Annotated in this window: 50 protein-coding genes, 1 tRNA gene and 1 pseudogene (1 of these 52 running past the window's edge); 23 read left to right on the top strand and 29 right to left on the bottom strand. The window is 69.7% G+C overall.

Annotated elements, in window-relative coordinates; translation table 11 throughout:
• The first annotated feature begins 48 nt into the window (after positions 1–48).
• Entirely contained in the window at positions 49–270 is a 222-nt protein-coding gene (locus tag F9C12_RS40900) for a hypothetical protein (protein WP_409464032.1), read from the top strand.
• Between the two features lie 48 nt (positions 271–318).
• Here F9C12_RS40900 and F9C12_RS40895 read toward each other — a convergent pair whose 3' ends face one another.
• Entirely contained in the window at positions 319–759 is a 441-nt protein-coding gene (locus F9C12_RS40895) for an OsmC family protein (RefSeq protein WP_409464031.1), read from the bottom strand.
• 157 nt (positions 760–916) lie between these two features.
• Here F9C12_RS40895 and F9C12_RS40890 point away from each other — a divergent pair, with 157 nt between their 5' ends.
• Positions 917–1,549, top strand: a complete 633-nt coding sequence (locus tag F9C12_RS40890) for a TetR/AcrR family transcriptional regulator (RefSeq protein ID WP_409464030.1) — start codon at positions 917–919, stop codon at positions 1,547–1,549.
• A gap of 84 nt (positions 1,550–1,633) precedes the next feature.
• Here F9C12_RS40890 and rpsA read toward each other — a convergent pair whose 3' ends face one another.
• Positions 1,634–3,127 carry a 30S ribosomal protein S1 gene (gene rpsA / locus F9C12_RS40885; protein ID WP_009079744.1) on the bottom strand — a complete coding sequence of 498 codons (1,494 nt, stop codon included), beginning with the start codon at positions 3,125–3,127 and terminating at the stop codon, positions 1,634–1,636.
• A 346-nt stretch (positions 3,128–3,473) separates the two neighbouring features.
• On the opposite strand from rpsA, the gene F9C12_RS40880 reads away from it, so the two are divergent.
• The 5 genes from F9C12_RS40880 to F9C12_RS40860 all read left to right on the top strand — a co-directional run bounded on the left by F9C12_RS40880 (position 3,474) and on the right by F9C12_RS40860 (position 8,561).
• Entirely contained in the window at positions 3,474–4,325 is an 852-nt protein-coding gene (locus tag F9C12_RS40880) for a class I SAM-dependent methyltransferase (protein ID WP_409464029.1), read from the top strand.
• Positions 4,326–4,342: 17 nt separating this feature from the next.
• Entirely contained in the window at positions 4,343–5,236 is an 894-nt protein-coding gene (locus F9C12_RS40875; protein ID WP_409464028.1) for a GNAT family N-acetyltransferase, read from the top strand.
• A gap of 108 nt (positions 5,237–5,344) precedes the next feature.
• On the top strand, positions 5,345–6,073 hold the full coding sequence (locus F9C12_RS40870; protein ID WP_409467152.1) for an ATP-binding cassette domain-containing protein: 729 nt from the start codon (positions 5,345–5,347) through the stop codon (positions 6,071–6,073).
• Positions 6,074–6,099: 26 nt separating this feature from the next.
• Complete coding sequence (locus tag F9C12_RS40865) at positions 6,100–7,995, top strand: YhgE/Pip family protein (RefSeq protein ID WP_409467151.1); 1,896 nt, start codon at positions 6,100–6,102, stop codon at positions 7,993–7,995.
• Positions 7,992–8,561: a TetR/AcrR family transcriptional regulator gene (locus F9C12_RS40860; RefSeq protein ID WP_409179667.1), complete on the top strand. Its 570-nt coding sequence runs from the start codon at positions 7,992–7,994 to the stop codon at positions 8,559–8,561. The genes F9C12_RS40865 and F9C12_RS40860 overlap by 4 nt, the downstream gene beginning before the upstream one ends.
• 451 nt (positions 8,562–9,012) lie before the next feature.
• Here F9C12_RS40860 and F9C12_RS40855 read toward each other — a convergent pair whose 3' ends face one another.
• From F9C12_RS40855 to polA, 6 genes are all read right to left on the bottom strand, one after another.
• Positions 9,013–10,314, bottom strand: a complete 1,302-nt coding sequence (locus tag F9C12_RS40855) for an ABC transporter substrate-binding protein (RefSeq protein WP_409464027.1) — start codon at positions 10,312–10,314, stop codon at positions 9,013–9,015.
• A complete protein-coding gene (locus F9C12_RS40850; protein WP_409464026.1) occupies positions 10,311–11,399 on the bottom strand; it encodes a hypothetical protein in 1,089 nt (362 codons plus the stop codon). The genes F9C12_RS40855 and F9C12_RS40850 overlap by 4 nt, the downstream gene beginning before the upstream one ends.
• On the bottom strand, positions 11,396–12,790 hold the full coding sequence (locus F9C12_RS40845) for a VWA domain-containing protein (protein WP_409464025.1): 1,395 nt from the start codon (positions 12,788–12,790) through the stop codon (positions 11,396–11,398). Before F9C12_RS40845 ends, F9C12_RS40850 begins: the two co-directional genes overlap by 4 nt.
• 18 nt (positions 12,791–12,808) lie before the next feature.
• Positions 12,809–15,073: a tetratricopeptide repeat protein gene (locus F9C12_RS40840; protein WP_409464024.1), complete on the bottom strand. Its 2,265-nt coding sequence runs from the start codon at positions 15,071–15,073 to the stop codon at positions 12,809–12,811.
• The gene (locus F9C12_RS40835; RefSeq protein ID WP_409464023.1) at positions 15,070–16,698 is read right to left on the bottom strand and encodes a serine protease; all 1,629 of its coding nucleotides are present in this window, start codon (positions 16,696–16,698) and stop codon (positions 15,070–15,072) included. Before F9C12_RS40835 ends, F9C12_RS40840 begins: the two co-directional genes overlap by 4 nt.
• A gap of 697 nt (positions 16,699–17,395) precedes the next feature.
• Complete coding sequence (polA, locus tag F9C12_RS40830) at positions 17,396–20,134, bottom strand: DNA polymerase I (protein ID WP_409464022.1); 2,739 nt, start codon at positions 20,132–20,134, stop codon at positions 17,396–17,398.
• A 63-nt stretch (positions 20,135–20,197) separates the two neighbouring features.
• Here polA and F9C12_RS40825 point away from each other — a divergent pair, with 63 nt between their 5' ends.
• Entirely contained in the window at positions 20,198–20,641 is a 444-nt protein-coding gene (locus F9C12_RS40825; RefSeq protein WP_409179659.1) for a PaaI family thioesterase, read from the top strand.
• A gap of 360 nt (positions 20,642–21,001) precedes the next feature.
• On the opposite strand, the gene F9C12_RS40820 is transcribed toward F9C12_RS40825, so the two are convergent.
• From F9C12_RS40820 to F9C12_RS40795, 6 genes are all read right to left on the bottom strand, one after another.
• Positions 21,002–21,715, bottom strand: a complete 714-nt coding sequence (locus tag F9C12_RS40820; RefSeq protein WP_409179658.1) for an ABC transporter ATP-binding protein — start codon at positions 21,713–21,715, stop codon at positions 21,002–21,004.
• Entirely contained in the window at positions 21,702–22,631 is a 930-nt protein-coding gene (locus F9C12_RS40815) for an ABC transporter ATP-binding protein (protein ID WP_409179657.1), read from the bottom strand. The genes F9C12_RS40820 and F9C12_RS40815 overlap by 14 nt, the downstream gene beginning before the upstream one ends.
• A complete protein-coding gene (locus tag F9C12_RS40810; protein ID WP_409179656.1) occupies positions 22,628–23,773 on the bottom strand; it encodes a branched-chain amino acid ABC transporter permease in 1,146 nt (381 codons plus the stop codon). The genes F9C12_RS40815 and F9C12_RS40810 overlap by 4 nt, the downstream gene beginning before the upstream one ends.
• Positions 23,770–24,777, bottom strand: coding sequence for a branched-chain amino acid ABC transporter permease (locus tag F9C12_RS40805; protein WP_409467150.1), 1,008 nt, complete (start codon positions 24,775–24,777; stop codon positions 23,770–23,772). The genes F9C12_RS40810 and F9C12_RS40805 overlap by 4 nt, the downstream gene beginning before the upstream one ends.
• Before the next feature lie 96 nt (positions 24,778–24,873).
• On the bottom strand, positions 24,874–26,049 hold the full coding sequence (locus F9C12_RS40800; protein WP_409186963.1) for a branched-chain amino acid ABC transporter substrate-binding protein: 1,176 nt from the start codon (positions 26,047–26,049) through the stop codon (positions 24,874–24,876).
• 633 nt (positions 26,050–26,682) lie between these two features.
• Positions 26,683–27,297 (bottom strand): ANTAR domain-containing response regulator, encoded by a 615-nt coding sequence (locus tag F9C12_RS40795; protein WP_009079762.1) that lies wholly within the window; start codon positions 27,295–27,297, stop codon positions 26,683–26,685.
• A gap of 196 nt (positions 27,298–27,493) precedes the next feature.
• Here F9C12_RS40795 and F9C12_RS40790 point away from each other — a divergent pair.
• Positions 27,494–27,567 (top strand) — tRNA-Leu (locus F9C12_RS40790).
• A 162-nt stretch (positions 27,568–27,729) separates the two neighbouring features.
• On the opposite strand, the gene F9C12_RS40785 is transcribed toward F9C12_RS40790, so the two are convergent.
• The gene (locus F9C12_RS40785; protein ID WP_409464021.1) at positions 27,730–28,455 is read right to left on the bottom strand and encodes a hypothetical protein; all 726 of its coding nucleotides are present in this window, start codon (positions 28,453–28,455) and stop codon (positions 27,730–27,732) included.
• 403 nt (positions 28,456–28,858) lie between these two features.
• Between F9C12_RS40785 and F9C12_RS40780 the strand changes: the two genes are divergently transcribed.
• Positions 28,859–32,845 (top strand): hypothetical protein, encoded by a 3,987-nt coding sequence (locus F9C12_RS40780; protein ID WP_409464020.1) that lies wholly within the window; start codon positions 28,859–28,861, stop codon positions 32,843–32,845.
• A 705-nt stretch (positions 32,846–33,550) separates the two neighbouring features.
• Here F9C12_RS40780 and F9C12_RS40775 read toward each other — a convergent pair.
• Positions 33,551–34,420, bottom strand: coding sequence for a helix-turn-helix domain-containing protein (locus tag F9C12_RS40775; RefSeq protein ID WP_409464019.1), 870 nt, complete (start codon positions 34,418–34,420; stop codon positions 33,551–33,553).
• 159 nt (positions 34,421–34,579) lie between these two features.
• Between F9C12_RS40775 and F9C12_RS40770 the strand changes: the two genes are divergently transcribed.
• From F9C12_RS40770 to F9C12_RS40760, 3 genes are all read left to right on the top strand, one after another.
• Positions 34,580–35,479 carry an alpha/beta hydrolase gene (locus F9C12_RS40770; RefSeq protein ID WP_409179652.1) on the top strand — a complete coding sequence of 300 codons (900 nt, stop codon included), beginning with the start codon at positions 34,580–34,582 and terminating at the stop codon, positions 35,477–35,479.
• Positions 35,480–35,557: 78 nt separating this feature from the next.
• The gene (locus F9C12_RS40765; protein WP_409464018.1) at positions 35,558–36,199 is read left to right on the top strand and encodes a GntR family transcriptional regulator; all 642 of its coding nucleotides are present in this window, start codon (positions 35,558–35,560) and stop codon (positions 36,197–36,199) included.
• A gap of 915 nt (positions 36,200–37,114) precedes the next feature.
• Positions 37,115–37,555: a hypothetical protein gene (locus F9C12_RS40760; RefSeq protein WP_409464017.1), complete on the top strand. Its 441-nt coding sequence runs from the start codon at positions 37,115–37,117 to the stop codon at positions 37,553–37,555.
• 168 nt (positions 37,556–37,723) lie between these two features.
• Here the strand turns inward: F9C12_RS40760 and F9C12_RS40755 are convergent, their stop codons facing one another.
• Entirely contained in the window at positions 37,724–38,731 is a 1,008-nt protein-coding gene (locus F9C12_RS40755; RefSeq protein WP_409464016.1) for a fatty acid desaturase family protein, read from the bottom strand.
• Positions 38,732–39,311: 580 nt separating this feature from the next.
• On the opposite strand from F9C12_RS40755, the gene F9C12_RS40750 reads away from it, so the two are divergent.
• The 6 genes and pseudogenes from F9C12_RS40750 to F9C12_RS40725 all read left to right on the top strand — a co-directional run bounded on the left by F9C12_RS40750 (position 39,312) and on the right by F9C12_RS40725 (position 44,091).
• The gene (locus tag F9C12_RS40750; RefSeq protein WP_409464015.1) at positions 39,312–39,515 is read left to right on the top strand and encodes a cold-shock protein; all 204 of its coding nucleotides are present in this window, start codon (positions 39,312–39,314) and stop codon (positions 39,513–39,515) included.
• 109 nt (positions 39,516–39,624) lie between these two features.
• Positions 39,625–40,182, top strand: a complete 558-nt coding sequence (locus F9C12_RS40745) for a DUF6292 family protein (RefSeq protein WP_409464014.1) — start codon at positions 39,625–39,627, stop codon at positions 40,180–40,182.
• A 1,030-nt stretch (positions 40,183–41,212) separates the two neighbouring features.
• The gene (locus F9C12_RS40740; RefSeq protein ID WP_409464013.1) at positions 41,213–41,617 is read left to right on the top strand and encodes a hypothetical protein; all 405 of its coding nucleotides are present in this window, start codon (positions 41,213–41,215) and stop codon (positions 41,615–41,617) included.
• 945 nt (positions 41,618–42,562) lie between these two features.
• Positions 42,563–42,634: pseudogene (locus F9C12_RS40735) on the top strand (hypothetical protein); the annotation flags it as partial.
• 96 nt (positions 42,635–42,730) lie between these two features.
• Positions 42,731–42,892, top strand: coding sequence for a DUF6307 family protein (locus F9C12_RS40730; protein WP_409467149.1), 162 nt, complete (start codon positions 42,731–42,733; stop codon positions 42,890–42,892).
• A gap of 47 nt (positions 42,893–42,939) precedes the next feature.
• Entirely contained in the window at positions 42,940–44,091 is a 1,152-nt protein-coding gene (locus tag F9C12_RS40725) for a N(5)-(carboxyethyl)ornithine synthase (RefSeq protein ID WP_409464012.1), read from the top strand.
• Positions 44,092–44,174: 83 nt separating this feature from the next.
• On the opposite strand, the gene F9C12_RS40720 is transcribed toward F9C12_RS40725, so the two are convergent.
• A complete protein-coding gene (locus tag F9C12_RS40720) occupies positions 44,175–44,504 on the bottom strand; it encodes a branched-chain amino acid transporter permease (protein WP_409179644.1) in 330 nt (109 codons plus the stop codon).
• Positions 44,497–45,213 (bottom strand): AzlC family ABC transporter permease, encoded by a 717-nt coding sequence (locus F9C12_RS40715; RefSeq protein ID WP_409464011.1) that lies wholly within the window; start codon positions 45,211–45,213, stop codon positions 44,497–44,499. Before F9C12_RS40715 ends, F9C12_RS40720 begins: the two co-directional genes overlap by 8 nt.
• 63 nt (positions 45,214–45,276) lie before the next feature.
• On the opposite strand from F9C12_RS40715, the gene F9C12_RS40710 reads away from it, so the two are divergent.
• The gene (locus F9C12_RS40710; protein WP_409179642.1) at positions 45,277–45,735 is read left to right on the top strand and encodes an Lrp/AsnC family transcriptional regulator; all 459 of its coding nucleotides are present in this window, start codon (positions 45,277–45,279) and stop codon (positions 45,733–45,735) included.
• A 153-nt stretch (positions 45,736–45,888) separates the two neighbouring features.
• Positions 45,889–46,011 (top strand): hypothetical protein, encoded by a 123-nt coding sequence (locus tag F9C12_RS40705; RefSeq protein WP_409179641.1) that lies wholly within the window; start codon positions 45,889–45,891, stop codon positions 46,009–46,011.
• A gap of 54 nt (positions 46,012–46,065) precedes the next feature.
• On the opposite strand, the gene F9C12_RS40700 is transcribed toward F9C12_RS40705, so the two are convergent.
• The 3 genes from F9C12_RS40700 to F9C12_RS40690 form a co-directional block, all read right to left on the bottom strand.
• Positions 46,066–47,007: a zinc-binding dehydrogenase gene (locus F9C12_RS40700; RefSeq protein WP_409464010.1), complete on the bottom strand. Its 942-nt coding sequence runs from the start codon at positions 47,005–47,007 to the stop codon at positions 46,066–46,068.
• 192 nt (positions 47,008–47,199) lie between these two features.
• Positions 47,200–47,661 carry a DUF6098 family protein gene (locus F9C12_RS40695; RefSeq protein ID WP_409179639.1) on the bottom strand — a complete coding sequence of 154 codons (462 nt, stop codon included), beginning with the start codon at positions 47,659–47,661 and terminating at the stop codon, positions 47,200–47,202.
• Positions 47,662–47,694: 33 nt separating this feature from the next.
• On the bottom strand, positions 47,695–49,161 hold the full coding sequence (locus F9C12_RS40690; RefSeq protein ID WP_409464009.1) for an aminotransferase class I/II-fold pyridoxal phosphate-dependent enzyme: 1,467 nt from the start codon (positions 49,159–49,161) through the stop codon (positions 47,695–47,697).
• A 110-nt stretch (positions 49,162–49,271) separates the two neighbouring features.
• Between F9C12_RS40690 and F9C12_RS40685 the strand changes: the two genes are divergently transcribed.
• Positions 49,272–49,433, top strand: coding sequence for a hypothetical protein (locus tag F9C12_RS40685; protein WP_409179637.1), 162 nt, complete (start codon positions 49,272–49,274; stop codon positions 49,431–49,433).
• A 393-nt stretch (positions 49,434–49,826) separates the two neighbouring features.
• Here the strand turns inward: F9C12_RS40685 and F9C12_RS40680 are convergent, their stop codons facing one another.
• The 7 genes from F9C12_RS40680 to F9C12_RS40650 all read right to left on the bottom strand — a co-directional run bounded on the left by F9C12_RS40680 (position 49,827) and on the right by F9C12_RS40650 (position 56,245).
• Positions 49,827–51,014: a condensation domain-containing protein gene (locus F9C12_RS40680; RefSeq protein ID WP_409464008.1), complete on the bottom strand. Its 1,188-nt coding sequence runs from the start codon at positions 51,012–51,014 to the stop codon at positions 49,827–49,829.
• Positions 51,011–52,051, bottom strand: coding sequence for a hypothetical protein (locus F9C12_RS40675; RefSeq protein ID WP_409464007.1), 1,041 nt, complete (start codon positions 52,049–52,051; stop codon positions 51,011–51,013). Before F9C12_RS40675 ends, F9C12_RS40680 begins: the two co-directional genes overlap by 4 nt.
• Positions 52,048–52,956: a phosphotransferase family protein gene (locus tag F9C12_RS40670; protein WP_409464006.1), complete on the bottom strand. Its 909-nt coding sequence runs from the start codon at positions 52,954–52,956 to the stop codon at positions 52,048–52,050. Before F9C12_RS40670 ends, F9C12_RS40675 begins: the two co-directional genes overlap by 4 nt.
• On the bottom strand, positions 52,953–54,170 hold the full coding sequence (locus tag F9C12_RS40665; protein WP_409464005.1) for a hypothetical protein: 1,218 nt from the start codon (positions 54,168–54,170) through the stop codon (positions 52,953–52,955). Before F9C12_RS40665 ends, F9C12_RS40670 begins: the two co-directional genes overlap by 4 nt.
• Entirely contained in the window at positions 54,167–54,418 is a 252-nt protein-coding gene (locus F9C12_RS40660; protein WP_409179632.1) for an acyl carrier protein, read from the bottom strand. Before F9C12_RS40660 ends, F9C12_RS40665 begins: the two co-directional genes overlap by 4 nt.
• 5 nt (positions 54,419–54,423) lie before the next feature.
• Entirely contained in the window at positions 54,424–55,599 is a 1,176-nt protein-coding gene (locus F9C12_RS40655) for a radical SAM protein (protein ID WP_409464004.1), read from the bottom strand.
• Positions 55,600–55,765: 166 nt separating this feature from the next.
• A complete protein-coding gene (locus tag F9C12_RS40650; RefSeq protein WP_409464003.1) occupies positions 55,766–56,245 on the bottom strand; it encodes a hemerythrin domain-containing protein in 480 nt (159 codons plus the stop codon).
• A 155-nt stretch (positions 56,246–56,400) separates the two neighbouring features.
• Here F9C12_RS40650 and F9C12_RS40645 point away from each other — a divergent pair, with 155 nt between their 5' ends.
• On the top strand, positions 56,401–57,223 hold the 5' portion of the coding sequence (locus F9C12_RS40645) for a glutamate--cysteine ligase (RefSeq protein WP_409464002.1). Its footprint extends 272 nt past the window's final position; only the first 823 of its 1,095 coding nucleotides appear in the window; its start codon is at positions 56,401–56,403; the stop codon falls past the right edge of the window.

The following is a 57,223-nucleotide window of genomic DNA, read 5'->3' as shown; positions in this document are numbered from 1 at the left end:
TCGAGTGCGTACCGTGCGCGGCGGAAGGGTCGCCCACACGGAGGAACAATGGCGGAGAAGCACGTCGGGAAGCACCGGCTCGGCACCCCGGGTCTGGTGCACTGCGTCTCCTATCGCCAGGTCTCGGAAGCACTCGAGGAGTACCGGCGCACGTGGTTCAGCGCGCTGCTCGTGCCCGCGAAGCACAGCCTGGCCGGCCTCCGCCGGCGCGCCCGCGAAGCCGCCCTCGAACGTGCCTGGGTGCCTTCGGTTTCGCCGGAACGCGCCTGACCCTCCGCGGCTCCGCCGCCTGACCCGGAAATGCGCGCCCGCCCGCGATCAGACCTCGCGGGTTTCGATCGCGATCTCGTGGCTCAGCGTGCGGTGCACCGGGCATTTGTCCGCGATTTCCAGCAGCCGCGCGCGCTGGGCGTCGTCGAGGTCGCCTTCCAGCGAGATTTCCCGCGTGATCCGGCTGAGCATGCCGACCTCGGTCTCGCAGCGTTCGCAGTCGCGGGCGTGGATACGGTCGTGCCGGAGCCGGACGGTCGTGCGGGTCAGCGGGATTCCCTTGCGGTCGGCGTACATCCGCAGCGTCATCGAAGTGCAGGTGCCGAGCGCGGACAGCAGGAGGTCATACGGCGTGGGACCGGCGTCCGCGCCGCCCACGCTCACCGGTTCGTCGGCGAGGAATTCGTGGCTCGCGGTCGTGACGCGCTGGGTGTAGCGGCCGCTTCCGGCATCGGTGACGACGACAGTGCCGGGCTCCGGCTGGGTCATGGGGACGGTTTCCTTCTGCTCGGGGAGGCGCGGGCGGTCGCTTGTGGACGGTCCGGGCGCACCGGAACGACGTTCCCAAGAAGCCGGGAATATCGTATCTTCTGCTTGCGAGACGCGGACGCGCTTCCCGCGGAGCACGGGCAAAGGGGGGTGGGAGATGGCCACCCGGCATCTCTCGACACGGCCGGCGGAGCAGCACAACCGCGGCCGCTTCCTCGACGCGGCGTTGACCGTGCTCACCCAGCGAGGCGTCGCCGGGTTGACCGTGCGCGCGGTGGCGGAACAGGCCGGGGCGTCCACGATCACCGTGTACACGCGCTTCGGCGGCCGCACCGGTTTGCTGGACGCGTTGTACGAACGCGCTTTCGACTTGCTGGGCGAGGAACTGCGCACGGTTCCGCGGTCCGAGGACGACGGGATCGCCGATCTCGTGGAGGTCGCGCTCGCCTACCGCCGGTTCGCGCTGGAGAGCCCGGCTCGCTACGGCTTGATGTTCGAGCGTTCGGTGCACGACTACGATCCGGATCCGGCGTTGCGGTCGGGAGTGCTGCGCACGAGTTTCGCCGAGTTCGTCGCGAAAATCGAACGGGTCGCCCCGCCGGACGTCGTCGCGGAGGAATGCGGCTATCTGCTGTGGACGTCGATGCACGGGCTGGTGAGCGTCGAACTGACGATCCGCTCGCAAAGCCCGCTCGACGACTGGTTTCTCGGCGCGGACGAAACCGCGCACGAAACGATGTACCGGCGCGGCGTGCGCGCGACGATCGACGGGCTGGGCCTGCGCGCCTGACTCCGCGCCCGGCTCCCGGAAACAGTTCGGCCCCGGTCCGTGCGGACCGGGGCCGAAACCGTCAGAGACTCAGCGAGTCAGCGCTCACGCGCCGCCCGACAGCTTCTCGCGCAGGGCCGCGAGCTGCTCGTCGCTGGCGAGCGTGCCGCCGCTCTTCGCCTCGACCGGAGCGGACGAGGTGTAGCTCTGCTCGCCGCCCTCGATGCCGGTGGCGGCGTCGGCAGCGGCTTCGGCGTCGGCCTCGGCGGCCTTCTTGACCTGGGCCATGTGCTGCTCGTAGCGGGTGTGGGCCTCGGCGTACTGCCGCTCCCACTCCTCGCGCTGCTTGTCGAAGCCTTCCTGCCACTCCTGCGTGTCCGGGTCGAAGCCCTCGGGGTAGATGTAGTTCCCCTCGGCGTCGTACTCGGCGGCCATGCCGTACTGGGTGGGGTCGAACTCGGTCTCCGGCGTGACGCCCTCGTTCGCCTGCTTCAGCGACAGCGAGATGCGGCGGCGCTCGAGGTCGATGTCGATGACCTTGACCATGACGTCGCCGTTGACCTGGACGACCTGCTCCGGGATCTCCACGTGGCGCTCGGCCAGCTCGGAGATGTGCACCAGGCCCTCGATGCCCTCCTCGACGCGGACGAACGCGCCGAACGGGACGAGCTTGGTGACCTTGCCCGGCACGATCTGGCCGATCGCGTGGGTGCGGGCGAACTGGCGCCACGGGTCTTCCTGGGTCGCCTTCAGCGACAGCGAGACGCGCTCGCGGTCCATGTCGACGTCCAGGACCTCGACCGTGACCTCCTGGCCGACCTCGACGACCTCGGACGGGTGGTCGATGTGCTTCCAGGACAGCTCGGAGACGTGCACCAGGCCGTCGACGCCGCCCAGGTCCACGAAGGCGCCGAAGTTGACGATGGAGGACACGACGCCCTTGCGGACCTGGCCCTTGGCGAGCGCGTTGAGGAACTCGCTGCGCACCTCGGACTGGGTCTGCTCGAGGTAGGCGCGGCGGGACAGGACCACGTTGTTGCGGTTCTTGTCCAGCTCGATGATCTTCGCCTCGAGCTCGCGGCCGACGTACGGCTGCAGGTCGCGCACCCGGCGCATCTCGACCAGCGACGCGGGCAGGAAGCCGCGCAGGCCGATGTCCAGGATGAGACCGCCCTTGACGACCTCGATGACGGTGCCCTTGACGGGCTCGTCCTTCTCCTTGAGCTCCTCGATCGTGCCCCAGGCGCGCTCGTACTGGGCGCGCTTCTTGGACAGGATCAGACGGCCTTCCTTGTCCTCCTTCTGGAGGACAAGGGCTTCCACCTCGTCGCCGACGGCGACAACCTCTGCCGGGTCGACATCGTGCTTGATGGACAGCTCGCGCGAGGGGATGACGCCCTCGGTCTTGTACCCGATGTCGAGCAGGACCTCGTCGCGGTCGACCTTGACGATGGTGCCTTCGACGATGTCTCCGTCGTTGAAGTACTTGATCGTCTTGTCGATAGCCGCGAGGAAGTCTTCCTCCGACCCGATGTCGTTTACGGCGACCTGCGGGGCCCCGGTCGGGGCGGTCGGGGCGGTGGCGGTGTCGGTGGTCATTAGGCGGGTTGCTCCGGTGGATGGGTGTCGTAGGTGGATGTGAAGTTGGCTACCGAAAGTGCACGCGGCGGGCCCCGCAACCGGCATGCGGCGACCCTGCTCAAACGTCCGGCGACCAAACGTTCCACCAGTGAACGACCGCGGCATGACCCGCTGACGATGCGCGGCCCCGGCGGGTAGCCGCCCGGGCAGCGCGAACCCCACTGCGCTAACACGTATCGTACGCGGGCCCCCGCGGGGGACACAATCAGGGTCGCCCTGGGCTCCCGGTACCTTCCTTCCAACGTTTCCGCCGGTCCGGGCATTCCCGCGCCCCGGACGGCCGCACCCGGGAGAGGAGACCGGCATGCCCGAGCCCGCCGCGGCCCCGGCGGCCCGCCACGCGAGCGCCGAGGAACGGCTCGGCACCGTCGGCGTCGCCCATCGCGAGGTCGGCGGAAACGAAGCGGAAGCCGCGAATCTGGCCTGGTGGGACGCGGATGCCGACGATTACCAGGCCGCCCACGGCGGATTCCTCGGCGACGCCGATTTCGTCTGGTGCCCGGAGGGCGTGCGCGAGGAGGACGCGCGGCTGCTCGGCGACGTGCGCGGCAAGCGCGTGCTCGAAATCGGCTGCGGGCAGGCCGCCTGCTCGCGCTGGCTCGCGGGCGCCGGAGCCGAACCCGTCGCCACCGACCTGTCCGGCGGCATGCTCCGGCACGCCCGCGAGGGGAACGCGCGCACCGGCGCGGCGGTCCCCCTCGTGCAGGCGAACGCCGAGCGGCTCCCGTTCGCCGCGGCCAGTTTCGACGTCGCCTGCTCCGCGTTCGGCGCGCTCCCCTTCGTGCCGTCGCTGGAGACCGTGTTCGGCGAAGTGCGCCGGGTGCTGCGCCCCGGCGCGCCGTGGGTCTTCTCGGTGACCCACCCGATGCGGTGGATCTTCCCGGACGACCCCGGGCCGCAGGGGCTCACCGCGACGCAGCCGTATTTCGACCGCACGCCGTACGTCGAGGTGGACGACGACGGCGCGGCGACGTACGTCGAATACCACCGCACGCTCGGCGACTACGTGCGCGCGCTCGCCGCCTCGGGGTTCGCGCTGGAGGACCTCGTCGAGCCGGAATGGCCGCTGGGCCACACGCGCACCTGGGGCCAGTGGAGCCCGTTGCGCGGCAGGCTGTTCCCCGGCACCGCGATCTTCCGCACGCGGCGCGACTGACCGGCTACGCTGCGGCAGTGAGCTCCGCCGGCCGATTCGCCGCACTCGACCCGCTCCTGCCGCCGCCCGTCCCGCTCGGGAGCGGCGACCGCCTGCGCGCGGTGACCGCGTCGGGCACCCAGGTTTCCGCGATGCTCCAGCGTTACCGGCACGGTCCGGGCGACGCTCCCCTGCTGTGGTCGGCGGCCGAGGTGTGGCAGCTGTTCCCGGACCCGGAGACGGCGGGCACCGAAGCGTTCGACGCGTTGCTCGGCGCGCTTCGGTCCCAAGTGGACACTGAAGCGCCGGGCGCCGATTCGGCGTGCGTCGTCAACTGGCCGAGCCGCGACGCCGAAGCCATCCGCGCCTTTCTCGACCACGGGCTGGTTCCGTTGTCCGCCTTGGCCGTTCGCCCCGCCGTCGCACCGGAAGAGAGCGCCGCGGACGCGTCGATCCGGCTCGCCGGGCCCGGCGACTACCCGGCGGCGCTGGCGCTGTGCACCGCGACCTTCGACTACACCGGCCTCGTCGCGCACCGGAAACGCGAGCAGACCGCGGAACTGCTCGGCCCGGCGCTGCGCCGCGCGCTCGGCGAGAAGGCGACCTGGCTCGCCGAGGTCGACGGCGAAATGGCGGCGCTCGCGCAATGCGACTGGGTCGAGTCCGCGCCCGGGAACGAGGCCGCCGAACTGCTGCCGGCCGGCCGCTGGGGGTACGTGAACAACGTCGTCACCGCCCCGGCCAGCCGCGGCCGCGGGATCGGCCGGGCGCTGATGGCCCGCGCGCACCGCGAACTGCTGAACCAGGGCGCGACCGGCACCTACCTCTACTACAACCCGACCAATCCCCTGTCGTCGGTCTTCTGGCACCGGCAGGGCTACCGGCCGCTGTGGACGTCCTGGGAGGCGCACCCTGCGTGGGCGTTGCGCTGAGCCGTCCGCTCTTTGGTGTGACGTCCGGCGAGCCGCCTTGCCGACCCCCGCGGGCCGGGTCTAACTTTTGAACTGACTGGTCAGTTCAAAATCCGTGGAGTGTGTCCTGTGCAGGTCCGTGCCGACCGGGTGTCCCTGAAGGGTCCCCACGGCCCCTTGTTGCCGCCTACCTCGCTCACCGTCGAGGAGGGCTGCCTCACCGTGGTGCACGGCGAGCCGGGCGTCGGCATCACCGCGCTCGCGCTGGCGCTGGCCGGACGGCTGAAGCCGACCACCGGCACCGTGACCGCCGAACCCGAGGGCGACCTGCGGCGGCTCGTGGCCGTCGTGGACTCGCCGAGGGTCAGCGAGCCGGACGAAGCCTTGTCGCTGCGCGTCGTCGCCGCCGAAGAACTGGCGCTCGCACACCGTCCTTCCAGCAAGGATGCTGTCACAGCTTGGCTCTCCCAGCACGACGCGGCGCCGTATGCCGACAGCCGGTTCGAGAATCTCGAGCCCGCGCTGCGCATCCGGCTGCTCACCGCGCTGGCCGCCGAACGCGACGACGTGCGCGTGCTCGTGCTCGACGCCCCCGACCGGCACACCAGCGACGTCGAGACCTGGGCCGCGGTCGCTAGGGAGCACGCCGCCCGCGGATTCGCGGTGGCCGTGCTGGCCGCGACGACGCCGGAGCCGGCGCTCCCCTGCCCGCCCGCCAAGGTCGGCGAGACCGAGCAGCCGGACCCGGTCCGGCTCTACGCCCCGCCGGAGCCCGCCGAAGCCGAGCAGACCCGGCAGCTCCCGGAAACCGCCGAACTGACCGCCGAAACCGAGAACTCCGAGGGAGACCGGGCATGACCACCCCCCACAAGCGGGCCGGCGGACTGAACGCGTTCCGGATCGCGGGCAACGAGCTGCGCCGGCTGTCCACCGGGACGCTGCCGAAACTCGCCATGTTCGCGCTCGTGCTGGTGCCGCTGCTGTACGCGTCGTTCTACCTCTACGCGAACTACGACCCCTACGGCCGGCTCGACAAGCTGCCCGCCGCGGTGTTCACCGAGGACGCCGGCGCGAAGGATGCCAACGGGGCCGAGCGCAACGTCGGCCGCGAGGTCACCGACGAACTGGTGAAGTCCGGCACCTTCCAGTGGCATCAAGTGTCCGAAAAGGACGCCCGGGACGGCGTGCGGGACGACAAGTACTCGTTCGCCATCGGCATCCCGCACGACTTCTCGAAGGCGCTGCTGTCGTCCGGCAATTTCGAGCCGGAGCAGGCGACCATCACGCTGACCACCAACGACGCCAACAACTATCTCTCCGGCACCATCGCGAAACAGGTGGCCGACCAGGTCCGCAAGACGATCGCGGAGAAGGTGGGCAGCGAGGCCGCGGACAAGTTCCTCGTCGGCTTCTCCACCATCTACGGCAAGACCGCCGAGGCCGCCGACGGGGCCAAGCAGCTCGCCGACGGCGCGGCGAAACTCCAGACGGGGCAGCATCAGCTGGCCGACGGGGCGGGCCAGCTCGCGACCGGGTCGGCGAGCCTCGCCACCGGGCTGGGCACCCTCAAGTCGAGCACCGCGCAATTGCCGAGCCAGACGCAGAAGCTCGCCGACGGGGCGGGCCAGGTGGCCGACGGCAACCAGAAGGTGGCGAACGCCGGCTCGCTGGCCGCGTCCGCGTCGTCCGACGTGATGGGCCGGATCGACGGCTACCGCGCCCAGCTGGCCGCGAAGCTGCAGGAATCCGGGATGCCGGAGAACCTCAAGGACTCGATCCTGGCCGACTACGACAAGCTGCGCACGGACGCGAACCAGGCGAACGGGAAGATCCAGTCCGCCAACGGCGACCTGCAGAAGCTCTCCAGCGGCGCCCGGCAGGTGTCCGACGGGGCGCACCAGCTCGCGGCGGCCTCGCCGCAGCTGGCCAGCGGGATCGCGCAGGCATCCGACGGCGCGAACCAGCTGCGCGACGGCGCGGCGAAGCTCAACGACGGCGAGAAGACCGCCGTCACCGGCACCGACCAGCTCGCCGACGGTTCGGCGAAGCTGCGCGACGGGCTGGCCGCCGGGCTGAAGCAGATCCCGAACCCGGACGACCCGACCCGCACCGCCACCGCGAACACGATCGCCGACCCGGTCGCGGTCACGTCGAACGGCGTCGCCTCGGCGGGCACCTACGGCGCCGGGCTCGCGCCGTTCTTCATCTCGCTGGCCACCTGGATCGGCGCGTTCGTGCTGTTCCTGCTGATCCGCCCGCTGTCGACGCGCGCGCTCACCGCCGGCGCGGCGCCGCTGCGGGTCGCGCTCGGCGGCTGGCTGTCCTCGGCCGTGCTGGGCCTGGCGCAGGTGATCGTGCTGTTCGCCGCGGTGACCTGGCTGGTCGGCATCCACGTGGCGCACCCGCTGGGCGCGATCGGCTTCGCCTGCCTGGTGTCGCTGGCGTTCACGTCGATCGTGCACGCGCTGAACGCGCTCTTCGGCGCGGTCGGCAAGTTCCTCGGGCTCGTGCTGCTGGTGCTGCAGCTGGTGAGCGCGGGCGGCACGTTCCCGTGGCAGACGATCCCGGACGCGCTCTACCCGCTGCACATCGTGCTGCCCATGGGCTACGCCATCGACGGGTTCCGGCACCTGCTCTACTCCGGCGCGTCGCTGCAGATCCTCGGTGACGTAGGGGTGCTGGTCGCGTACCTCGTCGGAGGGATCCTGCTGTCCACTCTCGCGGCGCGCAAACACCGGGTGTGGTCGGTCTCGGCGCTCAAGCCCGAGCTGAGCCTGTGAGAGAAGCGACCAAACGGAAGCTCTTCGAGGCCACTTTGCGGCTTTCGGCCAGCCGCGGTCTCGTGGGGCTGACCGTGGACGACATCGCGGCCGAGGCCGGGGTCGCCAAGGGGACCGTCTACTACAACTTCGGGTCCAAGGACGGGCTGGTCGACGCGCTGCTCCGGTTCGGCGTCGACCTGCTCGCCGGGCGGCTGCGGGCGGCCGGGACGGAGGACGATCCGCTGGCGGTGATCGAGGCCCAGGTGGACACGACGCTGGAGTTCATCGCGGAGCACCCGGGGTTTTCGCAGATCGTGGTCAGCGAGCTGTGGCACACGCCGGGGCGGTGGCACGACACGTTGGCGCTGCTGCGGGAGGAACTGATCGCGGTCGTGAAGGCGCAGCTGGAGCGGCTGGACGCGGCGGGACGGCTGCCTCCCGGGGTGGACATCGCCACCGCGGCCGCCGGGCTGTTCGGGACGATGCTGGTGGTGGCGCTGGACTGGCAGGTGTTCCATCCCGCGCGGTCCCGGGCGGACGTGGTGGGCTCGGTGATGTTGCTGATCCGAGGGTTGAAGAGGTGACGCGGCGGGGCCCGGCGGTCGGTGCCGGGCCCCTCGAGGGTCAGTGGCAGTTGGCGCAGCAGCCGCAGCCCTTGCCGGTGCAGGCGGAGCAGCATCCGTGCCGCAGGACGGTCTGGAACAGGCGCTTGATCATGGCTCGGTCCTTCCGGGTCGGTCATTCCTGCGTGGGTCACGCTAAGCGGGGCGGCTGGGGTCGGGGTACCGCTGACCGGGCAGGCGGGCGGGTGAATCCCCGGGGGGTGGGGGCGGCGGCTCGTCGCCTGGCGGCGACATTGCGCCGGGAGGGCGGGCGCACCACCCCGAAGTTTTATTGTGCTGACGGTTCGGGGGTGCTTGTCAAGGCGGGAAAGATGCCTTGACAAGCACCCCCGAACCGCAGGGAGGCTTCGTATCGGGGTTGGGGGGCGGGGTGGGTGCTTCCATCGGTGGGTGCGGCGGTGGCGGTTCGCGATTACTGTCCGCAGGGGACGTTGAGCCATTCGGTTTTGGGGATGGCTTTGCGGGTGTCGTCCAGGCGGGTTAGCAGGGTTTCCAGTTGGGCTGGGTCCGCGGTGTATTCCAGGATTGCTCGGTAGAAGGCGCCGGTCATGGTTTTGGGCATCAGGTCCGAGGCGTCGAAGCAGACTGGTTTTCCTGAGGTGAGGGTGTCGGCGACCTTTTTTCGCACGGGGTCCCGGTAGACCTCCTTCGCTACCGCGGCGCCTGCGGAGAAGGCGGTCGCGTTCGGGTTTCCGGCCCAGATCTGCTGGGCTTCCGGGGAGACCAGGAAGTCCAGGAACTGGCGGGCTTGCGGGGTGTCGGAGAACATCGCGGCCAGGTCTGCTGAGACCTCCGAGGCACCGGAGCCGGGGAACGGGAAGAAGTCGTAGTCGGTTCCTGGTTGCGGGCGGGGGCCGGTTTCGTTGTGCAGGTGCATGGTTTGGTAGCTGGCCATCGCGAACGAGCCCTGGTGTTCCATGCGGCAGCCCGGCGGGTCGGCGAAAAGGGGGCGGGCCGCGTCGCGGAAGTCGGTGAGCAGGGCGGCTGGGGCGCCGCCTTGGATGCCGCCGGGGCGGACGACCAGGGCGCCCCAGTCTTGGAAGGCTTTGCGTACGGGGTCCGAGGTCCACGGGAGGGTGCCCGCTGCCCATTGGCGATAGATTTCCGGGCCCGCGGAGTGCAGGAGGATGTCTTCCACCCAGTCGGTGCCCGGCCAGCCTGAGGTGGGCGGGGCGGCCAGGCCCAGGCACCACGACGGGTGCTGGCCGGCCGCCAGGGTCACCAGCTGCGGCCAGGTCGTGGGTTTCGGGCCGGGGAGGGTCGCCGGACGGTACCAGATCGCGCTCTTCAGGTCCGCTTTCACCGCGACGGAGTAGAGCTTGCCGGTGCCGAGGCGTTGCAGGTCGACCCATTGCCTGCCGTAGAAGGATTCGGCTTTCCGTTCCAGGAAGTCGAGGGGTTTGCTTTCCTGGCGGCGGGCGTAGTCGGCCAGCAGGCCCGGGCTGGACAGGACTGCGATGTCCGGGGCGGCGCCTTGCTGGACGTCGGCGGCCAGGACCTGTTCGACGGCTCGGGTGCCCTGATAGCGGACCTCGATGCCGGTCTTCTCCTCGAATCGTTGCTTGACTTGGTTGAAGGCGGCTTCCTCGCCTTCGGTCCACACGCCGAGCACTTGCAGGGCATTGCTTCCCGCGGAGACTCCGCACGCCGATGAAGTCGCTGCCAGCGCGGCGGCGGCCAGCAGGAGCAGCTTCTTCCACAGTGGACAGTTCATGCGCGGTACCGGTATTCGTCGATCCGCCGGTACAGCCCGGCGACCACCAGGGCGCCCGCCAGGATCAGGGCGGCGGGGACCAGCACCGGCAGGCCGCCGGATTCGGTCGCTGCGGTTCCGGCGGTCTTCACGGCGCGGGCGGCCGAGGTGATCGCGTTGTGGGCGGGGGCGGCGGAATCGCCGGCGGCCCGGGTTTGCCGGCGGAAATCGTCCACAGTGGACCCGCAGCCGGGCGGGCCGCAGCGTTCCTGCAGGAGGGCGGCCAGGCGGGCGTGGCCGCCGGCGTCCGCGGCTTCGATGCTTTTCTCCCGGACGGCCACCGCGTCGTCCACGCTGGCGCGGACCGGGTCGAGCCGTCCGGCCAAGGCGAAGGCCGCCAGCAGGCCGGCGACGACGCCGAGTCCGAGGACGGTCGCGCCCAGCAGGGGCGGGTTCACGCGGCGGCGGAATCGCCTGCGGAGGAACACTTGCGCGGCCACCAGCAGGGCGAGCAGCACGAGGGGCGGCAGCAGCCAGAGGATCAGCAGGCCCGCGCTCATGCCGGCGCCGGAGATCTGCCGGTCCAGGGCGGCGCGTTCGTCCTTTTGCAGTTTCCCCAGCAGTTCCAGCACGTTGTCGGGTGCGTGCAGCAGCCGCGAGGCGTACCAGAGGTCGGCGAGCCCGACGAGTTCGCCGCCGGGTTGCCGGAAGTGCGCGTCGGCCTGGCCCATCGCACCGGAGTACGACGCGACCAGGCCTTCGACGGTCTGCAGAGTTCCCGCGCCGGCGTCGCCCGCCTGGTTGAATTCCGCGACGCGCGCGAGGCTCTGGCTCGCCGACGCCATCCGGTTTTCGTACTCCTGCCCGGGACCGGCCAGTTTCGCCTCGCCCGACGCGAAACTGGCGACCGCCGCGGCGTCGGCGGACACGAGGGCGTCCCGCGCCGCCGCGACCTCGAGGATCGCCCGGCTGGTCGCGGACGAGACCTGTTCGGCGGTCCGGACCACGCCGCTCACCGCCAGGGACGAAGTGACCAGCGCGATCACGGTCCCGGCGAGCAGCACGGCCCGGATCCGCACGAGCGCCTGCCGCGTCCGCAGCGTCACGCGGCACCTCCGTCCAGCCGCTCCCCGCACTCCTCGCAAAAGCGCGCGCCGGACGGATTCGGGGTCTCGCAGCCGGGACAGACCGCCGGTTCGGCGTCCGGCGGCGACGCGGGGCGGGCGTCGCGGGGCTCGCCGCCGACGTTCGAGACCGTGGAGACCAGCAGGTTGAGCAGTTCGCTGCGGGTGACCTCGGGACGCAGCCGCACGCCGGCTTCGTCCGTCTCGACTACCCGGGCGAGCCGCCGCAGCACCTCCTTGTTGCCGGTCCGCGTGGCGATTTCGACGGCCTGGCCCCATTCCCGCGCCGCCCGTGCGTGCTCCCCCGCGGCGTACGCCTCGTCGGCGTTCACCAGTGCCTCGCTCAGCTCCGCGTGCATGGTGTAGCGGCGGACCTTCGGGTCGACCAACGTCGGGGCTACCGGGTCGCGGGTCCAGTGGGCCAGCACGGGCACCGTTGAATCCGCGACGCCGTCGACCTCGACCCAGGCGAGCATCCGGTCGAAGCCGTACTCCGGCGGCGGGTCCGCCGAGACCTCCACCGCGAGCTGGAATTCCCGGGTCTCGCCCGCGCTCCACGAACCGAGCGAAAGGACCACTTTCCGCTCGCCGTCGGGAACGCAGCGCGAGGTCAGGTCGTATTCGCTCGGCCAGACCTGCTTCACGAACCGCAGCGTGGTCTGCTCGGTGACGCCGATGCGCAGCCGCGCCGACGGGATCACCTTGGCGAGCGCCGCCGCCATCAGCGCGCGGAAGTCGTCGACCAGATCCTCGTCGCGCACCACCGAATCGACGGAGCCGCGCAGCACCCGGCCGATCTCGACCAGTTCGGCTCGTTGCCAGCCGTCGCCGATTCCCCTTGCGTCGCAGACGAATTCGCCTTCGCAAGCATCTAATTCGCGACGCAGCGCTTCCGCGGATTGCGACTGGTTGTTCCCGTCCGTCAACAGGATCGCGTGCCGCACCGCGTCCGGCGCCGAAGCGAACAGGTGCCGCGCGCATTCCAGCCAGGTGCCCATCGCCGTGCCGCCGACCGCGACGAACCGCTCCACCGCGGCAACCGCCGCCGCCCGGGTTTCCTCCGATGCGACCGCGAGACCGGGTTCGGCCGGATACGCCAGATCGGCGCGTTCGGTGCCGCGGACGACGGCGAAGCGGACACCGTCCGGCAGGGCCCAGATCGCCGCGGCCGCCGCCCGGCGCGCGGCGGCGATCTTGGTCGGCGGGTAGCGCATCGACGTCGAGCAGTCGACCAGGAGCACCTCCGCCCCGGGCGGCCGGGACCCCGCGTCGCCGTTCTCGCGCGCGGAAACGGTGACCACGGCCTGCATCGCGGTGTCGCCTTCGCCGAGGTAGCGGTTCTGATGGACCTCGACGTCCCAACCCCTGCTCATCCCTCGCCCCTTCGCCGCCTACACCCAGGTCGTCGGCCTCGTCTCGTTCGCCCGGTCGACCAACGCGTCGTGGTACTCCGCCGAACCCGCCCGGCGCGCGATCCGCCGGTACGACTGCTCCGCCAGCAGCCGCAGCCCGTGCTCGTCGAGGCGGTCGCCGAGCACCGGGCCGGGCGGCAGGCCGCGCATCCCGGCCAGGAAGCACCGCAGCGCGCTCTCGCGGACCTCGGCGGTGAGCCGGTCCGCGGTGTCGCGGTCCACTTCCAGCGCGGACAGCCGCTCGATCGCCTCGGTCAGGTCCTCGAGGCCGGGCAGCGCGTCCCCGGCCGGCAGGACGCCCGCCCGCACGCGGATTCCGGCGATCCGGGCCGCTTCGTCGTGTCGCGAGTACTCCGGGACCTGGTCCAGCAGTTCCACCGCCGCCGTGCGCTCGTTCAGCTGCAGATGCCCGCGGGCCAGCCCGAACACGGCGTTGACCTGCAGGTGGTCTCGCACCCAGAGCGCGTCGTAATAGCGTGCCGCCTTCTTCGGGCCGCCACAGTGCTCCGCGCACAGGCCGAGCGCGAGCTTCGGCGTCTCCTCGCCCGGGATGTCGCGGTGGACGCGCTCGAACCAGGTTTGCGCGGTCTCAACCGCGCCGGTGGCGAGTGCGACCAGCCCGCGGTGCCAGGCGATCCGCCAGTCGTGTTTGGCCCGGGCACCGAGCAGTTTCCCGGCGGCGTCCACTCGCCGGGCGGCCTGCTCGGCACCGGTCGAGTCCGTTTCGGACAGTTCGAGCCAGGCGCGGCAGCGGCGCAGCTCCACCTCGACGGTGGAATCCGCGCGGTCGAGTTTCTTCAGCAGCCGGGCGGGATCCGGTGCGCGGACGGTGCGCAGGAAGGCGACCGCCGGGTCGTGCGGATCCTCGTGCGGCACCGGCAATCCGAGCGCGATGTCGAGCGGCGCGGGCAGCGCGCCGAGCGGGCCCGCGGTGCGCCGGGCCCACTCCCCGACCGGCCGCGGCTGGCCGAGCCCGGCGTCCAGCAGGACCGCCGCTTCGGTGAACAGCGTGGAGATCGACGGCCGCGACTGCCGGTCGCGCAGCGAGAGGATTTCGTGCAGCACGCCGTCGAGCTGCACGAGCATTTCGCCGGCGGTGGCGAACCGGTGCTCGTACGGACCGGTCGCGCGGTCGAGCACCTGGGTGAAGGATTCGACGCCGAGCGCGATCCGCTTGTCGGCCGGACGCGGCCAGCCGTCGCTGCAGCGGAACAGGTCTCGCAGCGTCGCGCCGACGGTGTGGATGTCCGAGCGCACGGTGAGCCCGTGCTCGTCCAGCTCGGTCGCGCTGACCTGGAAGCGCGGGTTGCCGACGATCGGGCTGGTCTGGTCGCCGATCTTGCGGATCGCGCCGAAATCGATCAGCTTGACCCGTTTCTCGCCGTGGATCACGTTCTGCGGGCTCAGATCGCAGTACAGCAGCCCCTGGTCGTGCAGGTAGCCGAGCGCGGTGAGGATCTCCCGGCCGTAGGCCACGACGTGCTCGACGAGCAGCCTGCCTTCGGGCCCGTCGAGCATCGCGCGGCCGCGCCGCATCACCTCGGTGAGCGGAAGGCCGTCGACGAACTCCATGACGATGTAGCGCGCGTCCGGGCCGCCGTGCGGATCGGGATGCGTGGCCACGTCGTGGATCCGCACGATGTTCGGATGGTCGAGCGACGTCAGCACCTGGCTCTCGGTCTCGGCGATCCGCACCGCCGCCTCGTCGCCGGTGTTGAGCAGGCCCTTCAGCGCGACGTACTGCTTCAGCCGCAGGTCGGTGCCGAGGTACACGTAGCCGAGTCCGCCGCGCGCGATGCAGCCGTGCACCTGGTAGCGGCCGTCCACCACATCGTCCGGAAACAGCTTGGGAGAGAAGGAAAACGGCGTTCCGCATTGCGAGCAGAAACCCTCGGTGCGCGCGGGACGGCCGCCGATCGAGCGGCCGACCGGCGCGCCGCAGCCGCGTTTGCCGCAGTACCGTTCGTCCTCGGCGACGTGCGGATCCGCGAGAACCCGGCCGGCGATGTCCGGCAGGACGACCACGGGCAGCGGGACGTAGTCGTCGCCGGTGCCGTGGCCGGCGGTCTGCTGCTCCCGCGTGACGACGGTGTCGGCGATCCGGCTCGCGCCCGGGGCGGGGATGACGAGCGTCGCGTCGGCTTTCGGTTTCTGCGGCTCGGATCCCGGGGCCCAGCCGCATCGCGCGCAGAATCCGGCGCGGCTGATCGTGCCGGAGCAGTCCGGGCGGGCGCAGGCGGTCATCGGTTCCCCTCGCGCACCGCGGCGCCGAACTCCTCGACCGCCGCCGCGGCCCGCTCCGGATCGCACGCGCCCTCGTACAGCAGCTGCCAGGCGTTGGCATACAACGAATCCAGCAGCGGATCCTCGACCCGGCCAGCGGCGCGGGCGCGCTCGCCGTAACCGTCGAGGCGAAACCGCAATTCGGTGCGGCGGTCGCGCGCGGCGTCGAGCCGGTCGCGGGCCGCTTTCGCCGCGGCCAGATCGGCGGCCAGCACCTTGGCGACTTCCTCGACGTGTCGCTCGGCCCACGCGACCTCACCGAGATCTGCGGCTTCCTGCAACCGGCTCACCGCGCCCCGGCGGCGACGCACGCGCGGCGGCGGAACGTCGCCCACCACGAACCGCGGGGCCAGCTCGGCGATGTGCTCCTCGAGAGCGGCGAGTTCGCCGATCTGCTTGTCCAGCGCGGAAATCCGGCGAGCCAGCCCTTCCGGCCGCCCTCCGCTCCGGCGCGACCGCAACTCGGTCAGCCCCGGCGACGACTCCCGGCGGAAACCGAGCGCGAGCCGGATCCCGAGCCCCGCGGCGCGATCCGCGAGCGGCGCGAGCACCTCGCCGATCAGCCGTTCCGGTTCGGCCGCGTCGTCGATCGCGTTCACCACCACGGTGCGGCCGAGGCCCGACCGTGTCCCGCCGTTGTCCAGCGTGAGGTCGAGCCGCTCCGCGAGCCGCTGCCGCACCTGAGCCGACGTTTTGCCCGCCGCGTCCACCGCGAGATCGACACTTCCGGCCGGCGGCAAGGTTTCCTTCGCCAGGGTGTCGCGCAGTTCGTTCGCCGCAGCCGAACGCTCGCGGTCGGCGAGCACCACCGCGAGGTCGAGCGCGGCGGCCTTCGCGGACCCGGCCTCGCCCGTCACGACGATCCACACGCCGTGCCCCTCGCCGAACCAGCCCACGACTTCGCGGGCGAACTGCGGGTCGTAAGCGACGCGGTCCAGCTCGCGACCGAAAGTCTGGTCGACCGCAGGACTCCCCCGCCCCCACCGGTCCGCGCCGAGATAGCCGAGAATCGTCTCGACCGGGATCATCCACGCGACCCGCTCGCCCTCGGCCCGGTAGCGGGACACGACCATGCCGACCACGCGGCCGGTCTCCTCGTCGAGAACCGCGGTGCCGCTGAAGCCGCCGGTGATCGGCTGGTCGTCGTTCTTGCGGCCGAGCTGCACCCATTCGCAGCCGGGCCCGCCCTCGCCGGCGAGTTCGCCGAACGTCCACAGCCCTTCGTCCGCGCCCGCCGGAAACCCGTAGGCGCGCACGGCTTGGCCGTCGGACAACGGCATCCGGTACAGCGGAGCACCCGCCGCTCCCGGCACCCGCTCGGCCAGCCGCAGCACCGCGATGTCGCCGCGCTCGTCCGGCCCCGGCGGCACCCACGCGCCCGGCAGGACGCGCCCCGCGGCGACCGGCGTGCCGGGCAGCCCGACGAAGTCGACCAGGACGTCCGCGTCCGGCCCGCCCGCCCGCTCGACGACGTGCGCGCAGGTGAGCACATGGTCCTCGTCGAGCATGGTGCCTGCCCCGCGGATCCCGCCGAACCGGTCGCGCAGGCGAACCCGCCAGCGTCGACGCTCGGCCTGGTACCCCACGGGGGGACCCTACGCCGGGCGGTCGGCGGGCCGGGCGGCGTTCGCGGAAAGTGGCCCACGCTGGAGCAGCAAGCTCACCCGTTCAGCGGCGTGGCAGAACTTCTCGTGGGTGACGCTGGTTTCGGGGAGTGATTCTGTGGTGGCGAGCGGACAACAAACCCTTGGTGGCGTTCGTGCTTTTGCTGCTCGGGCGGGCCGGGCTTGCCGCAGCGGACAGGAAGCGGGCCGGGTGGGTCGACGGCGAAGCCCTGGCGCGGATTCGTGCTCGGTCAGCCGGATTCGCTGCTGATTTCGTTGCGCGAGTGGCTGTTCCGGCTCGCACCGCTGCTGCCATGCACAGCGGTGCCCCGGATTCGGGACTGTGCGGCCGAAACCGGACCCGGTCACGAGTTCACGCTCCCCCAGCCGCACTTACTGCCGACTTCGTTGCCCAAGCGACAATTCCCGCCCCGAGACCCACTGCCACCGTGCGCAGCGGCACCCGGACTCGCGAGCGCGCAGCCGAAACCGGACCCGGTCACGCATTCACGCTCCCCCAGCCGCACTTACTGCCGACTTCGTTGCCCAAGCGGCAACTCCCGCCCCGAGACCCACTACCGCCATGCACAGCAGCACCCCGGACTCGCGACCGCGCGGCCGAAACCGGACCCGCGCTGGAGCGCCCGGGGCCGGTCGGCGGACCCGGGCGCGGCTCAGCTCAGTGCGCGGCCTCGTTCCACGACCGCCCGTAGCCGACCGAAACCTCCAGCGGCACCGCCAGTTCCGCGGCCGAGCCCATGCCCTCGCGGACCAGTTTCTCGACGTCCGCCCGCTCGCCGTCGGCGATTTCGAGGACCAGTTCGTCGTGGACCTGCAGCAGCACGCGGCTGCGCGCGCCCGCTTCGGCGAGGGCGCGGTGCACGTTCAGCATCGCCACCTTGATGATGTCCGCCGCGCTGCCCTGGATCGGGGCGTTCAGCGCCATCCGCTCGGCCATTTCGCGGCGCTGGCGGTTGTCGCTGTTCAAGTCCGGCAGGTAGCGGCGGCGGCCGAAGATCGTTTCGGTGTACCCGCACTTCGCGGCCTCTCCGACGACCGACTGCAGGTAGTCGCGCACCCCGCCGAACCGCGAGAAGTACGCCTCCATCTGCTCCTTCGCGTCTTCCGTGGAGATCTTCAGCTGCTGCGACAGGCCGTACGCCGACAAGCCGTACGCGAGCCCGTACGACATCGCCTTGACGCGGTAGCGCTGTTCCGGCGTGATTTCCGCGGCGGGCACGGAGAACGCGCGCGACGCGACGAACGTGTGCAGGTCCTCGCCGCTGTTGAAGGCTTCGATGAGGCCCTCGTCCTTCGACAGGTGCGCCATGATCCGCATTTCGATCTGGCTGTAGTCCGCGGTCATCAGCTCGGCGTAGCCGTCGCCGACCACGAACGCGTCGCGGATGCGCCTGCCTTCCTCGGTGCGCACCGGGATGTTCTGCAGGTTCGGCTCGATCGACGACAGCCGTCCGGTGGCCGCGATCGTCTGCTGCAGCGTGGTGTGGATGCGCCCGTCGTCGGCGACCGATTTGATCAGGCCCTCGACCGTGGTGCGCAGCCGCGTCGCGTCGCGGTGTTCCAGCAGGTGCTGCAGGAACGGGTGCTCGGTCTTCTCGAACAGCGACTGCAGCGCGTCCGCGTCGGTGGTGTAGCCGGTCTTGGTGCGCTTGGTCTTCGGCATGCCCAGCTCGTCGAACAGCACCACCTGCAGCTGCTTCGGCGAACCGAGGTTGATCTGCTTGCCGATCACCTCGTACGCCGATTCCGCGGCCTGCGTGACCCGGCTGAGGTAGTGCGCCTCCAGCTCGGTGAGCTGGTCGGTGTCGACCGCGATGCCCGCCGCCTCGAGTTCGGTGATCACTTCCAGCAGCGGCAGTTCCAGTTCGGCGAGCAGCTTCGCGCCGCCGAGTTCCTCCAGCTCGGCGCCGAGCGCGCCGGCCAGCTCGAAGACCGCGCGCGCCTTCACCAGTTCGGCGGAAATTTCCTTCTGCTCCAGCTCGTCCGCGCCGCCGTCGAGCAGCGACAGCTGACCGTCGCCGTCGCCGGCTTCCGAACGCAGCTCCCGGTGCAGGTAGCGCAGGGCCAGGTCGTCGAGCCCGAACGTGCGCTGGCCCGGCCGCGCGAGGTACGCGGCGAGCGCGGTGTCCATGCTCAGCCCCGCGAACGTCCAGCCGCGGGCGCGCACCGCGTGCAGCGGCACCTTCAGGTCGTGGCCGATCTTGCGGATCTCCGGGTCCGCCAGCCAGGCCGACAGCGCCCGGTCGTCCGCCTCGTCCATCGCGGTGACGTCGACGTACGCGCCCTCGCCGTCGGCCGTGGCGAAGGCGACCGCCTTCAGGTCGGAGCGGACCGACGAGCCGGTGGTGCGGAACGACAGCGCGACCGGCTGCGCCGCGCCGGCGTGCGCTTCGAGCCACGCGCCGAGCGCGCCCGGCGCGAGCGCGGAGCCGGACACCTCGAAGCCCTCGTCGGCCTCCGGTTCGGCGCTGCTCAGGGTCTCGAAAAGCCGGTCGCGCAGGACGCGGAACTCCAGCTCGTCGAAGAGCCGGTGCACCGCCTCGCGGTTCCACGGGCGCAGCTCGAGCTGGTCGGGAGCCGATTCCAGCGGCACGTCCCGGACCAGCTCGGTGAGCTGCCGGTTGAGCTGGACCGACGACAGGTTCGCCCGCAGCGCCTCGCCGACCTTGCCCTTGACCTCGTCGACCCGGTCGATCAGGTCGGCCAGCGTGCCGAACTGCCGGATCCACTTGGCCGCGGTCTTCTCCCCCACGCCGGGGATGCCGGGCAGGTTGTCCGACGGGTCGCCGCGCAGCGCCGCGAAGTCCGGATACTGGGCCGGGGTGAGGCCGTATTTCTCCTCGACCGCGTCCGGCGTGAACCGCACGAGGTCGGAGACGCCCCGCTTCGGGTACAAAACGGTCACCCGTTCGTTGACCAGCTGCAACGCGTCGCGGTCGCCGGTGCAGATGAGGACGTCGTAGCCGTCGCCCGCCTGGGTGGTGAGCGTGGCGATGACGTCGTCGGCCTCGTAGTTCTCCTTCGTCAGCGAAGGGATGCCGAGCACGTCGAGCACCTCTTTGACCAGGTCGACCTGGCCGCGGAACTCGTCCGGCGTGGTGCTGCGGTTGGCCTTGTAGTCGGCGTACGTCTCCGACCGGAAGGTCTTGCGCGACAGGTCGAAGGCGACCGCGAGATGCGTCGGCTTCTCGTCGCGCAGCAGGTTGATGAGCATCGAGGTGAAGCCGAAGACCGCGTTGGTGACCTGCCCGGTCTTCGTGCGGAAATTCTCCGCGGGCAGGGCGAAGAAGGCGCGGTAGGCCATCGAATGGCCGTCGATCAGCAGCAGCCGCGGGCGGTCGTGCGCGACTGCGGCGCCTGTGGCGTTGGCAACGGTTCGGTTCTCGGTCGGGCTCACGGGGGCGAGTCTAGGGTGAGGGTCTGACACTCTTGCGTGTCGCATACGGTTGAGGAGCAGAGAGTGACCGAGCAGACGGCGGAAATCACGCCGGGCCAGTTCGGGGGCGTGGACCCCGCGGCCGCAGGACAGCAGCTGAACGACAAGATCGGGCTGAAGCTGATCGAGCTGACCCCCGAACGGGTCGTCGGCACGATCCCGGTCGAAGGCAACCTCCAGCCCTACGGCCTCCTGCACGGCGGCGCGAACGCCACGGTCGCCGAAGCACTGGGCTCGGTGCTGGCCGCGCTCAACGCGGGCCCCGAACGCGCCGCGATGGGCCTCGAACTGTCCTGCACCCACCACCGCGCAGTCCGCTCCGGCACCGTCACCGGCGTGGCGACCCCACTGCACGTCGGCCGCAGCACCATCACGTCGGAAATCGTGCTCACCGACGACGAAGGCCGCCGCACCTGCACCGCCAGGCTCACCTGCGTAGTGCGGGACCGCCCGCCAGGTCGTATTTGATTGCCTCGGCTCCGCCGAGGCGCCGAGATCGCCTTCAAGCCGGTCTCTTCCCGCTCGGTTCACCCGGCCCGGGGGGCCGTGCGAACCGAGCGGGAAGAGACCGGCGCGATCTCGGGTCTTGGGTCGAGTTGAGTTCTAGGGCATTGGCCCACCGATCAGCCGCAGCCGGTGCGGCCAGTCCGTTAAGGCACCCACACCTCCCCGCCCCCGATACGAAGCCGAAAACACGGCGCGGGGGTGCTTGTCAAGGCATCTTTCCCGCCTTGACAAGCACCCCCGCGCCGTAGTCACACTGAAAAATCGGGGTGCCACGCAACCACGGAAAACGGCGATGTCGCCGCCAGGCGACGAGCCGAAGACTCACCCCACCCCGAGATAAGCCTCCTTGATACTGGTATCGGCCAACAGCTCTTTCCCGGTGCCAGTCTTGGTAATCCGCCCAGTCTCCAGCACATAAGCCCGGTGCGCCCGAGACAACGCCTGCTGCGCATTCTGCTCGACCAGCAGCACGGTCGTCCCCTGCCGGTTGATCTCGGTGATAATCCGGAAAATCTGCTGAATGAACTGCGGCGCCAACCCCATCGAAGGCTCGTCGAGCAACAGCAGCCGAGGCTTGGCCATCAACGCCCGCCCGATGGCGAGCATCTGCTGCTCGCCCCCGGACATCGTCCCGCCGACCTGGCTTTTGCGCTCAGCCAGTCGCGGGAACAGCTCGAACACCCGATCGAAATCCGGCTTCAGGTTCTTCCGGTCCTTGCGCGCGTAAGCGCCCATGTCCAGATTTTCCATCACCGTCATCCCGGGGAAAATCCCCCGCCCCTCCGGCGCCTGGGAAATCCCGCGCACCACGCGCAAATCCCCGCGCAGCCGGGAAATGTCCTCGCCGTCGAAGCGAATAGCGCCTCCGGAAATCGGCCGGATGCCGGAAATCGCCCGCATCGTGGTCGACTTGCCGGCGCCGTTCGCCCCGATGAGGGTGACGATCTCGCCCTCGTCGACCGTGATGGACAGCCCGGACACGGCCTGGATCCGCCCGTAGTGGACGGAAACGTCAGCAAGCTCAAGCAACGTCATCGTCGGGAACTCCCAGGTAAGCGGCGATCACGGCGGGGTTCTCCCGGATCTCGCCGGGTTGCCCGTCGGCGATCTTCTTGCCGAACTCGAGCACCACGATCCGGTCGGTGACGCCCATGACGAGCTTCATGTCGTGTTCGATCAGCAGGACGGTGTAGCCGTCGTCGCGGATCGTCCGGATCAGCCCCATGAGCTCTTCCTTCTCCGCCGGGTTGAACCCGGCGGCGGGCTCGTCGAGGCACAGCAGCTTCGGCTCGGTGGCGAGCGCCCGCGCGATCTCCAGCCGCCGCTGATAGCCGTAGGGCAGGTTCTTCGCGCGGTCCGCGGCCCGGTCGGCGATGCCGACGAACTCCAGCAGCGCCATGGCTTTCTCGATCGCCTGCTTCTCCTCGCGGTGGTGGCGAGGGACCCGCAGGAGCGCGCCGAGCAGGCTGGTCTTGTGCCGGGCGTCGGTGCCGACGACCACGTTCTCCAGCGCGGTCATCTCGGAGAACAGCCGGATGTTCTGGAACGTCCGGGCGATGCCGAGCTGGGTGATCCCGTGCCGCGACGTCTTGCCGAGCGGCTTGCCCTCGAGCAGCACCTGCCCCGACGACGGCCGGTAGACGCCGGTCATCGCGTTGAAGCAGGTGGTCTTGCCCGCGCCGTTCGGCCCGATCAGGCCGAGGATCTCGCCGCGGCGGATCTCGAAGGACACCGAATCGAGCGCCACCAGGCCGCCGAAGCGGACGGTGACGTCGTCGACCTTGAGCAGCGTCTGCCCGACCTCGGCCCGGATCTCCCGGTCCGGCGCGACGACCTCGGCGACCTCGGCCTCGTGCTCGGCGAGCTGTTCGGCGGTCATGTTCGCGACCTCGGCCACGAGGCCGCCCTCGGCCGGGACCTCGGGCCCGTTTCCGTTGCCAGGGACCGTCATGCCCTCTCCCCCGGGTTGTCGGTGGCCAGCGAACCGTCGCTGCTGACCTGCTCGCCCTTGCCGAGCAGCCGCTGGTACGCCTGCCTGCCGTAGGCGAGCAGCCGCTGCCGCGCGCCGAGCAGGCCCTGCGGGCGAAAGATCATCAGGATGATCAGCGCCAGGCCGAAGATCAGGTACTTGTACTCCGCGATCGCCTGGAACCGCAGCGGCACGTACGCCACCACGATCGCGCCCAGCAGCACGCCGACCTTGTTGCCCGCGCCGCCGAGGATCACCGCGGCCAGGAACAGCATCGACGTGACCACGTCGAACTTCTGGTTGTTCACGAAGCCCAGCTGTCCCGCGTACAGCGCGCCGGAAAGCCCGCCGACCGCGGCGCCGCCGACGAACGCCCAGATCTTGAACTTGAACGTCGGCACGCCCATGATCTCGGCCGCGTCCTCGTCGTCGCGGATCGCGACCCACGCGCGGCCGACGCGGCTGCGCTCGAGGTTCCCGACCACGAACAGGATCACGATGATGACCGTGACGCAGAGCCAATACCAGGGAGTGCCGTTGGTGTTGGTGAACAACGGGGTTCCGTCGGCGTTCGTGCCCGGCGGATGCCCGACGCCCTGGAAACCGCGGTTGCCGCGCAACGGTTCGATGTTGTCCGCCAGCAGGCGGACGATCTCGCCGAAGCCGAGCGTCACGATCGCCAGATAGTCGCCGCGCAAGCGCAGCGTCGGCGTCCCGAGGATCACGCCGAAGATCATCGTGACCACCATGGCGATCGGCAGCACGACGAGGAACGGCAGCTTCGACAGCGACGAGTCCGGGCTCGTGAACAGCGCCATCACGTAGGCGCCGATCGCGAAGAACCCGACGTAGCCGAGGTCGAGCAGGCCGGCCTGGCCGACGACGATGTTGAGGCCGATGGCGACCAGCGCGTAGCGGGCCACCTCGAACATCGCGATCGGGAAGTCGTACCCGGGCTGGGTGGTGATCAGCGGCGGGTTCAGCACCGGCAGCAGGTAGACCAGCGCCACCAGCGGGATGAGCACGCCCCACTGCTGGACCCGGGACAGGTTGTTCCACCAGTCCGACACCGGACGGCGGCGCGCCTTCGCCGGAGCGGCGGGCGGCGTCGAAGTCGTCGTCATACCCGTGCCTTTCCGAGCGATTCGCCGAGAATGCCGGTCGGGCGGACCATCAGGATCAGCACCAGCAGGACGAACGCGACGACGTCGCGCCACTGTCCGCCGAACAGCGACTGCCCGTAGTTCTCCACGACGCCGAGCAGCAGGCCGCCGAGCAGCGCGCCGCGCAGGTTGCCGATGCCGCCGAGCACCGCGGCGGTGAACGCCTTGATGCCGAGGATGAATCCGCCCTGGTACCAGGCGCCCTGCGGGATCTTCATCATGTAGAACAGCGCCGCCGCGCCGGCCAGCAGGCCGCCGATGAGGAACGTCAGCGTGATGACGCGTTCCTTGTTGACGCCCATCAGCGTCGCGGTGTCCGGGTCCTGCGCCACCGCGCGGATGCCGCGGCCGAACTTGGTGCGGTTGACGAACAGGTCGACGCCGATCATCAGCAGGATCGCGGCCACCACGGTGATGATGGTGACGATCGTGACGCTGCCGCCGAAGAGGGTGAACACCTCGTCGTTGCGCAGCAGCCGGATGCTGTTCTCCGGGTTGCCGCCGCGCCAGATGAAGATGATCTGCTGCAGCACGAACGACGCGCCGATGGCGGTGATCAGGAAGACCAGCCGGGGCGCTTTGCGTTTCCGCAGCGGCCGGTAGGCCACGCGTTCCAGCACGACCGCGGTGCCGCCGGAGACCGCCATCGCCGCGATCAGCGCGATCAGCAGGAAGCCGATCAGCTCGAAAATCGGCAGGCTCGGCGTCGCGCCGGGCCGGAAACCCAAGCCGTAGAAGGTGAACCACACGCCGTAGGCGCCGTAGATGAACACCTCGGAGTGGGCGAAGTTGATGAGTTTGAGCACGCCGTAGACGAGGGTGTAGCCCAGCGCCACGAGCGCGTAGATGCTGCCGTAGGACAAACCGTCGATCGTGTTGTCCCAGAACTGGTTCAGGAACGAATCCACGTCGAAGTGGATCCAGCCTCCGCCGTCGGCAAGGACGAGGGAGCCGAGGTGGGTCATCGACACACTAGTTCTCCATGTGGGTCCGGGGTGCGGGCCCGGCGGGATCTGGCCGCCCGGCCCGCACCCCGGTATCTGGAACCGGCTGAGCGGGAGCTACTTGATCTCGGTGTTGCGGACGATCTTTCCGTTGTCCACCTTGTAGGTCCACACCGCGGCGACGGGGAGCTCGCCCTTGTCGTCCCACTTGAAGTGCTTCGTGATGCCCTGGCCGTCGTAGTTCTTGACGAAGTCCAGCAGGCCCGCGCGGTCCTTCTTGCCCGCGTCGATGCCCCTCAGCAGGATCGTCGCGATGTCGTAGGCCTCCGGCGAGTAGGTGCCGGGCTCGCTGCCGGTCGCCGCCTTGTACGCGTCGGTGAACTTGGTGAACTGGTCCGCCGGGACGCACGGGCAGGTGAAGTACGCGCCGGCCGCGGCGTCGCCCGCGCCCTTCACGAACTGGTCGTCCTTCACGCCGTCCGGGCCGACGAACTTCGCCTTGACCTGAGCGTCGTTCAGCTGCTGCGCGAACGGAGCGGCTTCCTGGTAGTAGCCGGCGTAGAAGACCGCGTCCGGCTTCTCGCCCTTGATCTTGTTGACCACGGCGGAGAAGTCGGTCTGGCCGGTCTTGACCTGGTCGGTGCAGGACGCCTTGTCGCCGAGCGCCTTGACGGTCGCCTCGGACAGGCCGTTGCCGTACTGCGAGTCGTCCTTGACCACGCAGACCTTGTTCGCCTTGAGGTCGCCGGTGATGAACTTCGCGGCGGCCGGGCCCTGGGTGTTGTCGTTGCCCAGCCCGCGGAAGAAGGTCTTCCAGCCGTTCGTGGACAGGCTCGGGTCGGTCGCCGACGGCGTGACCGAAACGAGGCCGGCGCTGTTGAAGATGTTGCCCGCGGCCTTCGACTCGCCGGAGAACGGCAGGCCGATGACGCCGAGGATGGCCGGGGTGTTGACGATCTGGGTCACGATGCCCGGAGCCTTGTCCGGCGTGCCCTCGGTGTCGAACTGCTCCAGCTTGACCTGGCAGCCCGGGTTGGCCTTGTTGTGCTGGTCGACCGCCAGCTTCGCGCCCTTCAGGATGTTCTGGCCGAGGGCGGCGTTCTTGCCGTTGATCGTGCCGGCGTAGGCGATCGAGGTCGGCGCGCACTGCGCCTTGCCGTCTCCCGCCGGGTCCGCCGCGTTCGCCGCCGCCGACGGGGCCGCGGCCTGCGGCGCGCCGCTGTCGCCACCCGAGTCACCGCCGGTCCGCGCCGAGCAGGCGCCCAGGGAGATGACTCCCGCCGCGGCCAGCACGATGACCTTAGTGAGTCGTGCTCTCTGCACTCGTTCCTCCAAATGCCACCCGCCACGCTCCCGGGGGAACGGCGGGTCCCTGCGTGGGACTTCGACTGGGCGCTGAACGTAGCCGCCGGGTGAGGTGTTGCACAGAGTCACAGCGAGTCTTGTATCCACATCGTGACGGTCGTCACGAGAATTAACGGACGATTTACACTCGATCGTCTTATTGCAACGACCGAGTGAATGACTCTTCGTGTTCGTGTGCCCCTCGAACGGACCTTGACCTGACGTCCGATCGATGGGGGCAGTGTAGGAACTTCCCCTCCGTCATCGTGACCGACACCACGATCCCCCGGCCTCCAAGGTAGCAACCTTGCCCTTTCGCGCAGGGCGGATCAACCCGCACGGGTGGGTCGCCGATCGGTGCGGCGGAAGGGTTTTCGCTGGCCAGCGGCCAGATTTCGGCGCGGCCGGGCGGCGCGGGACGGAAGCGGCGAAACGGGCGGAGGTCCCAGTGGGCGGGAGCGCGTTCCGAGGCCGGGCGGTGACTCTCCGGAACGTTTTCCGGCGTCGCCGGCCCGCCGGAAAACGAAAAAGCGGGCGCGACCCCCTGGCCGCGCCCGCTTCCCCGGGTTTTTCGCCGGTCGCTCAGCCGATGCTTTCCACGACCGCCTCGGCGACGGCTTTCATCGTGGTGCGCCGGTCCATCGCGGTGCGCTGGATCCAGCGGAACGCGTCCGGTTCGGTGAGGCCCTGGCGGCTCATCAGCAGGCCCTTCGCCCGGTCGATGACCTTGCGGGTCTCGAGCCGGTCGGTGAGCCCGGCGACCTCGGCCTCGAGGGCCTGCAGCTCGGAGAACCGGCTGACGGCCAGCTCGATCGCGGGCACGAGGTCGCGTTTGGCGAACGGTTTCACCAGGTACGCCATGGTGCCCGCGTCGCGGGCCCGTTCGACGAGGTCGCGCTGGCTGAACGCGGTGAGAATGACGACCGGCGCGATCCGGTCGCCGGTGATCCGCGCGGCCGCCTCGATGCCGTCGAGCTTCGGCATCTTGACGTCGAGGATCACGAGGTCCGGCTTGAGGTCGGTGGCCAGGGCGATGGCCTCCTCGCCGTCGCCGGCCTCGCCGACGACCTCGTAGCCCTCCTCGCGCAGCATTTCCACCAGGTCGAGCCGGATGAGCGCCTCGTCTTCCGCGACGAGCACCCGTCGCTGCGGCACGCCGGCGGCGGCGCCGTTCGACTCGGCAGCCTGTTCGGTCACCGGTGTCCTCCTGAAGGCTCGGCGGGACGTCTTCGACACGCGGTCACCCGCGAGAGCCCAGCGTACCGGGACCGATCCAGATCCCACGATGGCCTTCACCACGAAGTGGCGGGCGACACCCAGCCCCGGCCCCAAGTCGATCACCGGACCCGGTCGCCGGAGGAGAGGGCGGGTCCCGTAGAGTTTCCGGCACTGCGCCCCCGTAGCCCAACTGGCAGAGGCAACGGATTCAAAACCCGTCCAGTGTGAGTTCGAATCTCACCGGGGGCACCGTCGAGAACCCCACCAGACGCGGCCAAGCCGGTCCGGTTCGTCCCTTCAGTTATCCCCTCCGCCGCACTCGCGATCGCGGGCAGCTCGTCTGCTGGAAGGGTGATCGCCAGTTTCGCATGGTTTCCGCCTTCGTGGACCTGGATCGCCAGCTGGACCGCCTCAAAGAGTGCTCCGGACAGATCCGCGGGGACCTTCGCGAAGTCGGCCACCAGCCGGGGCAATGCGTCGAGAAGACTGATGTCCTCCGTCGTCGGGCGCTTCGGCGCGGCGGCTTCCGCCTCGCGCAGCGCGTCGAACTCGGCAACGAGCTGCGGAGGCGATGACACCGACATTCAGGTCGACCTCGGTGGAACTCGCGGCGAGGCGCGCGTTCTTGTGCTGGATCTCCTCCTGCGCGGAATGCACATCGGCCGGGACACCGGCGCTGTCGGCTCCGTGCTCTTCGTCTTGCCCCATCAGATCGCGGGTGCGGCGGCGATCGGCGGCACGGGCTTCCTCGTGGGTTTTCACGGTGGTCCGCAGCGCGTAGTCGATACCGAATCCGAGATCGGCCAACCGGGCGAGGATTTCGTGACCGGGAAAGGGGAACGCGCGCGGCATTTCCGCGAGGATGAGATAGGCCTCGCAGCTCGCGAGGAGACCGTCGTCGGACGGGGTCAGGCATTTGACGAACCGCAGGTTCAGGGCCGCGAGCGGGGCGAGCAGCCCGGACGGCGGAGCCAGCACGTGGGAGAGGAATCCACGGAGCCAGCCCAGCGGAGTGCGGGCCTCGATCCGCGCACGGCGCACCAACACCGCCGACAACGGCACGCACCACCGGGTCGCGCCCAGCCAGTCCAGTAACGGCAGCTTCCACGCCACGACCGGCGATACCAGGAACACCACACCCTGCGTCAGCGTGCAGGACTCGCCAGGGAAAAGCCACCGTCCCAGCCTGGCATCCGCCAAGCATCCGCGGATACCGCCGCGGCCGCGTATAAGAGCGACCGACCAGCGTGTCGGTGCGGGGTTTCGGCGCGGGCACGGCTAGCGGGTGCCCCAGGAGCCGAACATCCCTGACACCGCGTCCAGGTTCAACAGGACGTTCCCGCAAATCGAGTGTTCTCAGGCACAGGCACGGTTCAGTAACGCGAACGGCACGACTGTCACCGCGATGCAATACCGTGACACAGCCGGTCGACATCTTCGAGGTACGACGGAGATCGTTCATGAGCATCTCGCCGAGTGCGGAGCGAACTGGCCATGGACAACCAAGCAGAGGGATTCTGACGAGACCGTGGAGGGGATAGTGCCTGCCAGTTTGCCGGCGGGGTTGGATCGCTACGTTCGGCCGTCTTCCGAGGGAGTCGAGGGCATCCTCGACGAAGACGGTTTCCTCGAAGTGCCGAGCACGAATATCGCCTGGTGGTACGGCGGCCCACAACCCATCCCCGTGGCGGAGCTGACCGGATCGGGTAGTTTCGTCCTGCTCGCGCCGGGCGGTGCGGGGAAGACGACCGTGCTCGAAGCCCTGAGGACCTGCGAGCCTACGGCGACGGTTGTTGACCTCAGCCTGTACGACAAGAGCGGCATGCACCGCGAACTGGCTGCCGCGATCGACATCGGGCAACCTGTCTATCTTGACGGGCTGGATGTCGCCGCTCGTGAAGTGCCAGGTGCGCTCCGCATCCTGCAGTCTCACCTGGTGAAACCCGAATCTCGCGGGATTCCTTGGCGGCTGGCCTGCCGCCCCGCAGCCTGGGACGCCCACCTGTCTCAAGCGCTATCCGACGCTCTGCCCGACTTTCAAAAGTTCGTCCTCTTGCCCCTGACCCGGGCCGCCGCAGCAGCACTGTGCGAGCGGATTGACGCACCCGAGGACTTCATCAACGCCGTCACCGACGCGAAGCTCGGCCGGCTTGCAGGATCGGCGCTGCGATTCCAGGCCGCGGCAGAGCAGTGGCGGGACAGCCGCACTTTGCCCGACAGTCCGTTAGCTGCGATCTCATACGAAGTTGAGCGTCTGCTCACCGACGCTGCCCCGACAGCTAACCCGACCCTCCCGCTTGATCGGATGCTCCGGATTGCTATGCGCATGGCTGCGATGGTCGTCTTCGGCGGCATCAACCGCTACGCCCGGACAAGTGAACCAGCTGCGCCGGGGCGTCGCGACGTGGCGACGCTTCCGTCCGCCCCCGAACCGGACGAGCCTGGCGTCATAGTCGGACCCGAGGCGTACGCCGAAGTACTCGACACAGCTCTCTTCGACGCCGCGCCCGGCAGCTCAGTAGCGTTCCGCCATCAGCAGTATGCGGAGTACCTCGCTGCGCGGTACGTGACTCAGCGCTCAAACGTCACTCACCGACAGGTCAGAGACTTGCTTCGGGCTGGAGCAGACGGACAGGTCCCCGGCGTTCTCGGCGGTGTCCTGGCTTGGCTCCTCGCCCTTCGGCCCGAACTGGCGAATGATCTTGTGCCTGCGAACGCGTATTTGCTGGCTCAAGCCGGGGTGGAACTGCAGTCGGACGAAATCCGCAGCTTGATCACTTCAGCCCTGCTCGAAACCGCACGCTCCGGAGACACCCAGCCAGAGTGGGGATACGACCTGCCTTGGCTGGGGCACCCGATGCTTGAAGCCGCCCTCAGCCAGCACCTCAACGACGGCCTGACCGACGCTGGGCACCTATGGTGGGTAGCCCGGCTGGCCGAAGCGACAGGTTGCAAGGGCGTTGTGGACCAACTTCTCGCGGAGGCGCTGGAAGAAAGCTGGCCAGACTGGGCACGCCGAGCAGCAGTAGCCGCCGTAGCGACCTCGGGCGACCTCGCTGCTGTCAACAGCCTGTCTCCGCTGCTGAGCCTTGACGCAGCGCGCGACCCGAATGACGAGTTGCGGGCCGCGGCGATCGAGGCGATGTATCCGCGCGTGTTAAGCACCACAAACGTGCTGGAAGCATTAAAGCCGCGGAATAATCGGTCTCTGGTCGGCGCTTACGTTATGCTTCTGAGCCGTTTGCCCGGTCAGTTCGCGGTTGGTGACCTGCCTGAGGTTCTCGAATGGGCGTCTCAGCTGCCGGGACCCGGCGATGCCGCCTGGGGGCAGTTCCCGGAGCGGCTTGTCGAGGTCGCATGGCGCAACCGGCAGGCGGAGAATACCATGCCGGCCCTGGCTCGTTTTGTCGCGCATCTGATCGCTCCGTCGCCCTGGAGCTCCTGGACCTTTCACCGGAAACCGCCTTGGGAATCCGCGCCACGCGAAGAACGACGGCAGCTTCTGGTTTTCACGGCCCAGCATATGGATGCGATTAGTGCACATGACCTCGTCACATCCCATCTCGTCACCGACGATGACGCAGACTATTTGCTCGCCGACCTCATAAACCTCCCCACCGCTAGCTGGCCAGCGCTCGTTGAAATCCTTGGCCATCTCCTCTTCGAGCCAAGCCGCAGCCAGGCTGACGCTGTCCTCACGATGCAGGAGGATCATCCGGCCTTTGCGGCGACCGCATACTTTCGCGAGCCAGTGGAACTTGATTCGCCGATCGCTCAGCAAAGTAGGCGTTCTCGCGAGCGCGCGGTGCATCGGGAACGCCAGGCTGCCGAACGGATCCTTCATCAACGAGCCAGACTGGCCAAGGCGCTCGATGCCGCCAGCGCCGACGTCAACGAGTGGTGGACCATTCCTCTCGCGTTGGCCGGCCAGCGCCACGGCGATCTATTCACTCATGACCTCACGCACCGGGCTGGGTGGAAACTCCTCGACGATGTTGAGCGCGAGGTTGTGTTCAAACTTGGCTTGCGCTATCTCGAACAACACAAGCCGAGTACCTCTTCCGAGCACCTGCAGCAAATCAATGATCTCGACGTCATGGCCGACTGGTCTGGCGTGTTTTTCCTTACCACGCTCACTGCGCACCGACCGGAAGTCATTCAACAACTCGGCATCGACGTGTGGCAACGATGGGCAACGCCCATCGTCACAGCATGGAACGTTGACCACGAAAACGGAAGCAGGAAACTCCGCGAGCAACTCCTTGAGCTCGCACCAGCGACAGCACGCACATTTCTCGCCGAGGCTGCCCTTGCAGCTTTGCCAGCCGACTCTGAGCATTTGCCCCAATATGACACGTACCGGAATCTCATGCCAGAGCTAAGCTCGGATTTAATTCCGCGCCTAGTTCGAGGCGACTACTCGGGGAACCTGACCGAGAGTCTCGTGGACCTTCTTGTGAGAGAAGTTCCGGTTGCGGCATCCGAGCTCTGCCTGCACCTCTGGAACACCGGTCAGGCAGAATTTGCAGACACAGCCCTGCGCGGCCTTGCCGTCCTCGAATCCGAACTCGTTATCAACCTATACAATAACGGCGAACTCCCTGCGGATCAACTAACGAAAGCATCTCCCTGCCTCAAAATAACTACGTTGAGCAATCCCAGCCTCAGCCTGCTTGCTGAAGTCCTCCTCGATCTGCACCCGCCGCACAGGGATCCTCCTTGGGACAGTCACCCGCACTCGGATCGAAGCATAGAAAGAGCACGAGGCAGCGTGCTCGACGAGCTTGTTGCGCGCGGCCTCAGCGATGTTCTTGAAAATCTCCAAAAGGGCCGGCATGAGACTGATCGATCGATTCTCGCCAGCTACCTTCGCCGGGCGCGCGTTCGCGCCATGGACTTGACCTTCCGGCCGATCGAGCCAGCCGAACTGCTGCAGCTCCTTGGCCGCGCAGACGCACGTCTGGTACGCAACGACCAGGACCTGCAGTCCGTGGTAATTGAGGCCCTTGGCGACCTCCAGCGCATGATCGATCGCGAATCCTACCGCGACTTGTGGAACCTGGGAGACGTCGCGACTCCGAAGTCCGAAGACGACATCTCCGACTGGATTCGACGCAACCTCGAGCAACGCCTCGGCGGTGGCGCGGTCGTGGCTCGCGAACCCCAGGTGCGTCGCCCCAGAGACAAGGGAATCGGCACCCGCATCGACCTCACAGTGTTCGCGTCAACAGCAACCCAGCCCCGTAACCAAGCCACCGTGATAGCCGAGGCCAAACTCGTCAACCACAGAGAACTGTTCACTGCTATGCGCGAACAACTCGTTGAGCGCTATCTCAACCCGACCGGCCTGCGCCATGGCATCTACCTGGTGTACTGGGTCGATCCCTCGCAACGTCCGCCACATTGGCGACGTGGCCGCCTCGATTTGGAAGAGCTTGCCCGAGAGCTAGCGGAGCAAGCGCATGACCTCGGACCGGGTTTTACGATCGTCCCCGTTGTCCTCGATATAAGTCGTCCAGTCTCGTGAGGCGGTGCGCTGGTCGCGTCGGATCGGTCAACGATTCTCTCCGACTTGCACGCGCAAACACGCCCGATCCGATCATCACACCCGCTCGGGCAACTGCCGGTCACCGAAGACAACCAAGCACAGCAGACGGGCTCGTCGGCCAGCCGCATCGTAATTCCTCGCAGCAATCCACTCGCCAGGTTCCAGTACCTCGTCACCGTTGTGAGCTTGGGCAGCGAGAAGCTCCAGTTGCGCGGCTGATGCTGCGGCCTTTCGCCCCTGCGAGAGCAATACAGTCGTTGCCGTGTTCTCGGTGCCTGTTGCTTGATCTGCCTACGGCCGCTCTGCCCGGCTTGCCGTGGCTGAGTACATGTATCCGGCAATGTGGTCACGAACGAGTCTGACTTTCGCTCGCACCTCACAACGTTCGCGCTCGACCAACTCCGGCGGCTATAGATCACGTTTCCATTGACGGAGTCAACCGCCACTACTAGCGACAACGGCCTGACATCCGGCCCCATCTCACGAGGCAAGGTTGCTCTCGTTCACCCCGGATCTCCACGATGAGGGGCATCCTTCCGCAGGCCTACGCCTCTGATCTCGCAGCCGCGCCGAGCGATGGTGATGCCCCTCGACTCGTTGTCGCCTTGTCAAGGGTTGATGCCGCGGTGTGTCCAGATCTTCGTTTCGCCTCTTGACTTCTGTGGACCGGGAACACTGTCCCGGTCAGCCATTCCGCTGTCCGGCCTTGCTCGCGACCGAATCCCGCAGCCGGGCCAGCCGTTCCGCCGATTCCGAATCCGGCTCCGCCGACCAGATCACCAGCTGCTGGTCGACGTTGCCTGCCTGCTGGAAGCTGTCCCAGTCCAGCGACATCTCCCCTACCTCGGGATGCGCGACCGTCTTCGTGCCGAAGTTCTGGTGTGCCACCCGGCGTTCGGCCCACCAGCGGCCGAAGTCCGGGCTGGTCAGGGAGAGATCCCCGACCAGCCGGGACAGGGCCGGGTCGGTCGGGTTGCCCGCGGCGTTCATGCGCAGCACCGCGACGCACGTGCGCGCGACCTGTTCCCACTCCGGGTACCGCGCCCGCATTTCCGGATTCGTGAAGACCAGCCGGACATAGTTGCGGTCCCGCTCGGGAATCTCGCTGAAATCGAGCAGCAGCGCGGCGGCGAGATCGTTCCACGCCAGGATGTCCAGGTACCGGCCGAATACCAGCGCGGGTACGCGGTCCAGCTGGCCCAGCAGCCGCTCCAGCTGGGGGCGGACCGCGCGCTTGCGCCGAGCCGGTGCGGGCTGGGTGCTCGTGCGGGCCAGCAGGGTGCGGACGTAATCGCGCTGTTCGTCGTCCAGCCGCAGGTTCCGCTCCAGCGCGTCCAGCACCGGTTCGGACGGGGCGAGGCGGCCCTGTTCGATCCGGGTGTAGTAGTCCGTGCTGATCGAGACCAGCTGTGCCACTTCTTCGCGGCGCAGTCCGGGCACCCGGCGGCGCTGCGCCGCCGGGACGTCGAGGCCGACCTCGTGCGGCTGCAGCTCAGCGCGGCGGTGCTGGAAGAACTGTCCCAGCTCGCGCAGTTCAGTCGGTGCGTCGGCCATGCGTTCCACCCTACGTCGGATGCCGCATTCTCTCCTGGGAAGGATCTTTCCCAGGATAAGCCTCTCTCTCCTGGGCGCACCCGCGCGAGACGAAAATGGAGGCAGAAGCCGGGCAGGACGGGAAGGTCCCGCCGAGGTCCCGGCGAAGGAGCAGACACCATGACGGTCCAGCAGACCGCGGTCCGGTTCCTCAGCGACGGCAAGGAACTGGCCGGTCTCGTCCACCTCCCGGACAACGCCTCGGGCAAGCTGCCCGCGATTGTGGTCGGGCACCCGACCACCGGCGTCAAGGAACAGGCACCCGCCAACTACGCGCCGAAGCTCGCCGAGGACGGCTACGTCGTTCTCACCTTCGACGCGGCATACCAAGGCGAAAGCGAAGGACTCCCCCGCGGCCTGGAAGACCCGGTGCAGCGCGCCGACGACTTCCGCAACGCCGTCACCTATCTGGCCACCCGCCCGGACGTCGACCCCGAACGGATCGGCATCATGGGCATCTGCGGTTCCGGCGCCTACGCGCCCTACGCCGCCCAGACCGACCACCGCGTCAAGGCGGTCGCCGGGGTCAGCGGCACCGACGTCACCAGCTTCTTCCGCGACGTCGACCCCGACGCGTGGAAGGCCCAGGTCGCCGCTTCCGGCAACGCCCGCACCGAAGAAGCCGAGGGAAAACCGGCTCGGACAGTCCCGGTGCTGCCGGACGCGGTGGACGAGTCCACGCCCCCGGCGATCGCGGAGTTTTTCGACTACTACAAGACTCCGCGAGCCCAGCACCCGAACTCGATCGGCGCGTACGTCCTGCGCAGCGCCGACCTGCTCGACCAGTTCGACGCGTTCGCCGGCGTCGCGAAGATCGCCCCGCGCCCGCTGCTGATGATCGCGGGAACGGAAGCGATCACCCGCGGCTTCAGCGAGAAGGCCGTCGCGGACGTCGGCGAGTCCGGCAAGCTCGTGCTGATCGAGGGTGCCACGCACGTCGATCTCTACGACCGCGACCCGTACGTCGCCCAGGCCATCGACGAGCTGAAAGCGTTCTTCGGGCAACACCTGAAGGTGTGAGCCGGTCCCGGCCGCGCACCCGGCCCACCGGTCGGGTGCGCGGCCGAGCCCTTCTCCCGAACCGGTGTTAAATATATAATGCGTCCCTACGCCTGTGAGCTGATCATGTCGGGCCAGGTCAAACCGGGCGAATTCCTGCGCACCGAGCCGATCGCCGAGGCCGTGGGCGTCAGCAACACCCCGGTCCGCGAAGGCCTGCTGTCGCTGAGCAGCGAAGGCTTCGTGGAACTGGTGCCGCGCCGCGGATTCGTCGTCGCCCCGGTCTCCCGCCAGGACATCCGCGACCTGTTCTGGGCCCAAGCCCAGTTCTCCGCCGAGCTCGCCGCCCGCGCAGCGAAGCGGATCACTCCCGACGAGATCGCCCGGCTGGAAGCCATCAACGACGACTTCGAAAAGGCCGCCAAAGCCGGCGACCCCGAAACCGTCACCCGGCTAGGCCACGACTTCCACCGCCAGATCAACCTGGCAGCCGACTCGCACCGGCTCACGATGCTGCTCAACTCGGTGGTCAAGCACCTGCCGAACCGTTTCTACGCCTCCATCGAGGAACACGTCACCGCCACCCGCAACGACCACGTGGAGCTGGTCCAAGCCCTGCGCGGCCGGCACGCCCGGAAGGCCCGGACGATCGCCGAAAGGCACATCCTCGAAGGCGCGAACAGCGTCATCAGGTCTCTCGAGGAACGCGGCCTGTGGGCGGACGAGGAAGCGACTGCCTGACCGCCGGGGCCCTCGGTACGCCCTCCGGTATCGCGAGCGGTGATTCGGCCACACGTCCGTCTCGGCAACGAAGCCGTCGGTGTGCTGGCTGCCTAGCCATGACCGGTCTTCCGCATGGCCGCTCGGCGGCAGCCGCCACTGAGCGGACCGACCGGCAGGCTTCTGGCCTTGGTCAGCGCCTCGGACTGCGATCGACACGGTTGCGCGTCGAAGCTGCTCAGGAGAGGAGCCGCAGGGCCTTTACGGCCTCGCGTCGGCGCGCCGCAACGGCGGGCCCGGCTTCGTCAGGTTCGGTGCCCGCAGGCTCTGGCAGTTCATCCAGCTGCCGTCTCGCATCCGAGAGACCGTGGTGGAGCTGGTCCAAGGTAGCCGCGTCACGGCGGCCGACACCCATCACCCGGTTAAGTTCGGCCTGGACCTCTGCAGGGTGACGACCGGTCAAACCGTGCCAGCCGGTTGCCCGCCCGGTGCGGTTCGGACCGTTGAGGCCCGGCGAACGGTGCCGCTGGGCCAGGCCGTTTCCCCTCTCCGGAGCCCTCTTCCAGGACGGCCGTGGCAGTCAGGTAGGTCCAGCAAGCCACCGGGTTAGGCGGTCAGCCGGTCGGTGCGCAGCCGGTTGCAGAATCCCTGGGGTGCCACTGTCCCGGGCAGCCGACATCCGCCGCGACGGCCGTCACGGGAACTCAACCGGGAAGGCTGTCTCGATCATCCCGTCGCGGACGACTACCCCATATGGCGTATTGGCGAGAAATCCGATCGCCGCGCGAATTGCCCTGCAGCGAGTCCCGCAATGCAGCACCGCCTGCCTGAAGGAGAGTGCGATCAACTACCGATCCTGTGACACTGGGCCGCAGAGCGCAGGGCCGCCCAGGCCGGAAACTGACCGGATCCCGCAGGAAGGGCATCGCATCCGCCATGGACATCCAGGCAGGCGCGCACCACCGTGTCACCGGGTTGCCCGCCACCGTGGACGAGGCCGTCGTGGCGCTCGGGCACCCGGTCGCACTCCCGACCGGCCCTCTGCAGGGTCCCCCGGGCATCGAGACGCGGTCCTCCCGCGAGGTCGGCGAACCAGGCTGGGCCGACGCGATCACGCTCCGCTTCCGGGGCCCTCTGCTGTGCGTCGTCACGCAGAAACGAGACCACTGCGCCGACTCGCTGGCCGCAACGGCGGCCATGACGATCGGCTCGTGCTGGCAGTCCGGCCCGGTCGAAGCCGAGGACGCGGAACACCTGCTGTGGCAGCTCATCCGCACCGAGCAGGCCGCGTCCCGCCGCGGCCGCGCCCACCACACCACCGTCGACGGCCGCGCGCACAGCGCAATCCGAGTCGAACACGCCGACCTCGCCGCCTGAGCCCTCGACCTCGGCGAGCTCCGCATCAGTCTCTCCGGGCCCGCCGACACCGTCGACGGCCGCGGTGTCGTCCTCTGGCTTCCCCAGCCCCCGGAAGGCCCACCGCCCCGCGGGCAGGGGAACCCTTGATCCACTCCGTTCGTCCGCGCGTGCGGCGCCAGCGGGAGGTCACCTCAGGCCGCGGTCGGCGGCTCGCAGCGGTGCGCCCAGCTGATGCAGATGGCCGAGGACCTGCCGGTAGGAATGCAGCAGACCGGTCTGGGCGTAAGGGATCCCGTGGCGGCGGCAGAATCCTTCGACGATCGGCTGGGCTCGGCGCAAGTGCGGGCGGGGCATGTTCGGGAAGAGGTGGTGCTCGATCTGGTAGTTCAGCCCGCCGAGCACGAAGTCGACGACCCGGCCGCCGCGGATGTTGCGCGAGGTCAGCACTTGCCGGTGCAGGAAATCGGCCGGGCGCCCGGTCATCGTGGGCATCCCCTTGTGGTTCGGCGCGAACGAACAGCCCATGTAGACGCCCCAGAGGGCTTGGTGCACCACGACGAACGCGGCCGCGAGACCGGGCGAGAGCACCAGGAACACCGCGGTGAGGTACCCCGCGGCGTGCGCGGTCAGCAGAATCCCTTCCACGCGGCGCATTTTCGTGTCGCCGCGCCACACCGCCCGGATTCCCGAGACGTGCAGGCTGAGTCCTTCGAGGGTGAGCAAAGGGAAGAAGAGGAGCGCCTGGTTCTTGGCCATCCAGCGGAGAAAACCCCGCTTCGCGCGGGCCTGCGGGCCGGTGAAGGCCAGCGCCGGGATGTCGAGGTCGGGGTCGTGCTCCTCGTGGTTGGGGTTGGCGTGGTGCCGGTTGTGCCCGTCGATCCACCACTGGTAGCTCATCCCGACCAGGCCGCCGTGCACGACGCCGACCGCGTCGTTGGGGCGGCGGGTCCGGAAGATCTGCTTGTGCCCGGCGTCGTGGCCGACGAACGCCAGCTGCGCGAACACCACGGCCAGGAGGGCCGCGATCAGCAGCTGCCACCACGTGTCGCCCAGGAACGCGAAGGCGACCCACGCTCCGGCGAGCACCGCGAGGTTCGCGGTGATCACTGCCGCGTAGTAGCCGTGGCGGCGGCGCAGCAGCCCGGCTTCCCGGATTTCGGCGAGCAGGGTGCCGTATGCCGCCGGAGCGTTCATCGGCGCGTCGTCGCAGGGGCTCCGGAGAACGAGGAGGAGAACCGGACGCCGCGGCTGCGGCGCTGATCGGCGGGGGAAAGCGTGCGTCCGGCGGCGTGCGAGACGGGATGGCTGAACAGGACCGGCGCGGCGGGGGCGCGAGCGCTGCGGGAACGTACGGGTATGCGCGACAAAGGAACTCCTGGGAAGGGGGCGGGCGAAAGCGGCCGGCGGCGCGCGCACCGGCAGGCGGTGGCGAGCGGGCCGTCATCGGGAAAGGGCTTGGGGTCGCAGGTCGGACAGCGTCGGCAAGGCTCCTCGTGACCCGGGGTCGAAAAGCGCGGCGCGAGCCTGCTGATCCCGACGCTACCCGCGTCGGCGGGCGGCTGCCGGACGGGGGGTCCGGCTTGACGTCGCGGCCGCCGGTGTGCTCCACTGCTCCCGGTTGAAGATTTTTGTGCTCGTTGTTCCCGACGCCGCAGAGGTTTTTGGCGAGCGTCGTCTCGGTGCCTTTCCGGCTTTCCTTGGTTTCGCGCTCGCAACCCGGCCGCCTCGCTCGAGGTCGCGCCGCATCGTTTCGACACGGCAAGGAAGTGCTCGGATGTCCGAAGGCACTGTGAAGTGGTTCAATTCCGAAAAGGGATTCGGTTTCATCGCCCCCGACGACGGAGGCAGCGACGTGTTCGTCCACTATTCGGAAATCGTCGGCGGCGGTTTCCGCAGCCTCGACGAGAACGCCCGCGTGCAGTTCGACGTCGGCCAGGGCAACCGCGGCCCGCAGGCCACGGCGGTGTCGGTCCTCTGACCACCGTCACGCCTGCCGGGCGTCCGCGCCGCCGCGGACGCCCGGCGGCGCCTGCCCGCCCGCCCGCGTCCCCGCCTCGTTCGGCTTTCCGGGGTGCGGGGTGCAGACCGTGACCGCGATCCCCGCAGGACCGGCCGCGCAGCCCGCCTCCGACCGTGCCCGGAATTCGCGCGAGCACGAGCGATGCCGCGTCCGCGCGGCGCGCACAGTCGCCCGGACGGCGCGCGATCCGCGCGGCGAACCTCTCTTGCTGTCCATTGTGGACCTCAAGCCCGCCGGTGCCGCGGCGCCGAGCCTGGACTCCGCCCTGGCGGGCTACCTCCGGCAGGTGGCCGAGGAGGTCGGCGTTCCCCTCGACGCGGTGACCCACGAAGTCACCGACACCGCCACCGCCTACCTCGGCCTCAGCTCCGGCACCGCCGAGCACCCGCGGCGCGACCTGATGCTCGTCTGGGACGAACGGCTCGGCTGGTCCGTCGCGATCGAGCCGCGCGGCGACGACCGCTCGCCCGTGCTCTGCCGTCTTCGTGGCCACGTCGCGCCCCCGGCCGGGACCGTCGCGCAGTTCGTCGCCGGAGTCCTCGGCGGCGATCGCGGCGGCCAGCTGAGCCCCGTGCCTCCTCAGCTCGACCGGGCGACCCTGGCGGCACACCTGAACGCGCTTTAGGTCGGCTCGCTGACGCGGACTCCCCGGCCCGCCGCGTGGTCCGGAGACTCGTGAGCGCATCCGGCGCACCGGGGAGGCGCGCGACCCGGGCCTTCGGTCATCCGCGGGCCGCGCGGGACCGGGGAGACGGCGCATGACCCGCGTCGTTTCCCCGGCCAGTTCTTCCCCGGCGACGCGGCCGCGGACACCGCCGGATCGTGTCGCCACCGCCGCCGGGCCGGAGTCGTAGCAGTCGCGTGGAGCGCGAAGGCAGCGGCGTTCCCGCGCTGCGCAAGCTCGCGGGCGGGGAGAGCTGACGGCTGGCGGGCACGACAGTTTTCTTCCTGGGCAGCGATGCCCGCCACCGACGCGGCCAGGACGAGGCTGGCTCGGCTGAGCTGCGGCTGGCGGGTCGGCAAGCACGCTCGCCGCCGCGTTCAGCCGGACGTTCGCGAGGACCGGACATCGGCATCCCGGCGGGGCCGCCGGAACCGGTTTCCCGCGCTGGACGGCGGTTTTCGTTCCTCCGCTGCCGCTGAAGGGTGTCGGCCTCACCGCGGGCGGCGACCTGAGGCGGCAGAAACCGGACTGCCGACCGGGATGACCGGCTCAGGCCGGAAGAAGCCCGCGCGGGACGTGCGACCCGCCTGTCGCTGGAGCCGACCGGTTCCGAGCGCGGGCACGTCGGCGGCTCGTGGCCGCGGTCAGCGGACGAAGCCGCGCGACTGCCTCGCCGCGGCGCTGGCCGAAGCGGTCGGATCACTCCGCCTGGAGGCCAGCCGCGCGCTCGGTCCGCGGCGAAGACCATCCGCTTACGCCGCAGGCAATCCGCCGCTTCTTGATCGCATCCCGGAGCTCGGGTGGCTTTGAGCGAGCGTTGCCGCGCCGTACCCGGATGGTGTACTGACATCGCGTCAGAGTGTCCCTAGGGTGAGTTCTGTAGAGGAGGGTCGCCTCAGGCCCCTGCGCGGAATTCCGCAGACGCGGTTCTGCTCCCGGCCCCGGCTTGCTGCCGTGAGAGGGAACTGGCCACAGTGAGCCGGAGGTTCTGATGCCGCCTGCCTTTTCCTTCGCGGCGGCCCGGAACCATCGTGGTCCGCTGTGCGGCTACTGCGGCGAGCACGCCGTGTCCGGGAGCCTCCAGACCGCTCTGGTGCGCGACTCCTCGGTCATCGACGTGGTGGAATTCGCCTTGCCCGGGCAGCGGATCGTCCACGCGTGCTGCGACGAGCACCTTGCCGTGCTGGTGCGCAAGGCCAAGCTCGAATGGGTCGACGAGCAGTGGTGGTTCGGGCTGCTGTGCCAGGCCAGCCAGGACTCGTCGCTGAGCCGCGCATCCCTGCGCCAGATCTCGCGACGGGTGCGGCTTTCGACGGAACAACTGGATGCGGCGCTGCGCTGGAACGCCGGGCGGGCCGACCCGGTCGCGCATTTGCCGGGCGGGCAATCCTGCTGAAACGGAATTCGATGCGGATCCAAGACCGCGCGTCCCCGGGCGCCGCACGCGACCCGGCCCCGAGCCCACGCCACGGTGGCGCGCAAGCACGTCGCCCCTGGCCGAACTCGGCTGTTCGGGTCCGCGTTCCGCGGATGCCGTGGCATCGCGTGCGTTGACCCGAGCGGCACGGGCAGCCGGGACCGCGGAACCGTCGTGCTTCACCAGCGATGCCCGCCCCGCGAAAGCGGAACCGCGGTATCCCCGGGCTCGGATACCAGCCAGTGGCCGGGCCGGGGTTGGCGGCACATGCTGATAGACGATTTCCTTCCGGCGCAAGGGTTTCCGCGCAGAGCACTGAGCGGGGCGGAGGCGATGCCGCGCCATCGGCGTTCCCGGTCCGGCACCCCCCGATGGACCGGGAACGGGTGCCCACCGGATGCTCCCGGCCGCCACTGGCGGTACGCGCTAGGTCCACTGCCGTCCTCTCCCCCGCGCGACGCGGCAGACGGGTTTCGGCGGGCGAGTCCGTGCCGCCGGAGATCCCCCGGCGGGAACGGCCCCGGGCAGCCACTCGATCGCCAGCCCGCTGTCCGGCAACGGCGTTCCCGCGCGCCGCCGAGATGCCGGGGGACGCCGAGTGCGTGACCGTGACCTGCCGGGATCCTGGTGCGTGTAGGGTCAGTGGCATCCGGGAGCATCCCGTGTGCGGGCACTCGAGCCCGCACCGTCCCCGGACTCCGCCTGGTTCTCGCGCGCCACGTGGTGACGACCGCGGCACGCCGGCCTTCTCGTCCCCGTCTCCGGCGGCTGCCGGGACTGGAGCGTCGTGGACGTACCGCACCGCATTCCGTCGCGGGTCCGCACTGTGCCCGTCCATTCCCCGGGCACCGTCGCCGGCGTGGTCCGCGCGGCCCCGAACGGCTCGGCGGCCGCCGGCCGACGAGGAGCCCGGCGGTGATCGCGATGCGCGCCGCCCGGACGCCGGACGCCGCCTGCCCCGTCTGTCCACATGAGAAGAACACGCACGACCCGATCGCGAACCGCTTCTGCGCGGCGACCGCGGCCGGCGCCCGGCGCCGCCGATGCGCCTGCGCCGCAGGAAGCCGCGAAACCAGGAAAGAGGAACAGCACATGACCGCCGAACCCGCCTTCGTCTCCCGCTACGACCAACGGGTCGCCCGGGTGCGGGACCTGCTCGAACAAGACACCGGCCTCACCGAGACCGCCTGCCAGGCCCTCGCCGTGCGGCTGCTGCGCCTCATCGACGAAGCGCCCGAAAAGCTGCGCCGGTAACGCTCGGAAACGCGGTGTCCAGACCACCATCCAGCAAAAGGAACCCGGTGCACCAGCTCACTCTCGGCGTCGTCGCGCATTCGCGGAAACCGGACGAACGCCGGCTGCCCATCCACCCCTGGCATCTCGAGCGGATCGACGCCGACCTGCGCGAGCGCATCTACCTCGAATACGGCTACGGCAAGGACTTCGGCGTGCCCGACGAGCAGCTGAAGGGCGCCGTCGCGGGGTTGCGCACGCGGGAGGAGCTCATCGCCGAATGCGACGTCGTCCTGCTCGCCAAACCGGTTCCGAGCGACGTCGCCGAACTCCGGCCGCACCAGGTGCTGTGGGGCTGGCCGCACTGCGTCCAGGACCGGGAACTCACCCAGCTGGCCGTCGACCGCAGGCTGACGCTGATCGCGTTCGAGGCGATGAACCACTGGACCCGCGACGGATCCTTCGGGCTGCACGTGTTCCACAAGAACAACGAGCTGGCCGGCTACTGCTCGGTCCTGCACGCCCTGCAGCTGACCGGGTCGACCGGCGACTACGGACGCCGCCTCCGTGCCGTCGTCATCGGTTTCGGCGCGACCGCACGAGGCGCGGTCACCGCGCTCAACGCGCACGGCGTGCACGACGTGCGCGTCCTCACCGGCCGCGGCGTCGCCGCGGTCGGCTCGCCGATCCACTCCGCGACGATGGTGCACTTCCAGCACGACGCGGACACCCCGGGCGATCCCCGCCGCAGCCACGCGCTCACCGACCGGGGCCGGGTCCCCCTCGCCGGGTTCCTCGCCGAGCACGACATCGTCGTCAACTGCGTGCTGCAGGATCCCGGCGAGCCGCTGACGTTCCTCGGCAAAGCCGACCTGGACGCGTTCGAACCGGGCAGCCTCATCGTCGACGTCTCGTGCGACGAGGGCATGGGCTTCAGCTGGGCCCGGCCCACGTCTTTCGCCGACCCGACGTTCGAGGTCGGCGCGGGCATCACTTACTACGCTGTCGACCACAGTCCGTCCTACCTGTGGAGTTCGGCGACCTGGGAGATCAGCGAGGCGCTGCTTCCCCTCCTGCGGCCGGTCCTCGACGGGCCCTCCGCGTGGGGCGCCGACGACGTCGTCGGACGCGCCGTCGAGATCCGTGACGGCGTCATCGCGAACCCGGCGATCCTCGCCTTCCAGCGGCGTTCCGCGGAATACCCCCACCGCGCGACGTAGCCGTCGGCGCTGCCGGTCCGGCCTCGTCATCCGGCTTCCCAGGTCGGGAAGACGCGGTACCGCGCTCGCACCGGCGGGACGGCTCATCCCGGGAACAGCACACTCGCCAGCACAACATGCACCGCAGTACCGCCGACAATGCTCAGCACCGCGTTGCGGCGCCACCAATGCAGCCCGATCGTCACCGCCAGCGCGATGGTCGGGGCCAGCGCGCTCGGGGACGTCCACGAGACGTCTCGCAGGCAGTAGACCAGCAGGATCACCATCACGCCCGCTGGCATGCGGGTGCTCAGGTACTGCACGGTCCGGCTGGCGCGCAACGGGGCCAGGACCGCGAACGGGAGCGCGCGCAACCCCCACGTGACCGCGGCGGAGACCGCGACCGCGGCGAGCAGGTAAGCGGGGTCAGGCATTGCTCACGCTCCGTTCGGCCACGACGCCGCGGACGATCAGCCCTCCCGCGAACAACAGGAAAGCCGCCAGCAGCAGCTGGCCGGGGAAGAGCACGCGGGCCAAGACCGCGCTCAGGGCGGCTAAGACGGGAGTCGGCAGATCGCCCTTGCGGTCGCGGACGGCGTCGAGCGCCAGCACGACGAACAAGGCCGTCATGGCGAAGTCCAGGCCGACGACGCTGCTGGGGATCAGCGACCCGAGCAAGCCGCCGACCGTCGTTCCGCTGACCCAGAACAGGTGCAGGAACAGTTGCAGCCACAGGATTCGCGCGCCGTTCCACTCCCGCGCACTGTCCGTTGTGGACAGTGCGTAGGACTCGTCGGTGAGGGCGAAGGTGCTGTACGCGCGGGCCGCGCGGCCGCGCACGCGGTGGAGCGGGAAGGACAGGGCGTAGAACACGTGCCGGACGTTGACCAGGAACGCCGAGAGCCCGATCGACGCCAGCGGAGCCGCCGTCGCAGCCAGGCCGACGAGCAGGAATTCGAACGAGCCCGCGTAGATGAACGTGGTGAAGATCGTCGCCCACCACCAGGCCAGGCACGAATGCGTGAGGAACGCGCCGAACGCGAGCCCGAGCGGGACCAGGCCGATCCCGACGGACCCGCAGTCCTTCAGCGCGGCCAGCGCGGGCGAGCGATCACGGACAGCCAGGTCGGACACGGTTTCCACGCTGGGAACACTACGTCAGCTCTCGGCTAATGTGGTGTCCGATCATGGCGCTAGAATGCCCTCGTGGGCAAGATAGTGAAACTGGATGCGCTAGATCGGGAAATATTGTTTCACCTCCGGCAAGACGGCAGACTGACCAACGTCGACCTCGCCAAGCGGGTCGGGCTCACCCCTCCCCCGTGCCTGCGCCGGGTCAAGCGCCTCGAGGACGCGGGGGTGATCGCCGGCTACCGCGCGGTGATCGACCCCGGGGCCGTCGGCCGGGGCCTGGAGACGCTGATCGACCTCGAGGTCTACGCGACCGACCGGGCCACGATCGAGGCGCTCGAGGACACCATCGCCTCCTACGAGGAGGTCATCGAGTTCCGGCGGCTCTTCGGCCGCCCCGACTACTTCATCCGCGTCGCGGTCGCCGATCACGCCGCGTACGAGGAGTTCCAGACCCGGAAGCTGTCCGGGCTGCCGGGCGTCCTGCGGGTCACGTCGCACTTGACGATGAAGAAGATCAAGGGCGACGCCTGACCACGTCCCGGGGAACACCTCGGCGCCGTCCGGCGTTGAAGGAGTGAGCACGCCCATCTCTGAGCGGGGCCCGCACGGCGGGGCCCCGTTTGCCGTGTCAGGGGCCGGAAATCCCTCCCGCCCCGAGACTGGCGAGTGATTGAGGTGGGCACCATGGACGAAAACCTGGCCTGGCAGATCGCGCTGGCGCTGCTCCGGGTCGCGATCTCGTGGCTGGCGCGGCAGGCAACGGCTCCCCGGCTCGAGCGCCGCGCCGCGCCGAGGAAGACCCGCTGAACTCCCCCTGGACGTCGGGTTGGGCGCCGCCGCCCAGCCCGACGTTCCTCCAGGTCACTCCATTCGCAACACGATCTTGCCGAGCTTTCCCGGCGATCCCAGCCGGACATACGCCTCCGGCGCCTGCTCCAGCGGATAAACGCTGTCGACGGGAACCGTGAGCCGACCTGCCGCGAGTGCGCCCAGGAGCCATTCCCGCAAGCGGGTCGCGAGGACCGCCTTCTCGACGGTGCTGCGGGCCCGGATGGTCGATCCGAGCACCCGGCCGCGGACCCGCATCAGGTCGAACAGCCGCAGCGACGCTTCCTCCCCCGCGCCGACTCCGATGACCAGGATCCGGCCGTACGGCTTGAGCCACCGCACCCGGCGCAGGCAGTCCTTGCCGCCGACCAGTTCGACGACGATGTCGTACGGGCCGTTTTCCTCTTCCTGGTCCGGGGTCACGACCGTCGCGTCCGGGACCAAGGCCTGGACGGCGGCGTGCGATTCCGGGCGGCGCACGCTCGCCACGACGTCCGCTCCGGCGAGCGCGGCGACCTGGAGCATCGCGGTCCCGACACCCCCGGCCGCGCCGGTGACCAGCACTCGGTCGCCCGGGCGCACGCCGGCCTGCTCGACCAGCCCGTCCCAGGCGGTGCTGAACGCTTCGGGGAAACCGGCCGCGCGGACGTCGTCGACCGAGTCCGGGATCGGCAGCAGCAGGCTCGCCGGAACCGCGATGCGTTCGGCGTGGGCGCCGCCGCCGACCACCGCCATCACCCGATCTCCGGCGGCCCAGCCGGTCCCGGCCGGTTGTTCGACCACCCCGGCGATTTCGAGGCCGGGGATGTCGTCCGGCCAGCCGGGCGGAGCGGGGTAGGCGCCCCGGGCCTGCTGCAGGTCCGCCGCGTTCAGTCCGGCCGCGCGGATCCGGACCACCACATGGTCGCCGTCCGCAGCCGGGTCGGGCGCATCGCTGAGTCCGAAGGTGCCGTTCTTGATCTTCACCGCACGCATGGGCCCAGCTTCGCAGATCTCCTCAGGCGTCGTGCTTTGAGGCCGAACCGCAGCCGCCGAGCGAGCCAGTGCCCGGCCCAGCAACCGTTGAGCACCCGCGTCGGCTCGTGCCCGGGCATGCCCAGGATTCCCCTCGCCGACAACGCGCAAGACCGGGCAACCCGCGGGATCCCTTGCACGGCGCGACGCGGGTCAGGACTGCCGGTCCATCGACCCCCAGTCCGCCGGGGCCTCCTCCGCCACCAGGCGGCGCGCTTCGTGCATCACGGCGTCTTCGATCCACGCCAGCGGTTCGGCGTCCACGATCAACGGCTCGTTGTCCGGGCCCCGCGCGATCTCGCGGCCCCGCAGCAGCCACGGGCGCACGCCGGGGCCGCCGCGTTCGCGCAGGTGCTGGTAGTCGTGCAGGCGCCGGGCCAGCCACAGCCGGAGCGAGCGGCCGCGCCACCACGGCTGCCGGGCCAGCGAGTTCGCCGACAGGCCGGGCAGCAGCATCCCGGTGAGCCCGTCGCGGCTTTCCTCGCCGGAGCGCAGGTCCGCGTCCGGGCCGCGCGACCACCGCACGTACAGGTCGTCCTCTCCGGCCCGGCGGAACGCCGAGACCAGTTCGTCCAGGTCGCGCACCACGGGCAGCCGGTCGTCCCATTCCGTCATGGGCGCGGGATTACCCACGTCCGCCGGAGGCAATCAGCGCGCGACGACCCGGACGCCGCGCAGCAGCGGGTCCACCGGGTCGGGCAGGAACATGCCCGCTTCCACGCCGCTGCGCAGGTAGTCGAGCACCGGGCGGGTCAGCACTTCGCCGGGCAGCACGGCCGGGACGCCCGGCGGGTACGGGCTCATCGTCTCGGCGGCGATCCGCCCGGCGGCCTTCTCCACCGGGACCTGTTCGGCCGGGCCGAAGAACGCGTCGCGCGGCAGCATCGCCTGGTCCGGTTCCAGGTCCTCGGGATCCGGCAGGTCCACCGGTTTGGCGCGCGGCAGTTCGTCGGCGTGCTCGGAAAGCGCCCGCAGCGCCTCGACCAGCCGGGCGGCAGTGCTCTCGTCGTCTCCGACGGTCAGCTGGGCGGCGATCCGGCGATGGTCCGACAGCCCGGCGTCGACGCGCTGGTGTTCGCGCAGCCAATGGTTCGCGTCGTAGCCGGAGCAGCCGAGTTCCGACACGTCGATCAGCAGTTTCAGCGGGTCCCGGTCGTCCGCGCGGCCGGGGCCGAGAAGCTCGGCGTCGCCCAGCACGGCGATCCCGGGGATCCCGGCCAGCCGCTCCCGGGTGCCGGCGGCCAGCCGGAGCACTTCGTCGAGCAATTCCTTTCCGTGCTCGACCATCTGCCGGCGCCAGCCGTCGAGCCCGGCGTAGATCAGCGACGACGGGCTGGTGGTGTCGAGCAGATCGGCGCGCATGGCGAGCACGTCGGCGTCCACCAGGTCGCCCCGCAGGTGGTAGACCGAGCCCTGTTCCAGGCCCGCGCCCATTTTGTGCACGCTCGTCACGCACAGGTCGGCGCCCGCGTCCATCGCCCACGCCGGAAGGTCCGGGTGGAACGGGAAGTGCGCGCCCCAGGCCTCGTCGACGATCAGCGGAGCCCCGCGGTCGTGGCAGATCCGCGCGACGCCGCGGATGTCCGCGCAGGAACCGTAATCGGTCGGCGTGATGAGCAGCATTCCCTTCGCCTCCGGGTGTTCCGCGAAGGCCGCCTCGGTTTCGTCCGGACCGGGCGGGTGGGCGAAATGCCGGTCCCGGTCCCAGCGCGGGGGCACCCACACCGGGCGGACGCCGCTGAGGATGAGCCCGGCCACCACGGATTTGTGCGCGTTGCGGGAGATCAGCAGCTCTTCGCCGGGACCCGCGACCGACAGCATCGCCGATTTGACCGACAGCGAGCTGCCGCAGGTGGAGAAGAACGCGCGGTCCGCGTGCACCGCGTCCGCCATCAGGTCCTCGGCCTTGGCCAGCACGCCGCGGTTGAGCGCCCGGTCGTCCAGGCCGTTCATCAGGATGATGTCCGAGGCGAACACGTCGCGGCCGACGATCTCCGCCAGCCGGGGGTCCACGCCGCGGCCCTGCTTGTGTCCGGGCGGCAGGAACGACACGTGCCCGGACGCGCGGAACCGCCGGATCGCCTCGAGCACTGGTGCGCGGGAATGATCGGCCACGCGCCCGGCATACCCAGTCCGGCGAATCTCAAACCCGGGAGCGTTTCGCGGGCCCCGATAGGGGTAGTCCGTGGTGGTCTTCGCACGGAGACGGAGGAATCATGACTCAGATGACAGAAGAACCGAAGCCGGCCGGCGGCCTCGCGGCGCCGCGGCGCACCTGGCCCGGCGACCACGACCCGACGGACCAGAACTGGCAGGAGGTCGGCGACGAAATCGAGCTGATCGCCCAGCGGGCCGGACGGACGTGGCAGCAGCCCGAAACGGACTGACCGCATCCCGAGCCGGGCGGCGGCGAAGACGAGGAACGGGCAGGCGAGGGTGCCTGGACGTACTCCGGTCTTCGCCTTGCGCGGGCTTCCGGCCGGCTTCGCCGCGTCTCCGTCGGCCGTCGATCGGCGCGGCTCAGCGCGCCGCGGATCGGTCGGCCGGCGTTGCCCGCCGACTGGCCGGAATGGACGGACTCTTCGGACGGTCCTGCTTTCCCGCCGTTCTCCCAAACTTCGGCGGCGCTCCCCGTTTCCCGGTGAAGCGGGCCGTTGCCGAAGCCCGGAAAGCGTTGCTGAGCAACGGGCACGACCCCGGCACGAGATCGAGGCGGCCGACCTCGACGCGTGCGCGGTGGAGGTCGGCTGGAAGGCCGATCAGCCGCAGCCGGCCCTGCTCTACCGTTCCGGGTCTATTGTGGACCCAGCACCGACCTGCTCAGCCACTACCGGCCAGAGCGAACGGACGCGGTCGCGAGTCCAGCCGCAGCTGTCCGAGGACAGGTGCGCGGTCAACGTGCCCTCGGCCGTCGAACGGGACCGGATCGCCAGCGTCGTGCGGGCGCGCGTGTCCTTCGGCCCGGCTGCCGCGACGACCTGGCCGATGACCGGGCCGAACGCGTACGGTTCGGGCCAGTCGTCGGGAACGTATTCGTAGAACGGCACCGCGTCCGGAGGCTTGAGGAACGCGCGGACTTCCGGCGTCGGGAACCGGCAGTGGCGGCGGCAGTCGCGCAGGACGTCGCGGACCTCGACGGCGTATTCCGGGGTCAGCCGCGGCGGTGGGGCCGGGAGCGGAACGTACGCGGTGAGCAGGCACGGCCCCAGCATCCGGCGCCACTCCGGGCGGTCGCGCAGGCTGAAGACGGTGGTGAACGCCAGCGGCCCCGGGCCGGTGTGCGGGCGCATCGCGCAGGCCAAGGCGGCGAACAGCGTGGTGGCGGGAGTCGTGCGGTGCGTCCGCGCGAACCGGTGGACCGCGTCCAGTTCGGCTTTCGAGAGCAGCGTGGCGCGCTCGGCGTACGGCGGGCCGGTCCCGTCCGGCCGGACTGCCGCGAACTCCTGGGCCATCGCGTTTTCCCACCACGCCCGGTCTCCGGCTTCCGTCGTCTGGCGCAGCCGGTCTTCGGCGGCCGCGTAATCGCCGTACTGCGCGGCTGGCGCGGGCGGCGCGGCACCGCCCAGTTCGGCGGAGTACAGCGCGGCGAGTTCCCGGCAGGTGGCCCAGACCGTGCTCGGATCGGCGACCAGATGGTGCAGGTGCACGGTGAGCAGTTCTCCGCGCACCAGGCGGATCACGAGCGGTCCGGAATCCGGCGGCACCGGTGCGTGCAGGCGGTCGGCGACGTCTTGGCACACCTCGAAAACCGGCGGGCCGGGCGGCGACACCACCTGGGCGTCCTCGGTCACCCGGGTGCGCAGGATTTCGTGCCGGGCCACGAGTTTCGTCAACGCGGCGGCCAGGACGTCCGGGTCGAGCGGCGCGCTCAGCCGGAGGACAGTGTTCATGGTGAACCACTGCCCGGTGAAGTCCGGGCCGTAGTCCAGCATCACCCGCTGGAACACCGAGAGCGGGCGGGTGTTCACGCGGCCAGCTCCGCCGGATAGTCGGCGATCCCGGGCAGCGCGCGCACCAGGTTCTCATGCATCTCGGCGAGCAGTCCGGCGGAGAACCCGCTGTCCCGCCAGGTTTCGTACGGGAGCCCGAAACCGAGCCGCTGCCAGACGTCGGCGTTGCGCTTTTCGGCTTCTCCCAACGGTTCCAGCAGCAGCAACGGCGTCGCGGCCCACAAGGAGTCCAGGCAGGTGCCGCCGCCGGGCTTGCTGACCATCGCCCGCGCCGAGCGGACCAGCTCGAACGAATCCGGATGCGCCTCGCCGCGCGTGTAACTCTCGCGGTTCGCCGGCCGGAGCGGCGGGAAGCCGTTGTCGTGCCAGGGATGCCACTCCGGATCGAGCAGGAAGTGCCGGATCCCGGGCCGGGAGTCCACATCGGACTCCCGATAGGCCAGCACGTCGAGGGCGAACCCCGCGTCGGCCAGTTCGGCGACGTGCTCGCGATAGGTGCCCATCCCCCAGCCTCCGCCGTGCAGGTACAGCCTGGGCTCGCGCTCCTCCCACGGCAGCGGCGGGCGGGCGCTCACCGGCACGCTGCACGGCACTGTCATCGACGCGCCGTCCACCAGGAAAACGTCCTCGTGCGGCACCTGCCATCCGGCGGCTTTCCGGAACGACGGCGAGGCGATCGCGTCGATATGGCAGAGCACCACGCGTACGGTGCGACCGCGGGCGAGGTAGCGTTCGACGATCGGCAGCCAGAAACCGGAGAAGAGCACGAAAGTCTCGACTTGCTCGACGTCCCAGCGGGCGAAGAGTTCGGCTTCGGCTGCCGGGTCGGTCACCGCGGCGGGGTCGGTCGCGAGGCGGTGCCCGGCTTTGGCGAGGCGGAAGTCCCGATGGAAGGCCCATTTCATCTCGGCGGTGGTGGCCAGTTTCCGTTGCGGCAGCAGCCGTTCGAGGACGCTGACGTCGGCGGCCGCGCCGCGTTCCCGCAGCCGCTGGGCGAGCAGGAGACCCGGCACGTGCACGCCGAGCGCCACGCCGGAAGTGAGCACTTCGATCACGAAAACCTCCCCAGAAAGGCCAAAGCCCGGCGCAGATGCGCGGTCGCCAGCTGGATCGCCGCGGGCTCGCCGCCTCCGCGCGGCACCGTCTCGACCAGCATGATCAGGTACAGATAGCACCGGTACAGCGCGAGCCGCACGCGGACCGCGTCGTCGAAGACCAGTTCCCCGCCTGCGTCCCGGTAGCCGCGGCAGAAGTCGGCGTCGCGTTCGATGTCGCCGAAAAGCGCCGTCGACACCAGGTCCGCGAGCGGGTCGCCCCAGAACGCGCGTTCGCCGTCCACGAAACCGGTGATCCCGGAGCCGCCCAGCAGGATGTTGCCTTGCCACAGATCGAAGTGGACCAGCACCGGCGTCCGTACCGCAGACAGGACGTCGGTGCGCGCCAGGAGCGTCGTGCGGATCTGGTCGAGCGGGAGCGCGACGGCGAATCGTTCGGCGTCAGCCAGCGCTGCGGCCAGCATCGCGGTGAAGGCGGTGCGCCAGCTCGGCGAAAGCCTGCCGGGGTAGCCGAATCCGGTGCCGGTGATCCGGTGCAGGCCGGCCACGAGACCGCCGAGTTCGGTCCGCCGCGCGGCGCGTTCCGCGGGAGGCAGCCGTCGAGTGGCCCAGCTGTCGCCGGGGAGTTCGGTCATGACCAGGACGTCGCCGTCGACCAAGCGTCCGGAGAAGTCGGTGTGCACCACGCGCGGCACCGGCACGGCAGCAGCGGCCAGTTCGTAGAACCGCGCTTCAGTGCGCAGCAGGTCGCGCTCGTAGGTCAACGCGGGCGCGTCGGGCGGCGGGGACACCTTCACGACCAATCCGGGCGGCCGGACCCGGTAGGCAGTGTTGAAAGTCGCTCCGGTCAGCGGCGTCCATTCCGCCTGCCGCACCCCGGCCTCCGCGAGCACGTCGGCGATCATCTGGTCTCCATTCCGGCCGCCGAGATCGCGTCGAGCAGACCGGCGCGCAGACCCGCGCTCTCGCCGGGGCGGGCCATCAGCGCGCAGTAGATCCGGCCGCCCGGTGCCGCGAGTCCGCTGCCGCCGACCAAGACGACTCCGGGCACCGTGCAGCCTCGATAGCGGAGCCTGTGCAACGCGCGGAAAAGGTCGCCGATTCCCTTGCCTGGCGGGACTTTCAAGTCGAACCGCCACAGATGGCAGCGCAGGCCGTGCGGACGGACGCGGCGGTCCAGCAGCAGCGACAACAACCCCAGTGACCGGCGAGCGTTGATTTCCAGCACTGGCACGAGGGTTCCGTCCGTGCGCACCATCGCGTCGATGCCCACCGGTCCCCAATAACCCGCCGAGGCCAGGGCTTCGGCCACCGCGGCGAGGGTTTCGGCGTAGCCGGCGGACGCCAGTTCGGCGAGCAGCGCGTCCGGAGCGGGCTCGGATCCGGCGTGCCGGAAGCCGCGGTTGTGCATCACTTGCACGCCAAGCGTTTCCCAGCGTCCGCTGGGTTCGAGGTGCAGGTGCGCCGAGAAATCCGTGCGCCGGTCGTACCGCGGCTGGACCAGGAGTTCGACGCGGGCCTGCTGTTTCTCCAGCGTGCGCGTGATCGCGCGCAACACCCCGGGCGTGGTCACTTCCAGGGTCGCGCGGCCGGACACTCCGTACGGGTCTTTCACCACGCTCGGCCGGGTGCCGACCGCCTCGGCGAGTTCGGCCGCCGACTGGACGACGACGCCCGCGCCAGGCAGTCCGAGCGAGGTGGCCAGCGCGTGCGACCAGGTCTTGGAATTGACCTCGGCCACCGTTTCCGCCGCCGGAAACCGGTGGGCGCGACCGAGTCGGGCGGCCAGCGCGACGGTGTCCGGCAGCACCGCGTAGGGAGCCATTTCCGGCCGTCCGGCGAGCGTCTCCGGGGCCACCGCCCGCTCGACCGGGGTTCCCGGCGGCGCGGGCACCACGCGATGGTCGAACTCGATGCCGCAGCCGGCCAGCGATTCGCGGATCTCCGGCGCCGGGGCGCGGCGGGTGAGCAGCAGGTCGCCCGGCGCACATCCCGCGGCGAGCAGTTCGTCCATGGCGTCGGCGTCGGCGCCGCCGGGCGCGGCGGGCAGGGCGGCCAGGTCCGCGGGCCGCCACCAGCGCTCGGCGTCGAAGGTGCCGAAGTGCGCCGTCGCGGTCATGACGCCGCGAGCGTCCGCAGGAACCCGGTGAACCGGCCGAACACGCGCAGGTCGTCGAGTTCGAGGTGTTCGTAGTCCAATTGCACGCCGAGTTCGTCCTCGACGCCGAGCAGGAAGGAGATCATCTGCAGGGAGTCCAGGCCGTAGTCGTCGACGAGGTCGGCGTCCGGGCCGATCTCCTCGGCGGCCGTCCCGTTGTCCAGCACGGCGACCAGCACGTCGGTGACCCTGCGTTCGAGGTCTGCCACGGCGTTCACACTCCGTTGAGGTAGAGGAGGACGCACCGCGAGCAGACGGGCATCATCCCGTTCGCGCCGAGGATCCGGCGGACCTCGCGGAAGGATTCGTTGTGCCACAACTGCACCGGATCCGTTTCGTACAGGTTGCCGACGACGAACTCGGGGAAGAACTTGCACGAGCTGACGTTGCCGTCGGCGTGCACCTCCATCCGGTTCGACACCGCGAGGCACCGGCTGCGGTGCTGGGCCGGTTTCGGCGTGCCGAGCACGAAGTCCTCGACCTCGTCCGGTTCGAGCTGCGGCTGGTAGCGGATCCGCACGCGCCACCGCCGGGAAGCCAGCCGCGCCATAGATGCGCGCAGGTCCGGCAGGCATTCCGGGGGCAGCCGGTAGGTGTAGGAATGCCAGGTCGGCCGGGCGGTCCCGGTGTCCGGCCGCAGCCAGGCGAACGACTCGGCGTAGACCCGGTCCATGGCCTCGGTCACCTCGGGGCTGATGTACCAGGGGAACTGGAAGTACACGGTGTTGACGCCGAGGTCTTCGGCCCATTCCATGAATTCGTACATCGTGTGCACGGTCCGGTGCGACACCATGCAATTCACCGAAACCTCGCCCGCGAAAGCGCCTTCGCGCTTGAGGCCGAGCATCAGTTCGATGTTCTTCGTGGTCCGGGCGAACGTGCCGCGGCCGCGCAGGTCTTCGTGGTCCGCTCCGAGGCCGTCGAGGCTCACCAGCAGGTTGAGGTGTTCGCCGAGCTTCAGGAGATGGTCGAGGTTGCGCTTGAAGAGCAACCCGTTGGTGCAGACGGTGATCGTGCGCGGCGAACGGCGCAGCAGCTCGGCGATGTCGCCGAACCGGCTGTGCATCAGCGGTTCGCCGCCCCACACGAACACCTTCGAGCGGACGGATTCCGTGGCGTCCAGCAGCTTCGCGACGATGTCCACGTCGAGTTCGGTCCGCTGCTTGGCGGTGTCGAAGTCCCGGAAGAAACCCTGCTCGCTCCACTGGTAGCAGTGGCTGCAGCGCAGATTGCAGCGGTAGGTCAGCTGCAGGCACAGTTCCCTCGGCAGCGGCGTGGCGTACGCGGGGTCTTCGGCGACGGCCCGGCGCGCCGAAGAGCGGATCGCCACGGTGTGCTTGAGATCGGCGAATTCCTTGGCAGTCAACGTTCTGGTGGTGAGCGGACGCATCGGTCGTCCCCCTCGGGTGCGGCTCGTTCCGAGGTTAGGAACACCGAGGAGGCGGCGGCACCCCTACGCCGGGCGGCAGGGGAAGACCGCGGAACCGGGACAATCGCCGCCAGCCGGGCACGGGGCTTCCGGACGCGGGGACCCGCTCCCCGCGTCCGGGAACCGGTCAGGCGGTGGCGCTCTGCAATTTCAGGGGATTCTTCGGCGCGTCCGGCCGCGCGTCGATCATCCGCTGTCCCAGTTCCTGGAGCCGTTTGCGGCCCATCGCCGAGCGGACCTCCGGGAACCAGTCGTCCTCTTCTTCCTCGACGTGGTGGCGGACGTTTTCCGTCAGCACGGTCACCTTCGCGTCGAAAGTCTCGTCCTCCGGGTCCAGGTCCAGCAGCTCCGACAGCATCCACACGACGACGTGGTGTTCCTCGACGCTTTCCAGCACGTGGTCCTTGGTCTCCGGCACGGCCTCCCGCGCCGCCGGGTAGAAGATCTCTTCCTCGATGTAGGCGTGCACGGTCAGCTCTTCGATGATCGAGTCGACGATGCGGCGCTTTTTCCGGTGGGCGTTCTCCCCCGCTTTCTCGAATTCCTTGAACAGCTTCTCCACCGTCTTGTGGTCGTTCTTGAGCAGCACGATCGCGTCGGTCGACATCGGCGTCCTCACAGTGCGGTCCGGGCGCGGGCAGCGCGGGGTGGGCCGCCCGGCGTTTCTTGGCCCGCGGATTACCCTTTTCCCGCCCGGGAAAACGTCGTTTGCGCGCGGGCGGGCGGGGGTACTCCGATGCCCCCGACCCCAGGAGACCATCGGTGAACGACCAGACCGGCGACGTGCTGACCTTCGGCATCGAGGAGGAGTTCTTCGTCGTCGACCGCGAGGGACGGCTGGCCCCGGCCTCCGACGTGGTCGACCACGCCGCGAAAACGGGCGGCGACAACGGCGAGCTGCAGCGCGAACTCATCCAGTCGCAGGCCGAGATCGCCACCGACGTCTGCCGGACCCGCGACGAGGCGCTGCGGCGGCTGCGCGAACTGCGCGAGGACTTGGCCGGGGCCGCGCGCCGGCGGGACTGCCGGCTGCTGCCCGCGGGCGCGCCGCCGGTGCCGGAAGAGGGATTGCCGGGAGTCACCGCGAATCCGCGCTACCAGCGGATCGGCGAGCATTTCGGGGCCACCGCGCGGACGTCGCTGACCTGCGGCTGCCACGTGCACGTCGCGATCCCGGACAAGGAGACCGGCGTCCTGGTGCTCGGGCGGATCCGTCCGTGGCTGCCGGTCCTGCTGACCGTGACCGCGAATTCCGCGATCGCCGACGGTTACGACACCGGATACCAAAGCTGGCGCTACCAGCAGTGGAGCCGGTGGCCCTCGGCCGGCCCGCCGCCGCGGTTCGCGTCGCTCGACGAGTACGAAAGCGTCGTCGACGCGTGGCTGCGCTCGGGCGCGATCCTCGACCGCGGGATGGTCTACTGGGACGTCCGGCTCTCGGAGAAGCAGCCGACCATCGAGTTCCGCATCGCCGACGTCGCCGCGACGCCGGAGGAAGCGGTCCTGCTCGGCGTGCTGGCGCGCGGCCTGGCCGCCACCGCGCTGGACGACGACGCTCCCCCGCCGGGCCTGCCGAACGAGGTGC

This window comes from Amycolatopsis sp. GA6-003, assembly GCF_046267895.1.
Classification (GTDB): domain Bacteria; phylum Actinomycetota; class Actinomycetes; order Mycobacteriales; family Pseudonocardiaceae; genus Amycolatopsis.
This window is presented reverse-complemented; position numbering and strand designations above follow the sequence as displayed.

Bases quoted from the DNA above. Each gene is read 5' to 3' on its own strand.
- F9C12_RS40900 (WP_409464032.1), top strand. From the start codon at position 49: ATGGCGGAGAAGCACGTCGGGAAGCACCGGCTCGGCACCCCGGGTCTG.
- F9C12_RS40895 (WP_409464031.1), bottom strand. From the start codon at position 759: ATGACCCAGCCGGAGCCCGGCACTGTCGTCGTCACCGATGCCGGAAGC.
- F9C12_RS40890 (WP_409464030.1), top strand. From the start codon at position 917: ATGGCCACCCGGCATCTCTCGACACGGCCGGCGGAGCAGCACAACCGC.
- rpsA (WP_009079744.1), bottom strand. From the start codon at position 3,127: ATGACCACCGACACCGCCACCGCCCCGACCGCCCCGACCGGGGCCCCG.
- F9C12_RS40880 (WP_409464029.1), top strand. From the start codon at position 3,474: ATGCCCGAGCCCGCCGCGGCCCCGGCGGCCCGCCACGCGAGCGCCGAG.
- F9C12_RS40855 (WP_409464027.1), bottom strand. From the start codon at position 10,314: ATGAACTGTCCACTGTGGAAGAAGCTGCTCCTGCTGGCCGCCGCCGCG.
- F9C12_RS40845 (WP_409464025.1), bottom strand. From the start codon at position 12,790: ATGAGCAGGGGTTGGGACGTCGAGGTCCATCAGAACCGCTACCTCGGC.
- F9C12_RS40840 (WP_409464024.1), bottom strand. From the start codon at position 15,073: ATGACCGCCTGCGCCCGCCCGGACTGCTCCGGCACGATCAGCCGCGCC.
- F9C12_RS40820 (WP_409179658.1), bottom strand. From the start codon at position 21,715: ATGACGTTGCTTGAGCTTGCTGACGTTTCCGTCCACTACGGGCGGATC.
- F9C12_RS40815 (WP_409179657.1), bottom strand. From the start codon at position 22,631: ATGACGGTCCCTGGCAACGGAAACGGGCCCGAGGTCCCGGCCGAGGGC.
- F9C12_RS40810 (WP_409179656.1), bottom strand. From the start codon at position 23,773: ATGACGACGACTTCGACGCCGCCCGCCGCTCCGGCGAAGGCGCGCCGC.
- F9C12_RS40805 (WP_409467150.1), bottom strand. From the start codon at position 24,777: ATGACCCACCTCGGCTCCCTCGTCCTTGCCGACGGCGGAGGCTGGATC.
- F9C12_RS40775 (WP_409464019.1), bottom strand. From the start codon at position 34,420: ATGGCCGACGCACCGACTGAACTGCGCGAGCTGGGACAGTTCTTCCAG.
- F9C12_RS40770 (WP_409179652.1), top strand. From the start codon at position 34,580: ATGACGGTCCAGCAGACCGCGGTCCGGTTCCTCAGCGACGGCAAGGAA.
- F9C12_RS40765 (WP_409464018.1), top strand. From the start codon at position 35,558: ATGCGTCCCTACGCCTGTGAGCTGATCATGTCGGGCCAGGTCAAACCG.
- F9C12_RS40760 (WP_409464017.1), top strand. From the start codon at position 37,115: ATGGACATCCAGGCAGGCGCGCACCACCGTGTCACCGGGTTGCCCGCC.
- F9C12_RS40755 (WP_409464016.1), bottom strand. From the start codon at position 38,731: ATGAACGCTCCGGCGGCATACGGCACCCTGCTCGCCGAAATCCGGGAA.
- F9C12_RS40750 (WP_409464015.1), top strand. From the start codon at position 39,312: ATGTCCGAAGGCACTGTGAAGTGGTTCAATTCCGAAAAGGGATTCGGT.
- F9C12_RS40740 (WP_409464013.1), top strand. From the start codon at position 41,213: ATGCCGCCTGCCTTTTCCTTCGCGGCGGCCCGGAACCATCGTGGTCCG.
- F9C12_RS40730 (WP_409467149.1), top strand. From the start codon at position 42,731: ATGACCGCCGAACCCGCCTTCGTCTCCCGCTACGACCAACGGGTCGCC.
- F9C12_RS40720 (WP_409179644.1), bottom strand. From the start codon at position 44,504: ATGCCTGACCCCGCTTACCTGCTCGCCGCGGTCGCGGTCTCCGCCGCG.
- F9C12_RS40705 (WP_409179641.1), top strand. From the start codon at position 45,889: ATGGACGAAAACCTGGCCTGGCAGATCGCGCTGGCGCTGCTCCGGGTC.
- F9C12_RS40700 (WP_409464010.1), bottom strand. From the start codon at position 47,007: ATGCGTGCGGTGAAGATCAAGAACGGCACCTTCGGACTCAGCGATGCG.
- F9C12_RS40695 (WP_409179639.1), bottom strand. From the start codon at position 47,661: ATGACGGAATGGGACGACCGGCTGCCCGTGGTGCGCGACCTGGACGAA.
- F9C12_RS40685 (WP_409179637.1), top strand. From the start codon at position 49,272: ATGACAGAAGAACCGAAGCCGGCCGGCGGCCTCGCGGCGCCGCGGCGC.
- F9C12_RS40670 (WP_409464006.1), bottom strand. From the start codon at position 52,956: ATGATCGCCGACGTGCTCGCGGAGGCCGGGGTGCGGCAGGCGGAATGG.
- F9C12_RS40665 (WP_409464005.1), bottom strand. From the start codon at position 54,170: ATGACCGCGACGGCGCACTTCGGCACCTTCGACGCCGAGCGCTGGTGG.
- F9C12_RS40655 (WP_409464004.1), bottom strand. From the start codon at position 55,599: ATGCGTCCGCTCACCACCAGAACGTTGACTGCCAAGGAATTCGCCGAT.
- F9C12_RS40650 (WP_409464003.1), bottom strand. From the start codon at position 56,245: ATGTCGACCGACGCGATCGTGCTGCTCAAGAACGACCACAAGACGGTG.